The organism is Actinoplanes sp. L3-i22 (assembly GCF_019704555.1).
GTDB lineage: Bacteria > Actinomycetota > Actinomycetes > Mycobacteriales > Micromonosporaceae > Actinoplanes.
In genome coordinates, this window is record NZ_AP024745.1 from 4128025 (window position 1) to 4185293 (window position 57269).

General features: G+C 70.4%; 52 protein-coding genes, 1 tRNA gene and 1 pseudogene (2 of these 54 only partly in view). 27 read left to right on the forward strand and 27 right to left on the reverse strand.

Annotated elements, in window-relative coordinates:
- Nucleotides 1–1191: the 5' portion of an AMP-binding protein gene (locus L3i22_RS18095; RefSeq protein WP_221330030.1), read on the reverse strand. 474 nt of this gene lie to the left of the window's left edge; 1191 of the gene's 1665 nt are visible here — the first part of the coding sequence; its start codon is at nt 1189–1191; its stop codon lies off the left edge, out of view.
- Between the two features lie 69 nt (nt 1192–1260).
- Between L3i22_RS18095 and L3i22_RS54355 the strand changes: the two genes are divergently transcribed.
- From L3i22_RS54355 to L3i22_RS18125, 6 genes are all read left to right on the forward strand, one after another.
- Entirely contained in the window at nt 1261–2076 is an 816-nt protein-coding gene (locus L3i22_RS54355) for an N-acetyltransferase (protein WP_221328129.1), read from the forward strand.
- Nucleotides 2077–2759: 683 nt separating this feature from the next.
- Complete coding sequence (locus L3i22_RS18105) at nt 2760–3575, forward strand: metal ABC transporter substrate-binding protein (protein WP_255658363.1); 816 nt, start codon at nt 2760–2762, stop codon at nt 3573–3575.
- Between the two features lie 298 nt (nt 3576–3873).
- Nucleotides 3874–4632 carry a metal ABC transporter ATP-binding protein gene (locus L3i22_RS18110; RefSeq protein WP_255658364.1) on the forward strand — a complete coding sequence of 253 codons (759 nt, stop codon included), beginning with the start codon at nt 3874–3876 and terminating at the stop codon, nt 4630–4632.
- Nucleotides 4629–5513 (forward strand): metal ABC transporter permease, encoded by an 885-nt coding sequence (locus L3i22_RS18115; RefSeq protein WP_221328132.1) that lies wholly within the window; start codon nt 4629–4631, stop codon nt 5511–5513. The genes L3i22_RS18110 and L3i22_RS18115 overlap by 4 nt, the downstream gene beginning before the upstream one ends.
- Nucleotides 5497–6324, forward strand: a complete 828-nt coding sequence (locus tag L3i22_RS18120) for a metal ABC transporter permease (RefSeq protein WP_221328133.1) — start codon at nt 5497–5499, stop codon at nt 6322–6324. The genes L3i22_RS18115 and L3i22_RS18120 overlap by 17 nt, the downstream gene beginning before the upstream one ends.
- Nucleotides 6325–6811: 487 nt before the next feature.
- A complete protein-coding gene (locus tag L3i22_RS18125) occupies nt 6812–7756 on the forward strand; it encodes an endonuclease/exonuclease/phosphatase family protein (RefSeq protein WP_221328134.1) in 945 nt (314 codons plus the stop codon).
- 64 nt (nt 7757–7820) lie between these two features.
- Here L3i22_RS18125 and L3i22_RS18130 read toward each other — a convergent pair whose 3' ends face one another.
- The gene (locus L3i22_RS18130) at nt 7821–9416 is read right to left on the reverse strand and encodes a methyl-accepting chemotaxis protein (RefSeq protein WP_255658365.1); all 1596 of its coding nucleotides are present in this window, start codon (nt 9414–9416) and stop codon (nt 7821–7823) included.
- 67 nt (nt 9417–9483) lie between these two features.
- Nucleotides 9484–10269, reverse strand: coding sequence for an ATP-binding protein (locus L3i22_RS18135; protein WP_221328136.1), 786 nt, complete (start codon nt 10267–10269; stop codon nt 9484–9486).
- Between the two features lie 296 nt (nt 10270–10565).
- Between L3i22_RS18135 and L3i22_RS18140 the strand changes: the two genes are divergently transcribed.
- Complete coding sequence (locus L3i22_RS18140; RefSeq protein ID WP_370644479.1) at nt 10566–12095, forward strand: alpha-L-arabinofuranosidase B; 1530 nt, start codon at nt 10566–10568, stop codon at nt 12093–12095.
- A gap of 610 nt (nt 12096–12705) precedes the next feature.
- Here the strand turns inward: L3i22_RS18140 and L3i22_RS18145 are convergent.
- A complete protein-coding gene (locus tag L3i22_RS18145) occupies nt 12706–13044 on the reverse strand; it encodes an EthD domain-containing protein (RefSeq protein WP_221328138.1) in 339 nt (112 codons plus the stop codon).
- An 81-nt stretch (nt 13045–13125) separates the two neighbouring features.
- Nucleotides 13126–13368: a hypothetical protein gene (locus L3i22_RS18150; RefSeq protein WP_221328139.1), complete on the reverse strand. Its 243-nt coding sequence runs from the start codon at nt 13366–13368 to the stop codon at nt 13126–13128.
- A gap of 713 nt (nt 13369–14081) precedes the next feature.
- Between L3i22_RS18150 and L3i22_RS18155 the strand changes: the two genes are divergently transcribed.
- A complete protein-coding gene (locus L3i22_RS18155; RefSeq protein WP_221328140.1) occupies nt 14082–15695 on the forward strand; it encodes a dolichyl-phosphate-mannose--protein mannosyltransferase in 1614 nt (537 codons plus the stop codon).
- A 66-nt stretch (nt 15696–15761) separates the two neighbouring features.
- Here the strand turns inward: L3i22_RS18155 and L3i22_RS18160 are convergent, their stop codons facing one another.
- Nucleotides 15762–16295 (reverse strand): GtrA family protein, encoded by a 534-nt coding sequence (locus L3i22_RS18160; RefSeq protein ID WP_221328141.1) that lies wholly within the window; start codon nt 16293–16295, stop codon nt 15762–15764.
- Nucleotides 16296–16699: 404 nt separating this feature from the next.
- Complete coding sequence (locus tag L3i22_RS18165) at nt 16700–17062, reverse strand: hypothetical protein (RefSeq protein WP_221328142.1); 363 nt, start codon at nt 17060–17062, stop codon at nt 16700–16702.
- Between the two features lie 24 nt (nt 17063–17086).
- Here L3i22_RS18165 and L3i22_RS18170 point away from each other — a divergent pair, with 24 nt between their 5' ends.
- A complete protein-coding gene (locus tag L3i22_RS18170) occupies nt 17087–18364 on the forward strand; it encodes an IS630 family transposase (protein WP_221328143.1) in 1278 nt (425 codons plus the stop codon).
- Between the two features lie 63 nt (nt 18365–18427).
- Here L3i22_RS18170 and L3i22_RS18175 read toward each other — a convergent pair whose 3' ends face one another.
- The gene (locus L3i22_RS18175; RefSeq protein ID WP_221328144.1) at nt 18428–18868 is read right to left on the reverse strand and encodes a DoxX family protein; all 441 of its coding nucleotides are present in this window, start codon (nt 18866–18868) and stop codon (nt 18428–18430) included.
- An 85-nt stretch (nt 18869–18953) separates the two neighbouring features.
- On the opposite strand from L3i22_RS18175, the gene L3i22_RS18180 reads away from it, so the two are divergent.
- Complete coding sequence (locus L3i22_RS18180; protein WP_221328145.1) at nt 18954–19541, forward strand: TetR/AcrR family transcriptional regulator; 588 nt, start codon at nt 18954–18956, stop codon at nt 19539–19541.
- A gap of 351 nt (nt 19542–19892) precedes the next feature.
- On the opposite strand, the gene L3i22_RS18185 is transcribed toward L3i22_RS18180, so the two are convergent.
- Together L3i22_RS18185 and L3i22_RS18190 are read right to left on the reverse strand one after the other, a co-directional pair.
- A complete protein-coding gene (locus L3i22_RS18185) occupies nt 19893–21089 on the reverse strand; it encodes an RNA polymerase sigma factor (protein WP_221328146.1) in 1197 nt (398 codons plus the stop codon).
- Nucleotides 21077–21448, reverse strand: a complete 372-nt coding sequence (locus L3i22_RS18190) for a YciI family protein (protein ID WP_221328147.1) — start codon at nt 21446–21448, stop codon at nt 21077–21079. Before L3i22_RS18190 ends, L3i22_RS18185 begins: the two co-directional genes overlap by 13 nt.
- A gap of 77 nt (nt 21449–21525) precedes the next feature.
- On the opposite strand from L3i22_RS18190, the gene L3i22_RS18195 reads away from it, so the two are divergent.
- On the forward strand, nt 21526–21954 hold the full coding sequence (locus tag L3i22_RS18195) for a nuclear transport factor 2 family protein (protein WP_221328148.1): 429 nt from the start codon (nt 21526–21528) through the stop codon (nt 21952–21954).
- 27 nt (nt 21955–21981) lie between these two features.
- Here L3i22_RS18195 and L3i22_RS18200 read toward each other — a convergent pair whose 3' ends face one another.
- A complete protein-coding gene (locus tag L3i22_RS18200) occupies nt 21982–22617 on the reverse strand; it encodes a trimeric intracellular cation channel family protein (protein WP_221328149.1) in 636 nt (211 codons plus the stop codon).
- Nucleotides 22618–22759: 142 nt separating this feature from the next.
- Here L3i22_RS18200 and L3i22_RS18205 point away from each other — a divergent pair, with 142 nt between their 5' ends.
- The 3 genes from L3i22_RS18205 (at nt 22760) to L3i22_RS18215 (ending at nt 26848) form a co-directional block, all read left to right on the forward strand.
- Nucleotides 22760–23203 (forward strand): hypothetical protein, encoded by a 444-nt coding sequence (locus tag L3i22_RS18205; RefSeq protein ID WP_221328150.1) that lies wholly within the window; start codon nt 22760–22762, stop codon nt 23201–23203.
- Nucleotides 23204–23310: 107 nt separating this feature from the next.
- The gene (locus L3i22_RS18210) at nt 23311–24540 is read left to right on the forward strand and encodes an FIST signal transduction protein (RefSeq protein ID WP_221328151.1); all 1230 of its coding nucleotides are present in this window, start codon (nt 23311–23313) and stop codon (nt 24538–24540) included.
- Complete coding sequence (locus L3i22_RS18215) at nt 24527–26848, forward strand: bifunctional diguanylate cyclase/phosphodiesterase (protein ID WP_221328152.1); 2322 nt, start codon at nt 24527–24529, stop codon at nt 26846–26848. Before L3i22_RS18210 ends, L3i22_RS18215 begins: the two co-directional genes overlap by 14 nt.
- A gap of 21 nt (nt 26849–26869) precedes the next feature.
- On the opposite strand, the gene L3i22_RS18220 is transcribed toward L3i22_RS18215, so the two are convergent.
- The gene (locus L3i22_RS18220) at nt 26870–27880 is read right to left on the reverse strand and encodes a DMT family transporter (RefSeq protein ID WP_221328153.1); all 1011 of its coding nucleotides are present in this window, start codon (nt 27878–27880) and stop codon (nt 26870–26872) included.
- Nucleotides 27881–27953: 73 nt separating this feature from the next.
- Between L3i22_RS18220 and L3i22_RS18225 the strand changes: the two genes are divergently transcribed.
- Both L3i22_RS18225 and L3i22_RS18230 read left to right on the forward strand, forming a co-directional pair.
- Nucleotides 27954–28868, forward strand: coding sequence for a LysR family transcriptional regulator (locus tag L3i22_RS18225; protein WP_221328154.1), 915 nt, complete (start codon nt 27954–27956; stop codon nt 28866–28868).
- A 141-nt stretch (nt 28869–29009) separates the two neighbouring features.
- Nucleotides 29010–30026: a hypothetical protein gene (locus L3i22_RS18230; protein ID WP_221328155.1), complete on the forward strand. Its 1017-nt coding sequence runs from the start codon at nt 29010–29012 to the stop codon at nt 30024–30026.
- Between the two features lie 105 nt (nt 30027–30131).
- On the opposite strand, the gene L3i22_RS18235 is transcribed toward L3i22_RS18230, so the two are convergent.
- The 3 genes from L3i22_RS18235 to L3i22_RS18245 form a co-directional block, all read right to left on the reverse strand.
- Entirely contained in the window at nt 30132–30443 is a 312-nt protein-coding gene (locus L3i22_RS18235; RefSeq protein ID WP_221328156.1) for a transcriptional regulator, read from the reverse strand.
- Nucleotides 30440–30883, reverse strand: coding sequence for a hypothetical protein (locus tag L3i22_RS18240; protein WP_221328157.1), 444 nt, complete (start codon nt 30881–30883; stop codon nt 30440–30442). The genes L3i22_RS18235 and L3i22_RS18240 overlap by 4 nt, the downstream gene beginning before the upstream one ends.
- Nucleotides 30884–31122: 239 nt before the next feature.
- A complete protein-coding gene (locus L3i22_RS18245) occupies nt 31123–32037 on the reverse strand; it encodes an alpha/beta hydrolase (RefSeq protein ID WP_221328158.1) in 915 nt (304 codons plus the stop codon).
- 620 nt (nt 32038–32657) lie between these two features.
- On the opposite strand from L3i22_RS18245, the gene L3i22_RS18250 reads away from it, so the two are divergent.
- A complete protein-coding gene (locus L3i22_RS18250; protein ID WP_221328159.1) occupies nt 32658–33035 on the forward strand; it encodes a VOC family protein in 378 nt (125 codons plus the stop codon).
- 68 nt (nt 33036–33103) lie between these two features.
- On the opposite strand, the gene L3i22_RS18255 is transcribed toward L3i22_RS18250, so the two are convergent.
- Both L3i22_RS18255 and L3i22_RS18260 read right to left on the reverse strand, forming a co-directional pair.
- Nucleotides 33104–34081, reverse strand: coding sequence for a hypothetical protein (locus tag L3i22_RS18255; RefSeq protein ID WP_221328160.1), 978 nt, complete (start codon nt 34079–34081; stop codon nt 33104–33106).
- 64 nt (nt 34082–34145) lie between these two features.
- Nucleotides 34146–34688: a TetR/AcrR family transcriptional regulator gene (locus L3i22_RS18260; protein WP_221328161.1), complete on the reverse strand. Its 543-nt coding sequence runs from the start codon at nt 34686–34688 to the stop codon at nt 34146–34148.
- Nucleotides 34689–34724: 36 nt separating this feature from the next.
- On the opposite strand from L3i22_RS18260, the gene L3i22_RS18265 reads away from it, so the two are divergent.
- Nucleotides 34725–35591, forward strand: coding sequence for an SDR family oxidoreductase (locus tag L3i22_RS18265; protein WP_221328162.1), 867 nt, complete (start codon nt 34725–34727; stop codon nt 35589–35591).
- Between the two features lie 21 nt (nt 35592–35612).
- On the opposite strand, the gene L3i22_RS18270 is transcribed toward L3i22_RS18265, so the two are convergent.
- Nucleotides 35613–36068 carry a hypothetical protein gene (locus L3i22_RS18270; RefSeq protein WP_221328163.1) on the reverse strand — a complete coding sequence of 152 codons (456 nt, stop codon included), beginning with the start codon at nt 36066–36068 and terminating at the stop codon, nt 35613–35615.
- 136 nt (nt 36069–36204) lie between these two features.
- On the opposite strand from L3i22_RS18270, the gene L3i22_RS18275 reads away from it, so the two are divergent.
- Together L3i22_RS18275 and L3i22_RS18280 are read left to right on the forward strand one after the other, a co-directional pair.
- On the forward strand, nt 36205–36813 hold the full coding sequence (locus L3i22_RS18275; protein ID WP_221328164.1) for an IS607 family transposase: 609 nt from the start codon (nt 36205–36207) through the stop codon (nt 36811–36813).
- Between the two features lie 17 nt (nt 36814–36830).
- The gene (locus tag L3i22_RS18280) at nt 36831–38801 is read left to right on the forward strand and encodes a zinc ribbon domain-containing protein (RefSeq protein WP_221328165.1); all 1971 of its coding nucleotides are present in this window, start codon (nt 36831–36833) and stop codon (nt 38799–38801) included.
- A gap of 6 nt (nt 38802–38807) precedes the next feature.
- Here L3i22_RS18280 and L3i22_RS18285 read toward each other — a convergent pair whose 3' ends face one another.
- A complete protein-coding gene (locus L3i22_RS18285) occupies nt 38808–40373 on the reverse strand; it encodes an aminoglycoside phosphotransferase family protein (RefSeq protein WP_221328166.1) in 1566 nt (521 codons plus the stop codon).
- A gap of 204 nt (nt 40374–40577) precedes the next feature.
- Between L3i22_RS18285 and L3i22_RS18290 the strand changes: the two genes are divergently transcribed.
- Genes L3i22_RS18290 through L3i22_RS18300 form a run of 3 tightly spaced genes read left to right on the forward strand, consistent with a single transcriptional unit; the run spans nt 40578 to nt 43601 of the window.
- A complete protein-coding gene (locus L3i22_RS18290; protein ID WP_221328167.1) occupies nt 40578–40751 on the forward strand; it encodes a hypothetical protein in 174 nt (57 codons plus the stop codon).
- A 4-nt stretch (nt 40752–40755) separates the two neighbouring features.
- Nucleotides 40756–41898 (forward strand): FxsB family cyclophane-forming radical SAM/SPASM peptide maturase, encoded by a 1143-nt coding sequence (locus L3i22_RS18295; protein WP_221328168.1) that lies wholly within the window; start codon nt 40756–40758, stop codon nt 41896–41898.
- Complete coding sequence (locus tag L3i22_RS18300) at nt 41895–43601, forward strand: HEXXH motif-containing putative peptide modification protein (RefSeq protein WP_221328169.1); 1707 nt, start codon at nt 41895–41897, stop codon at nt 43599–43601. Before L3i22_RS18295 ends, L3i22_RS18300 begins: the two co-directional genes overlap by 4 nt.
- Nucleotides 43602–43604: 3 nt before the next feature.
- Here the strand turns inward: L3i22_RS18300 and fxsT are convergent, their stop codons facing one another.
- Entirely contained in the window at nt 43605–46892 is a 3288-nt protein-coding gene (gene fxsT, locus L3i22_RS18305) for an FxSxx-COOH system tetratricopeptide repeat protein (protein ID WP_221328170.1), read from the reverse strand.
- Between the two features lie 421 nt (nt 46893–47313).
- Here fxsT and L3i22_RS18310 point away from each other — a divergent pair, with 421 nt between their 5' ends.
- Together L3i22_RS18310 and L3i22_RS18315 are read left to right on the forward strand one after the other, a co-directional pair.
- The gene (locus tag L3i22_RS18310; RefSeq protein WP_221328171.1) at nt 47314–48447 is read left to right on the forward strand and encodes a pyridoxal-phosphate dependent enzyme; all 1134 of its coding nucleotides are present in this window, start codon (nt 47314–47316) and stop codon (nt 48445–48447) included.
- A gap of 106 nt (nt 48448–48553) precedes the next feature.
- Nucleotides 48554–49177 (forward strand): RICIN domain-containing protein, encoded by a 624-nt coding sequence (locus tag L3i22_RS18315; protein ID WP_221328172.1) that lies wholly within the window; start codon nt 48554–48556, stop codon nt 49175–49177.
- A gap of 449 nt (nt 49178–49626) precedes the next feature.
- Here the strand turns inward: L3i22_RS18315 and L3i22_RS18320 are convergent, their stop codons facing one another.
- A complete protein-coding gene (locus tag L3i22_RS18320) occupies nt 49627–50085 on the reverse strand; it encodes an Ltp family lipoprotein (protein ID WP_221328173.1) in 459 nt (152 codons plus the stop codon).
- Between the two features lie 464 nt (nt 50086–50549).
- Here L3i22_RS18320 and L3i22_RS18325 point away from each other — a divergent pair, with 464 nt between their 5' ends.
- Together L3i22_RS18325 and L3i22_RS54360 are read left to right on the forward strand one after the other, a co-directional pair.
- Nucleotides 50550–51365, forward strand: coding sequence for a DUF2510 domain-containing protein (locus L3i22_RS18325; protein WP_221328174.1), 816 nt, complete (start codon nt 50550–50552; stop codon nt 51363–51365).
- A gap of 135 nt (nt 51366–51500) precedes the next feature.
- Nucleotides 51501–51704: pseudogene (locus L3i22_RS54360) on the forward strand (hypothetical protein); the annotation flags it as partial.
- 64 nt (nt 51705–51768) lie between these two features.
- Here L3i22_RS54360 and L3i22_RS18330 read toward each other — a convergent pair.
- The 6 genes from L3i22_RS18330 to L3i22_RS18355 all read right to left on the reverse strand — a co-directional run.
- Nucleotides 51769–52395 carry a hypothetical protein gene (locus tag L3i22_RS18330; protein WP_221328175.1) on the reverse strand — a complete coding sequence of 209 codons (627 nt, stop codon included), beginning with the start codon at nt 52393–52395 and terminating at the stop codon, nt 51769–51771.
- 53 nt (nt 52396–52448) lie between these two features.
- Nucleotides 52449–52874 carry an SUKH-4 family immunity protein gene (locus L3i22_RS18335; protein ID WP_221328176.1) on the reverse strand — a complete coding sequence of 142 codons (426 nt, stop codon included), beginning with the start codon at nt 52872–52874 and terminating at the stop codon, nt 52449–52451.
- Between the two features lie 18 nt (nt 52875–52892).
- A complete protein-coding gene (locus L3i22_RS18340; protein WP_221328177.1) occupies nt 52893–53420 on the reverse strand; it encodes a hypothetical protein in 528 nt (175 codons plus the stop codon).
- 126 nt (nt 53421–53546) lie between these two features.
- Complete coding sequence (locus tag L3i22_RS18345; RefSeq protein WP_221328178.1) at nt 53547–55682, reverse strand: hypothetical protein; 2136 nt, start codon at nt 55680–55682, stop codon at nt 53547–53549.
- 37 nt (nt 55683–55719) lie between these two features.
- Nucleotides 55720–55847 (reverse strand) — tRNA-OTHER (locus L3i22_RS18350).
- Nucleotides 55848–56045: 198 nt separating this feature from the next.
- Nucleotides 56046–57269 carry the 3' end of a S9 family peptidase gene (locus L3i22_RS18355; protein ID WP_221328179.1) on the reverse strand. Its footprint extends 1452 nt past the window's final position, so only the last 1224 of its 2676 coding nucleotides appear in the window; its start codon lies off the right edge, out of view; it ends in the stop codon at nt 56046–56048.

A 57269-nucleotide genomic window follows, 5' to 3' on the forward strand; every position in this document is an offset into this window, starting at 1 on the left:
GGTGGACCCGATCGGGGTGGTCGCGCCCTCGGCGTCGACAATTTTCACTTCCAGGTGCGGCCCGACCCGGCCGACCGTGGACACCCGCCGCTCCAGACTGTCGTCGGTGCGGGTCTGGCAGGAGACCGGCGACGTCTCGGTCATGCCGTAGCAGATCGACACCTCGGTCATCCCCATCCGATCGATGACCTGCTTCATCGTCTCCACCGGACACGGCGAGCCGGCCATGATCCCGGTGCGCAGCGAGGACAGGTCGAAGGAGGTGAACTGGGGATGGTTGAGCATGGCGATGAACATCGTCGGCACGCCGTACAGCGAGGTGCAACTTTCCTTCGCCACTGCCTGCAGCGTCAGCCCGGGGTCGAACCCGGGCGCCGGGATCACCATCGTGGCGCCGTGGCTGGTGGCCGCGAGATTGCCCAGCACCATGCCGAAGCAGTGGTAGAACGGCACGGGGATGCAGATCCGGTCCGCCTCGGTGTAGTCGATCAACTCACCGACGAAGTAGCCGTTGTTCAGGATGTTGCGGTGCGAGAGCGTCGCGCCCTTGGGGAAACCGGTGGTCCCGGACGTGTACTGGATGTTGATCGGATCCGCCGGCCGCAGCGTGGACTCGATCTCGTCGAGAACAGCCGGGTCGTCGGAGGTTTCCGTCAGCGAGTTCCAGGACGGCTCGCCGATCAGGACCACATCGCGCAGGTCCGGGCACTCCGGGCGAACCTCGGCGATCATTGCCGCGTAGTCCGAGGTCTTGAAGGAAGAAACCGCCACCAGGGTGCGCACGCCGGATTGCCGCAGCACATACCGCAACTCGTGGCTGCGATATGCCGGGTTGACCGTGACCAGGATCGCGCCGAGGCGGGCCGTCGCGTACTGCACCAGCACCCACTCCGCGCAGTTCGGCGCCCAGATTCCGACCCGGTCGCCCTTGGCGATGCCGAGTCGTCGCAGGCCCAGCGCCACCCGATCCACTGAGGCCTTGAGCTGCGAGTACGTCCAGCGTAGGCCGGAGGCGCAGTCGACCAGGGCTTCCCGATCCCCGTGCCGGGCGACGGTGGCCAGCAGGTCGGCGCTGATGGTGCTTTCCAACAACGGCGGCTTGCTCGGCCCGGCGCTGATGCTGAGTTCCACGGTGACCTCCCCAGGTTCCACGGTGACCTCCCCGTCATGCGTATATGACCCGGAGCGCATCTTCACCCGGATTGCCGACACTGCCAGGCCGATGTGGACCGGCGGTTGGATTTGGGAGGATCAATCCTCGTGACGTATCTCGTGCGCCGGATCGATCCTGAAGAGTGGCGTGAGCTGCGGGCGATCAGGCTCGAGGCGTTGCGCGACACGCCGACCGCGTTCAGCTCGTCATACGCCGAGGTCGCCGCGCGGTCCGACGCGTTCTGGCAGGAAATGGCGACCGTCGAGGCGACCTCAGACAGTTCCGCGACCTTTGTCGCGTGCGACGGCGGTGACGGCGGTAGCGGCCACGGTGAGAGTGGCGGTCGCGGCGGTGACGGCTGTAGCAGCCAGGGTGAGAGCGGTTGTCACAGTGGCGATTGCGGTGGCGGTTGCTGTGGGCGTGGCGGCTATGGCGGCGGTCGCGGGCACGGCGGCGATGGCGGTCACGGTCACGGAGGCGATGGCGGTCATGGTGGCGGCGATGGCGGTCGCGATGGCGGTCGTGGTGACGGCGATTGGGTGGGGGTGGCGAGTGCTGGGCCATTGGTGGAGGTTTTCGACCATGCGCACGTCCATGCGGTCTACGTCAGCCCGGCGCACCGTGGGTCGGGTGGGCCGGCCGTCCACCTGATGGAGGCGGCGATCCGTTTCGCGAAGGAAAATATCGACGTCTCGCGGCTGACGCTCGGTGTCCATGAGGACAACGGGCGAGCGCTCGCGTTCTACCGGCGAATCGGTTTCGAGATGACCAGCAAGGTGATCCCATACCGCCCGAACCCGTCGGAGCGTTGCTTGATCATGGAGTACGTCGGCCGGTCGCCGACCTGGTCGCGTCCAGAGCCGTCAGCAACGGCGGCACCCGCGCCGCCATCCACGGAAGGATCCGCTGGAGACCAGCGATGACCGGGGCTCCGCTGCCAGGGCCAGAACCTGAACCCGGCCGGCCCGAGGCGGCCGCTGAGCTGCTTGAAGGAGAACGGTCCCGGCCGCGTGGGGCGAGTCTTCGGGCGTAGGGCCGATTCCGGGCGTGGGGCGGGTCTTCGGGCGTAGGGCCGATTCCGGGCGTGGGGCGGGTCTTCGGGCGTAGGGCCGATTCCGGGCGTGGGGCGGGTCTCCGGGTGCGGGCCCGATCGCGGGCGTGGGGTGGCCTTCGGGTGCGGGTCCGATCGCGGGCGTTCGTGCGATTTCGAACAGGAACGGGCAGATTTCCCGGAATCGCGCCGCGCCGGTCCGGGGAGTCGTGCCGCTCCGGGCTGGCGAGCAGCAGTGCGCCGGCGGCGCTGAGCGCGACCAGCAGAGCGACTCCGGCCCGAAGCGCGGCCATTTGCAGAAAGGTACCCGCAGTCGAACTCCTCGGTTAATGCTCATATTTCGACTTGCGCATGGAAGGAAAGCATTGTCAGTTCGCTATTAGACGATAATTTTCGAATACGAATACCGTTTCACTCCTCAGCGACAGGAGCGAAATGATGAAGCACGCACAGCGCATGCTCTGGGCCGCGACCGCCCTTGCCGTCCTTGCCGGATGTAGCTCGACGGCGTCGGGCGGCGAGAAGACCACGACCGGAACGGCGAAACTTTCCGTCGTGGCGACCACCCCGGAAGTGGCCGATTTCGTCCGCAACATCGGCGGCTCCGACGTCGACGTAACGCAGATCATCAAGCCGAACGTCGACCCTCACGAGTACGAGCCGACCCCCGCCGACCTGCAGGCCATCGCGGTGGCGAAAGTTGTCGTCAAGAACGGGGTCGATCTGGAGAAGTGGCTCGACGGCACGATCGAGTCGGCCGGCTTCAAGGGCGCGGTCGTCGACTCCAGCCAGGGTGTCACCCTGCGCAAGGGTGCGGAGGAGGGCGAGGAGAGCGACCCGCACATCTGGCACGACCCCCGCAACGCCAAGATCATGGTGACCAACATCGAGAAGGGGCTGGCCGCCGCGGATCCGGCCCGGGCCAGCACGTTCGAGGCCAACCTCACCAGCTACGCCGCGTCGATCGACAAGCTCGACGCGGACAACGAGGCCGCGTTCGGCAAGCTGCCGCAGGCTGACCGCGAACTGGTCACCAACCATGACGCGTTCGGGTACTACGTCCAGCGCTACGGCCTGCAGTTCGTCGGCTCGGTGATCCCCAGTATGGACACCTCGGCGGAACTTTCCGCCAAGCAGCTCACCGACCTGGTGGCGAAGATCAAGGCGACCGGTACGAAGGCAATTTTCACCGAGAGCTCGCTGCCGCCGAAGACTGCCGAGGCCATCGCCCAGCAGGCCGGGGTCAAAGTCGTCGCCGGTGAGGACGCGCTGTTCGGCGACAGCCTCGGTGCGGCGGGCACGCCGGAGGGCACCTATCTCGGCGCCGAGCAGCACAACACCAAGGTCATCGTCGAAGCCCTGGCCGGCTGACATGGAGCACCGTTCGCCGGCCGTGCCGGACCGGCGGGTACCAGGCGTGCCGGATCAGCGGTCGCCGGCCCCGCCGGATCAGCGGGTGCCGGCCGTGCCGGACCAGCGGCCGCCGGCCGAAGCCGGCCCGCGGCCTGCCGTGGACAACGACCGGCCACCGCCGGCCGAGCCAGGCTCCGTTGCCTCCCGCCCGGACTCGCGTTCCGCGACCGGTGATCCCCAGCAGCCGTCGGCGGAGATCAGATCCACCGGCCTCGGCGCGGGCCCGAGCCCCGGCCCGGAAAACGGCCGGCGGTTGGTGGCCGAGTCCATTGCCCTGCGCTACGACCAGGTCAGCGTCGGCTACCAGGGCACTCCGGTGCTCACCGACATCGAACTGGAGCTGCGGGCCGGCGAACGCCTGGCGCTGGTCGGCCCGAACGGCGCCGGCAAGTCCACACTGATCAAGTCGATGCTCGGACTCACCCAGATCCTCGGCGGGACGGCGACCGTGCTCGGCCGCCACCCGGCGCGGGCCCGCGGCTCGGCCGGCTACGTGCCGCAGACCGACCGCCTCGACGCCGACTTCCCGGTCACCGTCCGCCAGGTCGTGATGATGGGCCGCTACCGCCAACTCGGCTGGTGGCGGCCTGCCCGGGCCACCGACCGCCAGGCTGTCACCGACGCGCTCGAACGGGTCGGGCTGGCCGGCCGCGCGAAGGAACGTTTCGGCACGCTCTCCGGCGGCCAGCGCCAGCGCGTGCTGCTGGCCCGCGCGATCGCGTCCGCACCCCGGCTGCTGCTGCTCGACGAGCCGTTCAACGGCGTCGACGCGATCAGCCAGGACGCCATCGTCCGGGTACTGCAGGAACTTTCCTTCGAAGGCACCGCGCTGGTGATCAGCACCCACGACCTGGCCGTTGCCTGGGACCTCGCCGATCAGGTCTGCCTGATCAACCGGCGGCAGTGGGCGGTGGGCCCGGCAGGCGAGACCCTCACGGCAAAAACCTTGAGGCTTGCGTACGGCAGTGCCGCCATCGAGGTGGCCGAGGGCCGGATGGTCGTGGTCGAGCCGTGATCGAGCCGTTCGCCGTGCCGTTCATGGGCCGCGCCCTCGCCGAGATCGCCCTGCTGGCGCTGATCTGTGGCCCGATCAGCGTGTTCGTCTTCGTGCGCGGCCTGTCGTTCGTCTCCGACGCGCTCACCCACACGGTCTTCCCCGGCGTGGTCATCGGTTTCGTCGCCGGGGGAGTGGAGGGACTTTTCGCCGGCGCCCTGATCGCCGGCGTGGTCACGGCGGTGGTGCTGACGGTGCTGACCCGCGGCGCCCGGCTCTCCGACGACGCGGCCACCGCGGTGGTGCTCACCGCCATGTTCTCCGTCGGGGTGGTGCTCGTGTCGCGGCGCTCGTCGTACACCGCGGATCTGACGTCGTTCCTGTTCGGGCGCCTGCTGACGGTGACGCCGCGGCAGCTCGCCGAGACCGCGGTGCTCGCCGTGATCATCCTGGTGGCGCTGCTGTTCGCCGCCCGCCCACTGCTGTTCCGCGCGTTCGACCCGGCCGGCGCCGCGGCCGCGGGACTACGGCTCGGCTGGCTCGACCTGTGGCTGAACGTGCTGCTCGCGCTGGTCGTGGTCGCCGCGGTCCGGGCGGTCGGCACGATCCTGGTGGTCGCGCTGCTGATCGTCCCGGCCGCGGCCGCCCGCATGGTCACCGAGCGTCTGGCCGCGATGGCGGTGCTCGGCACGGCGCTGGTCGTCGCGGCGGGGTACGGCGGCCTGCTGCTGAGCTGGACCGCCTCCGTCCACTACGGCGTGGCCCTGACGTCGGCGTCGGCTGTCGTGCTGCTGCTCGTGCTGGCCTATCTGGTACTGCTGCCGATCCGGTGGCTGCGCCGCGTACCTCGGAAGGGTTTTCAAAGCTTGGAAAGGACGTCACCACATGAGCTGGTGGGATGACGTGATGCACCGCGCCGTCGCCGAGGTGATCCTGGTCGGGGCGCTCGCCGGGCTGATCGGGGTGCAGGTGGTGCTGCGGCGGCTGTCGTTCTTCACGATGGCGCTGACCCATGCGAGCTTCCCGGGGGTCGTCGCCGCGTCGATCATCGGGGTGAATATTTTCTTCGGCGGCGTGCTGGCCGGCGGCGTGGTGGCGCTCGGGGTGGCCGCGCTGAGCCGCCGTCGCGGGCAGGACGCGGCCGCGGCGACCGGAGTGCTGCTCTCCGGCGGGTTCGCGCTCGGTGCCGCGCTGGTGGCCACGCAGAACGGGTTCAGCCGGGAACTTTCCGCCTTCCTGGTCGGGTCGATTCTTACCGTCAGCGTTTCCGATCTGACGACAACCGCTGTCGTGCTGGTCGTGGTGACTCTGCTGCTGACGGTGTGCGCCCGGCCGTTGCTGTTCACCGGCTTCGACCGGTCCGGTGCCGAGGCGGCGGGAGTTTCCACCGGTGTCTGGGACGTGGTCCTGCTGCTCACCGTCGAGGTGGTCGTGGTGACCGTGGTCCCGGCGGCCGGCACGATCCTCGCGTTGTCGCTGATCGTCGCCCCGGCGGCCGCGGCACGCATGTGGTCCGACCGGATGACGGTAATTTCCGCCGTCGCGGTGCTGCTGGCGGTGACCAGTGGGCTGCTCGGGCTGTATGCGTCGACCAGGTGGAACGTCGCCGCCGGCGCGGCCATCTCGTTGACCGCGACCGGCGTCCTGCTGGTCTCGTGGGCTCTGGCCAAGGCCGTCCGCACCATGACCCCTGCCGGTGCCGTCCCGGCATGACCTCGAACACGGGCAGCGGGGCGCCCCAGCAGCGCGGAGGGCCCACGTGGCCAGGAGCGCACCCAACCGGTGGCCAAGCGGGCTGTTCCCAGCGGTCAGGTGGGCGCTCACGGCGCTCACGGCGGTCAGGTGGGCGCTCACGGCGCTCACGGCGGTCAGGTGGGCGCTCACGGCGCTCACGGCGGTCAGGTGGGCGCTCACGGCGGCCAAACCGGGGTGCTCCCAGCGCGGTCAGGTGGGCACCCACGGCGCTCAGGAGGGTGCCCATGGGCGGTCAGAAGGGCGCATCCGGTGCTCAGGTGGGCGTTCGCAGCGCGGTCAGGAGCGGTGCCCGTAGGCGGTCAGGAGAGCGCCCGCGGCGGGCGGGAAGGCGCTCACCATGGTTCAGCAGGGCGGCAACGGCCGGAGATGTCTCTACGAGGTGAACTGCCCGACGTAGACAACGCCTCCCGGCAAACGACTTGATGATCTTGGTTAAGGTGGCGCGATGAGTGTTGCCGCCCCGGTCGCCGAGCCCGCCCGCACCCGGCGCCGCCCGCGCCTGGCGGTTCTGGTGCCGGTCGTCGTGGCGGCGGCGCTCACCGCCCTGCTGGCGGGCCATCGATGGGCGCCCGGCTCGGTCGGCTCCGGCCTGGACAGCGGGCTGCCGTGGCTGGCCGTGCCGATCCTGGCCCTGCTCGGCGCCACGATCCTGGTGCGCCGGATCGTGGCGGTCGGGGTTGCCCTCGTACCGTTGCTGATCTGGACCTTGATGTTCGGCCCGGCCCTCGGTGACCGAGCTGTTGACGGTCGTCGTGATCTGCGGGTCGCCTCGCTGAATCTGGGTCCGGCCACCGCGGGCAGCGCGCTGGACTCGTTGCTGGCCGCCGCGCCCGATCTGATCGTGCTGCAGGAAATTACCGCCGCCAACCGGCCGGCGGTGACCGCCGAGCTCGGTGCGCGGTATCCGTTTCAGGCGAACGCCGGAACGGTGGCGCTGTTCAGCCGCTTGCCGCTGTCCGGCACCGAGCCGGTCGACATCCAGATCGGCTGGACCCGGGCGTTGCGCACCACCGTGACCACGCCCTCCGGCCAGGTCCGGGTCTACGCCGCGCACCTGGCCTCGGCGCGGGCGGGCCGGACCGCCGGGCGCAACCGCACGCTGTCGGCCCTGGCCGGTCTGATCCGCGCCGATCCGGCCCCGCGCCTGCTGCTGGCCGGTGATCTGAACACCGCCACCAGCGACCGGCACTTCGACGTGCTGGCGCCGCTGACCGACACCCAGCAGGAGGCCGGCGCCGGGTTCGGGTTCACCTGGCCGGCCCGGTTTCCGCTGGTCCGCCCAGACCACCTGCTGCAACGTGGCATGACCACCCGGCACGCGTGGGTGCTTTCGGTGCCCGGCAGCGACCACCGCGCCGTGCTGGCGGATCTGGACAGCACGGCCGGATAGCCTCGATTCGGACGGCACCAGCGGATAGCGGCGATTCCGGCGGCACCGGCGGAAACGCCCGCTGTCAGAGCTGGTAGGTCGCCACCGTCGCCTGCAGCTCGGCGGCGGTCCCGGCCAGCTGTGCCGCGGTCTGCTGCGTCTCGGTCGCGCCCTCGGTGACCTGCCGGGACGCCTCGGCCACCATCGCGATCGTCTCCGCGATGCTCTCCGAGCCCTCGGCGGCGTGGCCCACGCTGCGGGAGATCTCCGCGGTCGTCGCGGTCTGCTCCTCCACGGCCGCCGCGATCGTCGTGGTGTAGTCGTTGATCGTGGCGATGACCTGGCCGATCTCCCGGATCGCGGTCACCGCCGCGCCGCTCTCCGACTGGATCGCCGACACCTGGGCGGTGATCGCCTGGGTGGCCCGGGCGGTCTCCTCGGCCAGGTCCTTGACCTCGGAGGCGACGATCGCGAAGCCGCGCCCCGCCTCGCCGGCGCGGGCCGCCTCGATGGTGGCGTTGAGCGCGAGCAGGTTGGTCTGCTCGGCGATCGAGGTGATCAGGGCGACGACCGTGCCGATCTGGGTGGAGGCCTCGCCGAGGCGCGCCACGCTGGCGTTGGTGGTTTCCGCCGCCCGCGCCGCCTCGGCGGCCACGCCGGCGGCCTCGTTCGCGTTGCTGGCGATCTCCCGGATCGAGGCGCCCAGTTCGTCGGCGCCGGCCGAGACCGTACGCACGCCGTGCGAGACCTGCCCGGCGGCCTCGGACACCGAACCGACCTGGGCGGAAGTTTCCTCCGCGGACAGTGACAGCTGCGCCGACACCGCCGACAGCTCCTCGGCCGCCGAGGTCAGCAGCTCCGAGCTGGTGTTGATCCGGCCGACCATGCCGCCCATCGCCTCCGCGGTCTCGTTGAGCGCTCCGGACATCCGCCCCACCTCGTCGGCGCTGTCGACGCTCACGCGGGCGGTCAGGTCGCCCTTGGCAATGCGGTGCAGCGCGTCCACGCACCGCGACAGCGGCTTGACGATCAGCCGGGAGATGGCGGCGGCCAGCACCAGCCCGAGTACGGTGCTCAGTGCCAGCAGGGTGATCACCAGGCGCTTGGTCGAGCGGTAGCGGTCCTCGGCGACCTTCGCGTCGGCCGCGCCGGCCTGCACGGTCAGCTCGGCGAGGGTGGTCAGGTCGGCCCGGACCGCCGTCATCGCGGTGGCCAGGTCACCGGCGCGCATCTTGTTCAGCGCGGCCCGGTCGCCGTCGGCGGCCAGCGGCAGCACGCGGCTGCCGACCAGGTCGCCGAAGCTCTGCCAGTGCGCTTGGAACGAGGCGACCGAGGTACGGGCCTCGGCGTCGAGCGGGTAGGTCTGATATGCCTTCACGTACTCGGTGACCTGCGCCTGCGCGGTGCTCAGCGAGGTGCCCGCGGAACTCCGCTCGGCCGAGCCGGCCGCCAGCAGGTAGTCGTCCATCGCCAGCCAGGACCGGTTGACGGCCGAGCGCAGGTTGCCGATGGTGTTGAGTTCGCCGTTCATCCGGTAGCCGATCTTGACCTGCTGGTTCGTGGCGCCCAGCTGGTCCAGCGAGTACAGGCCGTCGACCATCCCGAAGAGCGTGACGACCCCGACCGCCGCCATGATCTTCGTACCGACACGCCGGTCGGTAAGCAGCTGTCGTGCACCCACTGGTTCTCCCCACCGTCGACCGTCCCTGCCGGGGTGCCGTTCGGCAGCGGGCCCGGCCGGCGGATGGTCAGACGGTTGCATCCGCGGCAGGAACCGGGTGCGACCGCATCAGCGCCCAGACGATCTTGCCGCCGGGCGTCATCGTGACGCCCCAGTGCGCGCTGGCCGCGGTGATCATCCGCAGGCCGCGGCCGGAGCCCGGCGCCATGATCGCGCCGGTGACCGGTGGTCCGCCGGTCACCCGGGGGATCACCCGGCTGCCGTCCTTCACCGCGATCCGCAGATACTGCCCGGTGTACGCGGTGATCACGTGGAAGTCCGTGCCGGCGTGCTGGATCGCGTTGTTGGCCAGCTCGGAGGCGACCAGGCGGGCCGGGTCGTGCAGGTGCGGCAGTTGCCAGCTCGCGCACGCGGCGCCGACCAGCGCCCGGGCGTGGTGCGGGCTCTCCGGTTCCGGAGGAAACTTTTGCCGGATCCAGCGCGGCACGTGGGCCCGGATCGCCAGCATCGCGAGCTGCTCGTCCTCGTAGAGCGCCACGTGTGAGCGGAACCCGGCGAGGCCGTCGGTAACCTCCTGCGTGGCCCGGCACAGCATGACCGGAACACCCCAGTGGGCCTGTGCCTCGTAGGTCGCGGTGGCGAAAATTCCCAACTGGGCCGGGTCGGTGTGGCTGAACCAGGCGAGATCGACGATCACCGCCGCCGGGCACTCGGCGGCGGCCTTGCTCACGGCATGGTGCACCTCCCGGATGCCGGACAAGGTCAGCTCGCCGATGAGCCGCACGGTGGTGACACCGCTGTCCAGGCTCCGGTCGGTGCTTGATCGCAGCTTGGCGTGAAGGGTTCGTCGCACACCGCTATACCCAACGCTGCCGGGGGTGACGACCGCAATCCTCCGGGCCGTTCTATCACCCGTACCGGGGAATGCTTTGGCGTAGGTCGATGCGTTGACAGCCCCGTAACGGCAGTGTTTCAATCGGCGAGGCACCTCCTGTGAGCGGTAACACACCAAGGTCATCGCTGTAGCGCGGCCCTCGATCCCGTGCTGGAGCCGCCTTATCCATGTGCGTCAAAACCCATCCACCCGGGCTTTGTCGTGCATTTGTTAACGCTCACAACATCCCCGCTCCCTGCAGAAAGAGTCCTGCCGTGAAAGTCAGAAGCCTCGCCGTCGTGAGCGTCGTCGCCGCGGGTGTCCTGCTCAACGCCGGTCCGTCGCAGGCGGCCGTCACCGGGCCCTGTGACATCTACGCCTCCGGCGGCACCCCCTGCGTCGCCGCGCACAGCACCACCCGCGCCCTCTACGGCGCCTTCACCGGCTCGCTCTACCAGGTGAAGCGCAACTCCGACGGCGCCACCACGAACATCGCCCCGCTCAGTGCCGGCGGTGTCGCCAACGCCGCCGCGCAGGATAGTTTCTGCGCCGGCACCACCTGTCTGATCACCGTGATCTACGACCAGTCCGGGCGCGGCAACCACCTGACCCAGGCGCCGCCCGGCGGCTTCCAGGGCCCGGACGTCAATGGTTACGACAACCTGGCCAGCGCCACCGGCGCGCCGGTCACCGTCGGCGGGAAGAAGGCCTACGGCGTCTGGATCTCGCCCGGCACCGGTTACCGCAACAACAACACCAACGGGATCGCCACCGGCGACGCCGCCGAGGGGATGTACGCGATCTTCGACGGCACCCACTACAACGGCGGCTGCTGCTTCGACTACGGCAACGCCGAGACCAACAGCCTGGACACCGGCAACGGCCACATGGAAGCGCTGTACTTCGGCAACAGCACCGGCTGGGGCAGCGGCGCCGGCAGCGGCCCGTGGATCATGGCGGACCTGGAGAACGGGCTGTTCAGCGGCTACAACGCCGGCAACAACTCGGGCGACCCGACGATCACCCACCGGTTCCTCACCGCGACGCTCAAGGGCGGCCCGAACCAGTGGTCGATCCGCGGCGGAAACGCGCAGTCCGGCGGCTTGTCGACGTTCTACAGCGGCGTGCGGCCGAACAAGTCCGGCTACAACCCGATGCACAAGGAGGGCGCGATCATCCTCGGCATCGGCGGCGACAACAGCGTCAGCGCGCAGGGAAGTTTCTACGAGGGCGTGATGACCTCCGGCTACCCGTCGGACGCGACGGAAAATTCCGTCCAGGCCAACATCGCCGCCGCCGGCTACGCCACCACGTCGCTGACCAGCGGCCCGGCGGTCACCGTCGGCTCCTCGGTGTCGCTGCGCGCCACCACCGCGTGCTGCACCACCCGGTACCTCGCGCACTCCGGCACCAGCGTCGCCACGCAGGTCGTCACGTCGTCGAGCACCGCGGCGCTCAAGGCGCAGGCATCTTTCACCGTTCGCGCCGGGCTGGCGAACAGTTCCTGCGTCTCCTTCGAGTCGAAGGACACCGCAGGAAGTTTCCTTCGGCACAACGGCTTCCAGCTCTACCTGAACGCCAATGACAACAGCACATTGTTCAAGCAGGACGCCACGTTCTGCCCGCAGTCCGGGCTCAACGGGCAGGGCAACGCGCTGCGCTCGTTCAACTATCCGACCCGGTACGTGCGGCACTACAACAACACCGGCTACATCGCCAGCCAGGGCGGCGTGCACACCTTCGACGCCGCGAGCGCCTTCGCCGACGACGTGAGCTGGGTCGTCGGCGCCGGCTGGACCTCCTGATCCGGCAAGACCGACCCTGGAAAACCGATCCTTGAAACCGTGCGCCGGGCGGGCTTGCCATTCCGCCCGGCGCAGCTTTCTTTCAAGATCAAAACCATTTCCCGGTACGGTCGGTGGAGCGCTGTTCGCGGGCCTCGCGGCCGGTTTCTCGCGCTGGTCCGCCGCGCTGGCTTCTCGCGCCCGGCTTCTCGCGCTGGTCCGCCGGGCTGGTCCGCCGTGTTGGCTTCTCGCGCCCGGCTTGTCGCGCTGGTCCGCCGGGCTGGTCCGCCGTGTTGGCTTCTCGCGCCCGGCTTGTCGCGCTGGTCCGCCGGGCTGGTCCGCCGTGTTGGCTTCTCGCGCCCGGCTCCTCGTTTCCAGGCTTCGAGCTCTGGGTTCGGGCCCAAGTCCCGTGCGGCTCCGGCGACGCAGAGCCGAGTCCGACGCGCCGCCGAGCCCGGACCGAATCGCGCCCGGAAGCGGTCGCTGGCGGTGTGTCACAGGATCCAGATCTGAATCTGGCCCGCGGAAAGTCGCCACCGGCGGTGCGTCATGGAGCCCGGACCTGAATCGCGCTCGAAAGCGGCCACCGGCGGTGCGCCCCGGCTTCAGCCAGAGCGCGCTCCCGGCCGGTTCACGCCGTGGGAGTCACCCGCTCCTCGACCACATATGACCTGGTCAGCGCCCGCTGAAGGAACTTTTCTTCATCCTCGGCGACACCCGACCCCGGCGCATACATCGCCGCCACCCAGCTCTGGTAAGCCGCCCGATCGGCGAACACGAGCTCGGTGATCACATCCACGTCATCCCGCTGACCGCCATTCGCGCTCTGTGCGATGAAGTTCCGCTTGTAACTCACCGGCCCGGGCGCGAGCCCGAGAATCAACGGAACATGACGATTCTCGTAGTAATCGGCGAAATCAGAAAAATCGAGCTCCGGCCTTTTGACCAGAAAAGCCATCACCTTGAGCACGACCGCCCCCCACTCCCAGCAAATGCGTCCACCTTCACCTACGCACCCACGTGCCCGGAGTTCACCGCGACGGCCGCGAACTCAAGGGCGGTGGCCCGCCTCCCGGCGAATCCGGCGAACGACAAGGACGACCCGGACCGCGTAAAACGGGGCCAGAACGGCGCTGAGCACGACCATGAGCAGGTTCCGCTGAACAATGCCGGACACCACCAGGATCGCAAACCCCACAGAGGTCACCACGAACCCGCCGGTCCGCAGCGCCACCTCAGCCGCGAACGGCAGCCCGCCCGATTCCCGCCCCGGCGCAGACCCCAGCTCTTCCACGTCACTCATTCCGATCCGGCCGATATGGTGATGCCGATCCGGCCACGACAGGGCCGATCAACAAAATGCTCCCACCGAACCCGCCGTCCGGCCAGGCCCGACATCGGCGCGAATCGCATACCGGATCCGCAATCCCGATCGATCCACGCCGGAGCCGCACATCCGCCGCCCGGCATAGCACCCAACTCGACGACCCGGACGATGGCCGCCTCACTCCCGCATCAGCGCCAGCTCATCTCCCCCAGGACTCGATGACGGGGTGAGAACCGGCGAGACTTGCCACCGTCAACCCCGCACAGCTGCTCGACCCGCCGAAACGTCTCCCGGAGCGCCGCCGGATCCCCATCCAGAGCGGCGGTCGTCAATACCAGCAACTCATCCGCTGACCATTCAAGTGTCGGATGCTCGTGAAGTTCCTACGGAAGATATTTATCGTACGGACGCACCCACCCGGCCAGCGAGACGATCACGGCCAGCAGCCAGGGCGCCACCGGAACCACCATCTACCGCTCCCGAACGGCGGCACCCGCTCCAACTACGCAGCGTGCCGTCCGAGCCGGAGCCGCCCGTCGCGCCGGGGACGTCCGGCCGGCTCGTGGGCGCTTGGGGCGGCGGCTGTCGCGGTGGTCCTGGCGGGACCTTTCTTCGGTTGCGCGATTGTCGATGGTGACCCGCATACGTACCGATTTGCTGGAATCTCTAAGATCGCCCGAATGACTACGGCGGTGACCGGTCCGGCGGTGCGTTCCAGCGTGCCCGACATCGTCCGGCGGCGGCTGGCGACGCTCGAGAACTGGCTTGATCCGTACTCCTGGCTGGTTACCGCGGTCATCACGGTGACCGCCGGAATCATGCGGCTCGCCGGGGTCAGCGATCCCAAGGGGTACGTCTTCGACGAGGTCTACTATCCGACCGACGCCTGGGACATGCTGCAGCACGGCGTGGAGTGGGACGAGAAGTCGGACTCCGCCGGCTACGTGGTCCATCCGCCGCTGGGCAAGTGGCTGATCGCGGCCGGGGAGAAGATTTTCGGCAACACCGAGCTCGGGTGGCGCTTCACCGCGGCGCTCGCCGGCACGCTGATGATCCTCATCCTGATCCGGGTCGCGTATCGGATGTTCCACTCGATCGTGCTCGCCGGGCTGGCCGGTCTACTGATGACCCTCGACGGCTTCCAACTGGTGCTATCGCGGACGTCGCTGTTGGATATTTTCCTCGGCTTGTTCGTGTTGGCATCTTTCGCCGCCATGCTGCTCGACCGGGACCATTACCGGCGGCGCCTGCTGCGGGCGCTGGAGAACAGCGCGCTGGAGCGCGGCGGGACGGAGAACGGCAGGCTGGAGCGCGGCGGGCTGGGCGGCCTGGAGAACGGCGGGCTGGCGAGCGGCGGGCTGGCGAGCGGCGGGCTGGCGGGCGGCGGGCTGGAGAGGGCGCCGCGGGTTGTGCCGTGGTGGCTGTTGGGTGCCGGGGTGCTGTTCGGCCTGGCCTGCGGGGTGAAGTGGAGCGGGCTGTTCTTCCTGCCGTTCTTCGCCGCGCTGATCGTGGTCTGGCGGGTTCAGGCCCGCCGGTCGGCCGGGATCCCCGCCCCGTTCGCCGGGTTGCTCGGGGACCTGGGCTGGGGGCTGCTCAGCTTCGTCCTGAGCTTCATCTTCTACCTGGCGACGTGGACCGGGTGGTTTCTTACCGACACCGGCTGGGACCGGCACTACCGCGCGCAGCAGGGCATGAGCGAGCCGCCGATCCTGGGTGCGCTGCTCAACCTGCTGCACTACCACCAGGGCGCGTACGGCTTCCACAGCGGCCTGACCAAGACACACAACTACCAGTCCTGGCCGTGGCAGTGGCTGCTGCTGGGCCGCCCGGTCGCCTTCTACTGGCCGCCGAACCCCGGCACCGGCTGCGGCGCCACGAGCTGCATCCGCGAGATTCTGCTGCTCGGCACACCTGTGCTGTGGTGGTCGTTCCTGCCCGCGCTGCTGGCTCTGCTCTGGTTGGGAATTTCCCGCCGGGACTGGCGTGCGTACGCGATCCTGACCGGCGCCGTCGCGGGCCTGGCCCCGTGGTTCTATTTTGCGTGGGCCGACAGCCGCACGATGTTTTCCTTCTACGTGCTGCCGGCGCTGCCGTTCCTGATCCTCGCGGTGGTCTACGTCCTCGGCGCCCTGATGACGTCGCCGCGGGGCCAGGTGACCGGCACGGTGATCGCCGGGATCTACGTGGCCCTGGTGGCGATCTGTTTCGCCTACTTCTACCCGATCTTCGTGGGGCAATTGATTCCGTACGATTCCTGGATGTCCCGGATGTGGCTGGGCAATCGCTGGATCTGACGGCGCCCCGGGGTGCCGGTGGCTCTACCGCCCGATCACCTGCACGTCGGGCGGTGCTTGGCCGTATTACGGCTCTACGGCCGGGCTGACCAGGATGCCCACGTCGCGGGGCGTCTCGTCGCCTTCCGCGGTCGGCTCCGGCCGTTCGCGGAAGACCCACCAGCGCGACGCCGAATACGTGAACGCGGCCACGAACATCGACGCGATCACGCGGGCGACCGGGAACGGGAGACCCAGCATGGTCAATCCGGTGGAGGCTCCGACGGTGATGGCGTAGTCGCCGACGAGCACGACCGCGTAGCGCAGGGCCTGGGGACCGGCCGGCGCGTGGGAGCGGAAGTTGACCGTGCGATTGAGCACGAAGTTCAGGGCGAAAGCGGTCAGGTACGCGATCGACACCGCGACCGGCAAGGGCAGCGAAGTTCCGTACCGCAGAGCCGTGAGCAGTCCGAGGTCCACGGTGAACGTGAACGCGCCCAGGATGGCGAAACCGGCCAGTTCTCGCGACACGATCCGGCGCAGACCCGGTGGCAACCGGTCCACCCAGGCGGTCAGCAAGTTTCCGGCCCGGTCCGGCCATCGGACGTTCTTTTCCTGCACCGCCGGCCCCGCATCGTTGACGTCGTGCGACGCTCGGAGACGCGTCTGCCCGGCCGCAACAGTACTGGCCGGTTTTCGCTGCGCGTACCCCGCCGACCGCCGCACCCCTCGGCGATCCGAATGCGATATCTGCTCGCATGGTGGCTGATGCGCAGGTCACCCGCCAGATCCGGGCGTTCTCGCCACCGCGGGTAAACAGCCGGTTGTCCCGCTGGTTGATCGGCATTCGCCCACCATTCCGATCCACGTTCAAACCCGATCGAGGCACAGCGGGCGGCGGGGCAGAGAGGGCGAGGCGGTGGGGCTTAGAGGGCGGTTGGGGCTTAGCGGGCGGTGGGGCACAGCCGGGCGTGGGGCAGAGAGGGCGGTGGGGCAGAGAGGGCGAGGCGGTGGGGCTTAGTGCTTCAGTTCGTAAGTCCTTCGGGGGTTGACGGTTCGGTGCTGGGATGCGGCCAGTCGGTGATCGGATTGATGAGGACCTCGCAGACGAAGTCGAGGGCGTCTTCGGTGGTGCCGCTGAACCAGTACTGGGCTTCGTAGGTGTTGTTGCTGGCCCGGTAGGTGGCCAGGCTCCAGCGGTGGGCGGAGCCGCTGTAACGCAGTCTCATCACCGGTAGCTGCTGCCCGCCGGTCAACTCGACGCTGACGTAGGCGAAATGGCCGTGGTAGCGCACGTGCACTGCGGCCAGCTGTGGCCATCTCTGCTTGGCCTGTGCCCGCAGCCGCTGGGGCAGGGACGTCTTGGTGGAGGCAGGAATGACCGGCATAGGGTCACATCCTGCCTCTGCGGCGTGTCCTGCCGGGCCGCGGCACGCCCGTCCGGCATTCTCGACCGGCCCTCAAGCGAGATCATCTTCGATGGAAGCTGGCCGGTGCCCGTCCCTCACGCACGCCCGATCACCCTGACTGCCGCGGAACGACGCACGCTCACCGCTCTGGCCTACTCGCACACCGCCGCATATCAGCAGGTCATCCGAGCCCGGATCGTTCGCGATGCGGCCCGCGGACACTCCAATGACGCGATCGCTCGCCGGCACGATCTCTCGGTCGACACGGTACGGCGCTGGCGCGGCCGGTTCGCCGACGAAGGCTTCGCCGGCCTCGCGGACCGGTCCCGCCCGGGACGGCCGCCGCGGCTCACTCCGGTCCAGGTCGCCGAGGTCACGGCCCTGGCCTGCCAGCTTCCGGCCGAAACCGGCATACCCCTGTCGAAATGGAGCTGCCCGGAACTGGCCGGCGAAGCCGTCGACCGCAACATCGTCACAGCGATCTCCGCGTCGACCATCCGGCGGATCCTCGCCCGGGACACGATCAAACCCTGGCAGCATCAGTCCTGGATTTTCATCCGCGACCCGCAGTTCGCCGTCAAAGCGAACCGGGTGCTCGGCCTCTACGCCCGCGAATACGACGGCGTCGCGCTCGGTTCCGACGAGTACGTGATCTCCAGCGACGAGAAGACCAGCATCCAAGCCCGCTGCCGTTGCCACCCCACCCTGGCACCCGGCGTCGCCCGCATCATGCGGGTCAACCACGAGTACCAGCGCAAAGGCGCGCTGGCTTACCTGGCCGCCTACGACGTCCACCAGGCCCAGGTGTTCTCCCACCGCAACGCGAAAACCGGCATCCTGCCGTTCATGACCTTGGCCGAGCAGGTCATGACCCGCGAGCCTTACGCCTCGGCGAAACGGGTGTTCTGGGTCGTCGACAACGGCTCATCGCATCGTGGTCAGGCCGCGTCCGACCGCCTCACGAAACGGTTCCCGAACGCGGTCATGATTCATACCCCGATCCACGCGTCATGGCTGAATCAGGTCGAGATCTACTTCTCGATCATCCAGCGCAAAGTCCTGACCCCCAACGACTTCACCAGCCTTGAACAGGTCGAAAACCGGCTCACCGCCTTCGAGCAGCGCTACAACGCGACTGCCCGGCCCTTCAGATGGAAGTTCACCCCGGTCGACCTCGAGAGCCTGATGGCCCGGATCGAGCGACACAAACAGAAAGAGCAGAACCTCCAGCAACCCGCCGGCTGCGATCACCAGCCTGCCGCACTGGCCCTGGCCGCATAACCCCCGAAGGACTTACGAACTCAAGCACTTAGCGGGCGGTGGGACACAGCCGGGCGGTGGGGCTCAGAGGGCGGCCGCTACGGCGGCGCCGACGAAAACCACCTGCATGGCGGTTCGTAGGGGGAGCGGGGTTACCGGGCGGCCGCCGAGGGTGAGGTGGCGGCGGGCGGCGGAGATGTTCGCCGGGAACATGGCGAGCATCAGCAGCGCGAGGCAGATCGCCGCGGCCGGCGCCAGCGGTGGGATCAGCAGGCCGGCGGCGGCGGCCAACTCCAGGATCCCGGTGGCGGTGACCAGCAGATCCGGGCGGGGGAAGCGCGGCGGGACCATCGCGATCAGGTCCTGGCGCCAGCCCGGGCGGAAGTGCGGCATGGCGGTGAACAGCAGCATCAGGGCCAAGCCGCCGCGCAGCGCGGGCTGCCAGGCGTCGAGGGCGTCCACGCCGGCCAGACCCAGCAGGCGCAGGACGGCGGAGCCGGCGATCAGGGCGATGAACGGAACCATGAGCGTCACCTTTCCAGTGGAAACTTTCCAACGGAAAGATAGCTCCTCCGGCGCGATATTGCCAGTGGAAAGATAGGGTGGGTGGATGGAGCAGCACGGGTATCACCACGGAAACCTGCGCCGGGTCATGCTCGACGCCGCGCTGCAGGCGATCGGCGAGTCCGGGCCGACCGGCTGGAGCCTGCGCGAGCTGGCCCGACGCGCGGGGGTGTCGCACACCGCGCCCGCGCACCACTTCGGCGACAAGACCGGGCTGTTGACCGCGGTCGCCGCCGAGGGGTTCGAGCTGTTCGCGGCGGCGTTGGAAGATGTCGGCGGCGCAGCGGAGTCGGAAAATGCCGGTGGAGATTTCCTTCAGGTGGGGGTGGCCTATGTGCGGTTTGCCGTCACGCACCGGGCGCACTTCCAGGTGATGTTCCGGCCCGAGCTGTATCGGCCCGATGACCCCGCGGTCGCGCCGGCTCGCGGCCGGGCCGCCGCCATTCTCGCGGCGGGCGGGCGTGAATTGTCCCCGGATCCGGCCCGGGCCCGGCTGACCACGATCGCGGCCTGGTCGATGGCGCACGGGTTCGCCGAGCTGTGGCTCAGCGGCGCGCTCGCGGACGCCGCGGAGATCGACCCGGAGGCCTACACCCGCGACCTCATCGAGCTGACCTTCGGCCACCTCCGCTGACCGCCCCCGAGCTGAGCAGCGGACTCGCCGTCGGCCCTGGTCGCGGCAGTATTTGCCGACCGCTTCGCCGGCTGGTCGGTGGTTCTGGTTGTGGCGGTGTTTGCTGACCGCTTCACCGGCTGGGCGGTGGGCTGGTTTGTTGGTTCTGGTCGTAGTGGTGTTCGCTCGCCGGTCTCGCCGGGCTGTCGACGTGGGCTCAGATGCCGCCGCCGGGCTGCCGGGCTGCTGGGTTACAGGGCTGCTGGGTTACAGGGCTGCCGGGCTGCCGGGCTGCCGGGCTGCGGGGCTGCTGGGTTGCCGGGCTGCCGGGCTGGTCACCGTGGCGTCGTCGGAAACCGCTGGGGAGCGCGCCTATCGCAGCTGCGCGGCCCGCGACTCCAAATAGCGCTGCTCGGGGCGGCTGAGCGTCAGCCGCGCCGCCAGCCGGTACTGCTCCTGCGCGCCGGCCCGGTCGCCGGTCAGCTCCAGCAGGTGGGCGCGGACCGCCGCGGTCCGGTGGTGCCGGGCCAGCACCGGATCCCCGACGACCCGGTCCAGGGCAGCCAGCCCGGCCACCGGGCCGTCGACCATGGCCTGTGCCACGATTCGGTTCAGGGTGACCATCGGGCTCGGGGCGAGCGTGTGCAACAACCCGTACAGCGAAAGAATTTGTCGCCAATCGGTCTCCTCGGGCCGCGCAGCCTCGTCGTGCACCGCGGCGATCGCGGCCTGCAGCTGAAACGGGCCGATCGGGGCGGTGGCCAGGCTGTCGGTGATGATCGCGACGCCTTCGGCGATCGCGGCCGCGTCCCAGCGTTTGCGGTCCTGTTCGGCGAGCGGGATCAAGGTGCCGTCCGGGCCGGTGCGTGCGGGCCGGCGCGCGTCGGTGAGCAGCATCAGCGCGAGCAGGCCGGCGACCTCGCCGTCGCCGGGCAGGCGCCGGCGCAGCTGCCGGGTCAGGCGGATCGCCTCCCGGGTCAGCTCCACCCGGTTGACGGTGTCGCCGGAGCTGGCCGTGTAGCCCTCGTTGAAAATCAGGTACAGCACGTGGCGGACCGCGGTGAGCCGCTCGCCCGGCGCGGGCATGTCGAATCGGGTGCCGGTGTCGCGGATGCGCTGCTTGGCCCGGCTGATCCGCTGGCCCACGGTCGCCTCCGGCAACAGCAGCGCCCGGGCGATCTCCGCGGTGGTCAGGCCGCCGACCGCCCGCAGGGTGAGCGTGATCTGCGCCGGCACGCTGAGCGCGGGATGGCAGCAGAGCAGCAGCAACGCCAGCTCGTCGTCGCCGCGGACCTGTGGTTCCGGCTGGTGCTGGACGGTCTCCTCGCGGCGCCGGCGGGCCGTCTCGTTGCGCAGCAGCTCCACCCGCCGGCGGCTCGCCACGGTGATCAGCCAGTTGCGCGGCTGGTCGGGGATGCCGGTTTCCGGCCACTGCTGGGCGGCCGCGATCAGCGCCTCCTGGACCGCGTCCTCGGATGCCTCGAAGTCGCCGTAGCGGCGCACCACGGCCGCCAGGACCTGCGGCGCGCAGTCGCGCAGCAGGTCCGGCAGCCCGGTCAGATCTCCCACGCGCTCATGTCCAGCACCGGGCGGACCTCGACCCGGGTGTACGCGGCGTCCGGCGCCTTCGCGGCCCAGGCGACCGCTTCGCCGAGGTCCTCGACGTCGATCAGGTAGAAGCCGGCCAGGTGCTCCTTGACCTCGGCATACGGGCCGTCGGAGGTGATCGTCTCGCCGTCGCGGACGGAGACCTGGGTGGCCACGGCCGGATCGCCCAGCCCCTCGCTGACCACCAGCACGCCGGCCTCGCGCATCTGCTCGGTCAGCCGGAAATGGCCGACGCCGAAGTCCTTCCGCTGCTGCTCGTCCAGCGTCTCCCAGACGGCGAGGGACTGGGGGTTGGACTGGATCAGGATCAGGTACTTCACGGCTTCTCCTTCGTGGCTGGCGGAAACTTTCTCGCCGGGATGTCGAAACCGGCCGCCCCGGCTTCGACATCCCGGGCATGAACGAGATCCAGGAAGTTGTCGAACGCAAAGCAGCACTGCTGGAGACCGGTGACGCCAGGGCCATCCTGTCGCACTACGCGCCCGGTTTCGTCGAGTACAGCCTCGCCCCGCCGCTGCGCCAGCCCGGGGACGTCCGGGACCCGGCCGCGCTCCAGGCCTGGCTGGACACCTTCGCGGCGCCACCGCGGCGCGAGGTGACCCGGCTGGAGATCACCACGGACGGGGACGTGGCGTTCACGACCAGCCTCGACCGCATGACCGCGGTTCCGCGCGGCTCGACGGAAAGTTTCTGCCTGTGGTTCCGGGTGACGCTGGGGCTGCGCCGCATTGACGGACGCTGGCTGGTGACGCATGAGCACGAGTCGGTGCCGTTCGAGATGGACGGCTCGTTCCGGGCCTCGACCGGGCTGACCCCTACCGACTGAGGTGATCGGGCGCCCGGCGGCGCCCGATCAGGGCCTTCGCCAGGCGATGGCGGTGGGGGCGGTCCAGTGCCGGACCATGGCGAGGATGCGGAACAGGAAGACGGCGACCGCGGCAGCGGTCGCGACCACCGGCATCGGCAGTAGGTCGACGCGGTGGGCCAGGGCGACGACGGCCGCGCCGGCGGCGGCGGGGATGGCGTAGAGGTCGGTTTCGACGCGGACCAGCGCCGGGGTCTCGCGGGCGGTGATGTCGCGCAGCACGCCGCCGCCGACCGCGGTGACCACGCCCAGCAGCACCGCCTGGACCGGGCCGAGGCCGTGGTCGAGCGCCTTGAGGGTGCCGGTCACGCAGAACAGGCCCAGTCCGGCGGCGTCGAAAACCAGCACCGGGAACGTCAGCCGGTGCACCAGTGGGTGGGCGAAGAAAGTTACCGCCGCGGCGGCGAGCGGGATGATCAGGTAGATGACGTTGCTGAAGGCGGCCGGCGGGGTGCTGCCGATGATCACGTCGCGGACGATGCCGCCGCCCAGTGCGGTCAGCAGGGCGAGGATGACGATGCCGACGACGTCGAACTTCTTCTGGATCGCCATCAGGGCGCCGGACGTGGCGAAAACGTAGAGGCCGATCAGCTCGAGGACGCTGACCACGGTGCTTGCGGACATTCCGGAAGCTTGTCAGGGCGCTGCCGAGGTTCTTGCGGGACTAGAGCTTTCCCCGATGCGAGGGCGGCCGGATCGGGACCACCCTGTTCTGGCCGGTATCGATGGCCTGGGGAGGCCGGGCGGCAGGGGGAGGGAGGATCCGGTGTTCACGCGGAATTCGGGAACGTCGGCGGAGGTGGGTAGCGAATGGCCGGCCGTCGTGGTGGCCGTGGGGATCCTGGTGCTGCTCGGAAGTGTGCTGGTCACGGCCACGGCCCGGTGGACGGCCGCGGATCTGAAGGACATCATCGGCTCGCTGTCACCGGTTCTCGGGGTGATCACGGGCGCGTTCGTCACCTACTTCTTCACCCGCCAGGCCGCGGCCTCGGCCAACGGCGCCGCCCGGGACGCCGCGGACAACGCGGCGAAGGCGGCCGAGACGACTCGTACGCAGCTGGAGTCGCGGACCGAGGAGTTGCAGACGCAGTTGCAGCGGACCCAAGCGCTGCACAACGCGCTGAGTGTGGCGCTCGGGCTGGCCGACGAGACGGCCGGTCAGAAGATGCGCGAGGATCCGGCGATTTCGGCGGTGCTGGAGCAGCGCTGACCGACGGGTTGATGACCCTGCTCGCTCAGTGGTGAGCATGCCCGGTCAACGCCGGTCACCGGCGGCGGAATCGTCAGAAGGCCGTGGCGGCGGCCGATGAGACATACATGTCGCACGTCACGCTTCCCACGCGCCCGGCCGACCCGCTGGCGACCATCTCCGCGGACGGCCGATGGTTCGGCGCCGGCCGCAGCGGCGCCGAGGACGGATTCACGGCCGGAGCCGAGGCGACCGTCGCGGCCATCGCCGGCCGGCCGGAGCCGGGACTTCTGCTGGTCTTCGCCCGGGACTGTGTCGACATGCCGTCGCTGCTCGACGGGGTCAGGTCGCAGTGCGGGCCGAACGTCAAGATCGCCGGGTGTTCGACCATCGAGCCGATGGCGGCCTCGGCAGATCCGGCGACGTTCTCGGTGTCCGTCGTGGCGTTCGGTGGCGGCTTCGGCTACGAGATCGACGTGGCACGCGAGGTCGAGGGCACGGAACGGGCCGCCGGCAAGCTGGCCGCCGCGGGACTGGCCCGGCTGAGCCAGCCCAACAAGGTTCTCGTGCTGTTGATCGACCCCGCCCTCGACGACAACGTGGAGATCGTGCGCGGCGCCTACAGCACCGCCGGCGCTGCCGTGCCGCTGGTCGGCGGCCTGGCCAGCGACGACTGGAAGTTCGACCGGACCTGCCAGTTCGCCGGTGACAGCAACGGCGTGCAGGTGCTCCACAACGCTGTCGTCGGCATCGCCATCGGGTCGCCGCAGCCGGTCGGTCTGGGCATCGCCCACGGCTGGCGCCGGGCGGGCGATCCGATGGTCGTCACCGACAGCAGCGGCCTGAAGGTGTACGAGTTCGACAACGAGCCGGCCCTCGACGTCTTCCTCGCGCGGGTGGGCCTGGACGAGTCGGCGCTCACCGGCTCGGACTCGTTCCGGCTGGCGGCGCTGGAGTATCCGCTGGGCGTGGCGACCCGCTCCGGCGAGGAGATCCGTGTCATCCAGGGGGTGGACCTCGCGGACCGTTCGGTGTGGTGTTCGGCCGACATCCCGCAGGGCGGACTGGCCTGGCTGATGGAAGGCGACCCCGACTCCCTGGTGGCCGGCGGCGCCGAGTCGTGCCAGCAGGCGGTACGCACCCTCGGCGGCGCCACGCCGATCGGCTTGCTGACCTTCGACTGCGCGGTGCGCCGGCGCGAACTCGGCCCGGCCGGGGTGCGCCGCGAGTTCGCCGAGATCGAGCGCATCTTCCCGGGCGTACCCTTCGGTGGCTTCTATTCTTACGGCGAGATCGCCCGATACCGTGGCGCCACCGGCATGCATCACCTGACGATGGTCTGTCTTGCTCTCGCCTGAGCCGAGCCCGGCACCGCACCAGTGGTCGACGCTGCAGCTCACCGAGTTCTGCGCCGTTCTGACCGGCAGCGCGCACGAGGACGACGTGCTGCAACTGGCCGTCGAACGCGCGTGCGAGGCCCTGGAGGCGGAGATCGCCGCGGTGGTCATCGACGGCCGGGTGCGTGCCCATTGGGGCCTGGCCGAGGCCGCGGCCGGAAGCGAGGCGCTGCGCACGGTCGGTTCGGCTCGGTCGCTGCAGCTGCCGGAGCTGGGAACGGTGCACACGTTCGCGGCCCGGCTCGGCCGGGGCACCCGGGATTTCCTGGTCGTCGGCCGGCTCGACCTGGCCCTGGCCGGACCGGAACGCCAGACCGTGCAGGCCATGGCCCAGCTGCTGAGCCTGGTGTTGCGGAATCTGCGCGCGCTGACCGCCGAACGGGGGCTGCGCGAGCAGGAACAGGTTCTGCTGCGGGAGAAGGAACGCGAGGCCGCGGAGCGGCTGCGGCTGCTGGAGGAGGTACGCAACCAGCAGCGCCTGCTCGAGCAACTGCTGACCATCCAGCAGGCGGTGTCCGCCCGGCACCCGCTCGCCGAGGTTCTCGACGCGGTCACCGCCGGCGCGGCCGAACTGCTCAATCACCGTCCCGTCCTGCTGGTCCTCGCCGACTCCTCGGACGGCGGGTCGCTGAGCGTGGTCTCCGGCGACGACTCGGCCGCGGCGGCCGATCCCGAAGCTGTTCTGAAGGTCGCCGGCAAGTCGATAGCCAGCCGGTCGCACGTGTCCGCCGATGCGGTCGTGCAGACCCGGGCCGGACGAATCCGGCTGACCGCCGCGCCCGTGTCGGTCGGCGGCGAGATCACCGGAAGCCTGGTCGCCGTGCTCGACGAGGACACCGGCGCCGCTGGGCTGGCCGAGCAGCAGGACCTGTTGGTGGCGTTCGCCCAGCAGGCCAGTCTGGCGCTCACCGACGCCCGGACCGTCGAGGCGGTCACGCAGGCGCACCACGATCCGGTGACCGGCCTGCCGAACCGGACGGTGTTCCTGGAGCGGCTCCGCGAGGCCCTGGCCGAGCGCCGCGACGACATGGTGCTGTTCATCGACCTGGACCGGTTCAAAGCGGTGAACGACAGTCTCGGTCATCGCGCCGGCGACGCCCTGCTGGCCGCCGTGTCGCGCCGCATCAGCCAGCGGCTCAGGCCGGTGGACCTGGCCGCACGCATCGGCGGCGACGAGTTCGCCGTGCTGCTACGCGACATCACCATGACCGGCGCCGTCACGGTGGCCGAGAGTCTCATCGACGCGCTGCGCCAGCCGTTCCGCATCGGTTCCCACGACGCCCTGATCGGGGCCAGCGTGGGTGTGGCCGATCACGCGTCCGCCGGCGGCTCGGCCGAGGACCTGCTCAGCAACGCCGATGTGGCCATGTACATCGCCAAGAAACGCGGCACCTCGCAGGTGGTGGTCTTCGAACCACAGATGCTCGCGGAGACCGTCGCGCGACTCGACCTGGTCGCCGACCTGCGGCGCGCGCTGCACCACGGCGATCTGCGCCTGCACTACCAGCCGCTGATCGACCTCCGCACCCTGCAGCCGGTCGGCGTCGAGGCGCTCATGCGGTGGACCTGCCCGAAACGCGGAGCCGTGCCGCCGGTCGAGTTCATCGCCATCGCCCAGGAGAGTGACCTCATCGTCGACATGGGGCTCTGGGCCCTGCGCGAGGGCATCCGCCAGCTGGCCCGGTGGCGACGAGACTTCCCCGAACTCCGGCTCAACCTCAACATCGCGCCACGACAACTGCTCGACCGGGACTTCGTCTCCCACGTGGCCGAGACGCTGCTCATCGAGGAGGTCCCGGCCACCGCCCTGACCCTGGAGCTGACCGAGACCGCCATGATCAGAGACCCGGAGACCTCCGGGCACCAGATGCGCCGGCTCAAGGAGCTCGGGATCAGGGTCGCGGTGGACGATTTCGGAACGGGCTACTCATCGCTGGCCTACCTGCGTAACTTCCCGGTCGACGAACTCAAGATCGACCGGTCGTTCATCGGCTCCATGAACAGCAGCGCCGAGGATCTGGCCGTGGTGCGGGCGGTCATCGATCTCGCCGAGGCCCTGAAGCTGCAGATCGTCGCCGAAGGGATCGAGGACGCCGGGCAGCTGGCCACGCTACGCCGGCTCGGCTGCCGTTTCGGGCAGGGCTTTCACCTGAGCCGGCCGCTGGATCCCGATGCGGCCTGGCAGCACCTGGCCGCCGCCCGGCACGGCCGGCTCCCGGAGACCGTGCCGGCCGCCGCGGGCATCTCGCACGCCGAGCACCCGACCTGATCGACGTTTCGCCGGCCCGGGTCACGTCGGCGCGATGCCCGAGCCTGCCGTGCGGCCGTCGGCGGGCTGCGGCGTCACCCGGACCGGATCGAGAGCATCGGCGGGCTTCGCGGTCACGGGCGTGCCGGCGGCGTACCGTCGCAATTGTCTTGTGGGTTTGATCTGGAGAACGGCGACGCAGGTCAGCACCAGGGCGCCGCCCAGCAACTGGGTCGGCGTCAGGGACTCGTGCAGGGTCAGGGCTGCCAGCGCGGTGGTGACCAGCGGCTCGAACGTGGACAGGATGGCGGCGGTCGACGGGCCGGTCCGTTTCAGGCCGGCGAAAAATGCCAACATCGCGGCGACGGTGGAAATTACTGCTATGCAGGCCAGCCACAGCCAGGCCGCGGGTGGGAAACGCAGGTCGACGCCGCCGGTGAGGGCCGCCCGCAGCGCCAGGGTCGCGGCGGCGCCGGTCATCACCAGGGTGGACAGCACCAGCGGGGCCATCCGGTGCACGACGGTGTCGGCGACCAGGATGTAGACGGTGTAGGTGAGCGCGGCGCCGAATCCGAGCAGCGCGCCGATCGGGTGGATATTTCCGCCGCCGGCGCCGAGCAGGACCAGCAAGGTTCCGGCGGATGCGGCCAGCAGCGCGGCGATTCTTGCCGGCGTCAGCCGGTCGCGGCCGAGCAGCACGGCGGCGACGGTGACCGTTACCGGATAGGTGTAGAGGATCAGGGACAGCAGTGAGGCGTCCATCCTCCGCAGCGCCGAGAAATACAGGCTCGCCTGGGTGGCGTAGCCGATCGCGCCCAGTGCGAGGGCGGTGGCCGGCACCCGGAATCGGCCGGGCCGCACGTCGCTGACCGGGGCACCGCTGCGGCGCAGGTTCGGGCGGACCAGCAGGACCGCTGCCAGCAGCAACGCGGCCAGGGTGAATCGCACCAGCAACAGTGCGGCGGGCGTGACGCCGGCGTCGTAGGCGAATTTGCCGAAGATCGCCATGGCGCCGAAACAGGCGGCGGAGAGCAGACACAGAATCGGGCCCATGCCGTTCAGGCTCCGGCACCCGATCGAACAGGTCCAGCGATGATTTCCGCAGGTGATTCGTTAGGATTTTCGCATGGTCGCGTTGGATCTACGGCGGCTCGGCTTCCTGCGCGAGTTCGAGGAGCGCGGCACGCTCGGCGCGGTCGCCGCCGCCCTCGGCTACAGCCCGTCGACAATTTCCCAGCAACTCGCGCTGTTGGAGAAAGATGCCGGCACCCGGCTGTTCGAGAAGGCCGGGCGGGGTCTGCGGCTCAACGACGCCGGGCGGTTGCTCGCCCAGCACGCGCGGATCCTGCTGTCGGCGGCCGAAGCGGCCGAGGCGGATCTGGCCGCGCTCAGCGGAGACGTTCGCGGGACGGTGCGCGCCGGCGGGTTGCAGTCGGCGGCGCGACGGCTGCTGGTGCCGGCGGTGGCGCGGATGATGGTCGAGCATCCACGGGTGCGGGTGGAAATTTTCGAACTCGAACTCGAACAGTCACTGCCGGGGCTGCGGCTCGGGGCGGTCGATCTGGTGATCGGCGACGAGTACGACGGGCATCCGCGGCCCCGGCCCGACGGGCTGCGGTACACGATCGCCCTCGAGGAGGCGATCAAGGTGATCCTGCCCGCGGCGCATCCGCTCGCGCGGGACGGGCGTCCGGTTCCGATCACCGGTTTGCGCTCCGACATCTGGACCGCCTCGGCGGAAGGTACCGGGCATCACGCGATGGTGGTGGGAACTTGCCGCACGTTCGGCGGCTACGAGCCGGACCTGCGGCATCGCTCCAACGACGCGGATGTTCAGCTGGAGCTCGTCCGGGCCGGGGCGGCGGTGGCGCTGATGCCGCCGCTCGCGCTGCCTGCCGAGGATCAATTCATTGCGGTACGGGACATCGCGGAGACCAACCTCAAGCGGCGTCTGGTCGTGGTGACCCGGGAGACGCCGGCCGCGCCCGCGTTGACCGCCCTGCTCAGCGCGGTGCGGCGGGGTGCGGCGGAAGCGCGGTGAGGTCGTGCGCTGCGCGGTGGAGGTGAGGCGGGGCGCGCCGCGCTGCGCCGGCGCGGTCGGTGCTGACCAGAGGCTCACGGCGGCGGCTGCTGCTGGACGCCTACCCGGGTGGGGTTCGGCTGACCTGACCATAATGGGCGCGTGATCGAGAAGGCGGCCGATGACGGGAATCTCGACCTGCTGCGCGACCTGATCGACGCCGATCCGCCGCCACCCGACGTGCTGCTGCGGGCCATGGCGACGGCCCGTGCCTGGTTCGGCCGCGACCCGGCGACCGAACTGCGCGAACGGCTCGGCGCGCCGGACGCGACGGTCGAGACCGGGGTGCTGACTTTCGAGGATTACCTGCCGACCGTGCGGTGGGTCCGAGTCGTCGCGCCGGACGGCCGCCGGGTCGAGGTGCGGCTCGCGCACCGGGCGATCGTCACGTTCCTCGAGCGGGCCATCGGCCTCCGGGTGCCTCCGGATGAGCTGCTCGAACGTGCGCTCTGGTCGGGTGACCCGGAGTCGCAGGACTGGTCGCAGGCGGATCTCACGATCCGCCGCCGGGTGCCGATCGAGGAGAGCGCTCAGTGGGCGATCGGCCGGCTCGGCGATCCGGAGCCGCTGGTGCGACGGTTCGCCGCCGGGCTGTTGCATTTGATGAGTTTCGACATCGAGGGGGAGGAGTATGTCGGCGCGCTGCGCGACCGTCTCGGGGTGGAGTCCGACGGTGCGACGCTCTCCTCGGTGATCGGCGCGTACTCCGGCTTCCTCGACGACCGGGTGCTGCCCGAGCTGATCCCGTTCGCCCGCGATCCCCGCGTTGACGTGCGGTGCCGGGTCGCCGGCGAGCTCATGACCGATTCTGACGGGCAGCCGGCCGAGATGCTCGCGGCGCAGTTCGACCTGACCCGGGACGAGGATCCGACCGTGCGACGGGTGGCGCTGGCTGCGCTGATCCACGGCCCGGTCGACGTGCCCGTGATCCGCGAGCTGCTCGCCGTCCACCTGGCCGGCGACGATCGGCAGCTGCGGATCGAAGCGGCGTTCGGCCTCGCGCGGCGCGGGGACGGTCCGGCGTTGGCGGAGTTGCGGCGGCTGGCTCAGGAAGATGGCGACGAGTCGTCGACATGGCACTCCTATTGGGGCGTACTCAATATTCTCGGCCAGCGCTGAGCAGCGGATCGCCGCTGGTCAGAGCCCGCTCGTGGGCACCGCCCGCGAAATTGGCCGGAGAGAGCAGCGAGACCGCTTGTTCCGTGCTGCGCCGGGCCGAGGTGGTCAGTCGAGGCGGGGCGGGTCGGGGCGCGGGGAGTCGAAGAGCGCCCGCAGCGCCGCCACATGCCGGTGATACGCCGCCCGGCCGCCGGGCGTCAGGCTGACCCACGTCCGCACCCGGCCGCGCCCGGTCGGCTTCGACACCTCGATGTGGCCGGCGTCCTGCAGCACCTTCAGATGCTTGCTCAGCACCGAGTCGGCCACCCCGAGCAGGTCGCGCAGGACGCCGAACTCGGTGCTGCTCGTAGCGTCGAGGAACGCGCAGATCCGCAGCCGGTTCGGCGCGTGGATCGTCTCGTCGAACTCCTCGCTCATCCCGCCGTCCGCAGCTGAGCGCGCAATGCGCTGTCGAACCGGCGACCGAGAACGATCGTGCCCACCAGGCCGGCCGCGGCGAGCGGCCACACCGGCCACCGCAGCTCCGTGTACGACCCGAGCAGCCAGGCGGCGACCGCGATGACCCCGATCAGCGCACCCAGCGCGTTCGCCCAGCGACCGGCGCGGCCCGCGTCGAAACCGGACACCCAGACGCCGGTGAGGCTCTTGTACGCCCGGGCGAGCGCGGCCGCACCGGCGACGAAAAGCACCACCGTGACCAGCCGGAGTGCGGTGTTGCCCAGGCCCATGCCGACCACATAGCCGGCGATCAGCAGGCCGAGGATCGGGTGATACCACCACGGAGTCACGAGCCGGTCGGCGACGGCGGCACGGGTGTTGGCGATGGCGTCGAGCTGCTCAGCCGCATTACTTTCCATGCCGGAAAGTCAATCACATTCCAAGACGGAAAACAATTGAGGGTACGGCGTGAGCACCGTCCCCAAGGGATCCGGCGGCGCAGCGCCCCCCGTGTCGCTGCGTGGTCAGGGACCGGGTGGCGCTGCGTGGCCAGAGACCAGGTGGGCGCTGCGTGGCCGGAGGCAGGGTGGCGCTGCGTGGCCAGGGATCAAACGGTGTTGCGTCGCCGGGGATCAGGCGGTGCTGCGCCCCATGGGGATCAGCCGGCCAGGTTCGTCGCGTAGAAGCCGGCGATCTCCTTGACGGCCGGGTCGACGTACTCCGGCTTGTCGTACAGGTCGACGTGGCTGGCGCCCTCGATCCAGACCAGCCGCTTCGGGCCGGTCGCCCGCTGGAACGCCTCGATGGCCATCCACGCGGTGACGGCGCGCCGGCCGACGATGGACAGCAGCGGGCGGTCGCCGAGCAGCGGAACCGCGGCCCACGCGTCGAACAGGGCCAGGTGGTCGATGCTCTGCCAGGGCATCGCCTTGGTCGAGCGGGGATGTTCGCCGCGCGGCGTGCAGTAGTACTCGACGCCTTCGAAGCCGTGCTCGCCGCCCAGCTCACGGCCCTGCTCGGGAGTGGGCGGGAACAGCGGGAAGCTCTGCGGACCGGCGCCGCGGGCCTCGGCGGTGCGGGCCGCCGCAGCCGCGTCCAGCATGCCCTGGAAGACGGCCGGGTCCTGGTCACCATCGGCGCCGAAGCGGAACTGGCGGGCGATGTCGACACCGCTGACCGTGGCGACCGCCTTGATGCGGTGATCGGTAGCGGTCGCGTTCAGGACGTAGCCGCCGGAGGCGCAGATGCCCAGCGCGCCGATCCGGTCGGCGTCGACCTCGGCGCGGGTGGTCAGGTGGCTCACGGCCGCTTTGAGGTCCTCGATGCGGTGCGCCGGGTCCTCCAGGCCGCGCGGCAGGCCCTCGGACTCGCCCTGGTACGCGGCGTCGAAGGCGAGCGCCGCGTAGCCGTGCTCGGCGAGCTTGCCGGCGTAGAGACCGGCAGCCTGCTCCTTCACACCGCTGCCGGGGTGCCCGACCACGACCGCAGGAAACTTCCCGCCGCCGTCGGGCAGGTAAAGATTTCCGGCGATCTGCAGGCCCTGACTGTCGAACGTCACGTCGATTTTGTGCATGGCAAAGCCACCTCTCGTGCGGGTTGGTTTCTTTCCTGCGGTCGGAAACTTTCTTACGGCCGGTTTCTTTCCTTCATCCAGATTCGCTGAAGCCGCGGCCGCGCGCCCCAGGGACGATCCCTGGGCGAGACACCGGGCATGCCCCGGGCGCGGCAACGGCGGGCCGGTGCACCTGGGCGGAACGACGGTCAACAGCCCGGGTGAAGGCGGCGGTCGTAGCCCGGACGGAAATGGCGAGCGGGGGGCACACCGGATGGGCGCGTGGCGCTGGATGGGCGTGGCCCTAGATGGGCGCGTGGTGCTGGATGGGCGTGGCGCCGGAAGGGCGGGGTGACTTGGTGGCTCGGGCGGAGATGGTGGGCGGGGTGCGCTGGATGGGCGGGGCGCCGGAAGGGCGGGGTGATTTGGTGGCTCGGGCGGAAACGGTGGGTGAGAACGCTGGGTGGGCGCGGTGGGTGGGAACGGTGGGTGGGTGCGGTCGTTGGTGGGTCTGGCTGGAGGTGGTGGGTGGTGGGTGATGCGCGGGGCGCGGGGGAGCCGGCTGGGCTGTTGGGTGGTTTTCGGGCCGGCAGGTTTGGATGCGGTCGGGAACTGGCCGCAATGGGGGTGAGCATGGGGGTATGACAGCTACGTGGAAGATCGAGCTCATTCCGGTGCCGGTCACTGACGTGGACCGGGCGAAGGCGTTCTACGAGCGGATCGGGTTCAGCGCCGACATTGACAGTCAGGTGCATGAGGGGCTGCGGTTTGTGCAGTTCACCCCGCCGGGGTCGGCGTGTTCGATTGCGCTGGGGGTGGGCATCACCGACAAGACTCCCGGTACTCAGGAGATTCAGGTCGTGGTGCCGGATGCTCACGACGCGCGCAAGCATCTGCTGGCGGCTGGAGTGGAGGCCAGCGAGGTCGACGCTCAGCCGTGGGGAAATTTCGTGCACTTCCGGGATCCGGATGGCAACAAGTGGTCGCTGCAGGCCATCGCGTCACGACCGAACGGCTGACGGTGTGACTGCGGCGGAGCCGGGGTCAGCGGCGGGCGGCTGACGGTGTGACTGCGGCGGAGCTGGGGTCAGCGGCGGGCGACTGAGCGCGTTTCGGTGGTGCGGCGGGCGATCATCCAGACGGCCTGGGTGAGCAGTACGCCGGCGGCCGCTGTGCCGAATGCGGCGGCGATGCCGAGTGGGGTGAGCAGGACCGCGATCAGGAAGCAGAAGACGGCGAAGCCGGTCAGGCCTCTCATCACGCCGGCCATGGTGCGGATCGCGGCCGGTGAGCCCTGCTGAGCGAGGGCGAACGTGGCGACCACCGTCGTGGCGATCGGGAACGGTGCCAGGATGCCGGTGACCACCGGACCCGCGGCGGCGGCGATCCCGGTGACGAACAGGACCAGGACGGCGGTGGCCGCAGCCCGGCTGGGCAGGTCCCACCACGGCGGCGCCACCGCGCCGGGTTGCGCGACTGCGCCGCGTTGCGCGACTGCGCCCGGTTCCGCGAGCGAGCCCGGTTCCGCGACTGTGCTTGGTTCGGCGACCGCGCCGGGTTGCGCGACTGCGCCGGGTTGCGCGACTGCGCCGGGCTTCGGGAATGCGCCGAGTTCCGCCATCGCGCCGGGTTCCGACGTCGCGCCGGGTGCGGCGGCCGGGTTGTCGACGGCCGCGATCAGTCGGCGGCCGGCCCAGATCGCGGCCAGTACCAGGGCGAGCGCCAAGCCGACCGGTACCGTCCGGCCGGCGGCCAGGACATCGGCCAGGCCGGTCGCCAGCCACGAGAGAGCGAGCGCCGCGGGCCAGCGCCGGCGGCGGCTCGCGTAGGCGAAGACCACGGCGAACACCGCCAGCGACACCAGCCCGAGCAGCGACGCCGATGCTGCCCGGGCGCCGAAGCGCACGCCCTGCTCCAGGCAGGTGATCAGCAGGATCGGCCCGGCCACGATCGGGAACGCCACCAGCATCCCGGCGACCTGACCACCCCAGCGGCGGCCGGCCAGGGACGAGACGACGACCAGCAGCGGTGCGAGCGCGACCTTGAGCAGCAGCGTCACCGTCATGCCGAGACGCCGACGGCCAGAAACCTGAAGATCACCCGGGGAGTCTAGTGGCCCGGGCCAATGGTCAACCTGGACGGGAGCAGGTGCCCAGCAGGCGGGTCAGGTGGGTGCGGACGGCGTCGGCGGGGGAGCCGTCGGCGATCATCCCCCAGGTGATCAGGGCGCCGTTGTAGGCCGCGTGCACCGCCCGGGGCAGCTCCGGGTCCGACGATCGCAGCACGCCGGCGATCGCCCGCTCGACGGCCCGCGCGTACCCCCGGGTGACCTCCCGGAACTCCGGATCCGACACATCCAGCAGCAGGAACTGCAGGTGGTTGGCGAACTCGGCGGGACTGGTGATCGTCGCGGCCAGCCCGGCGAACAACTCGATCAGGGCGGGCGTGTCCGGCACCGCGGCGATCCGGGCGGGCAGCTCGGCGGCGCTGCGCCGGGCCAGGGCCAGCAGCAGCCCGCGTTTGGAGCCGAACCGTTGGGACAGCGCGGCGGCGGTCACCCCGGCGCGGGCGCCGATCCGGGCGAGGGTGACCGCGGCCGGGCCGGATTCGGCGACGGCGGCCGCGGCGGCGTCGAGGAGGGCGTCGTCGGTGACGGTGCGGGGGCGAACCATGTTCCGCATATTACTAAATGGTGGTTCACTAACTCCATGACTACAGCAAAACTTCAGGGGCGCGTGGCGCTCGTGGCCGGTGCGACCCGGGGCGCCGGCCGGGGGATCGCGGTCGAACTGGGTACGGCCGGAGCCGTCGTCTACGTGAGCGGGCGCAGCACCCGGGCGTCGCGTTCGGACCTGGACCGGCCGGAGACCATCGAGGAGACCGCCGAGCTGGTCACCGCGGCCGGCGGGCAGGGCATCCCGGTGCGCTGCGACCACGAGGACGAGGAGCAGGTGCAGGCGCTGGTCGGACGGGTCGAGGCCGGGCACGGGCGGCTCGACGTCCTGGTCAACGACGTGTGGGGCGGGGATCCGCTGAGCGAGTGGGGCACACCGTTCTGGGAGATGGACCTGGGCAAGGCCCGGGCCATGTGGGTACGGGCGGTGTTCACGCACATGGTGACCAGCCGATACACGGTGCCGCTGATGCTGCGGACCCGGGGTGGCCTGCTCGTCGAGATCACCGACGGGGTCGGCCGCGAATATCGGGGCAATCTTGCGTACGACCTGGCCAAGACCGCCGTGAACCGGCTCGCCCTGGCGCAGGCCGAGGAGTTGCGCGAGCACGGGATCACCGCGCTCGCGGTGACCCCCGGCTTCCTGCGCAGCGAGGCGATGCTCGACATCTTCGGCGTCACCGAGCAGAACTGGCGCGACGGCGGCCGGCGGGATCCGCACTTCCTGGCCTCGGAGACGCCGCGGTACGTGGGCCGGGCGGTCGCCGCGCTGGCCGGCGATCCCGCGGTGGCGAAACGGGCCGGCCAGGTCCTCACGTCATGGGACCTGGCCGAGGAGTACGGCTTCACCGACCTCGACGGCCGCCAGCCCCACTGGGACCGCCACATGCGCGGCGAATAACCGAGCCGGTAACCGAGCCGGTCAGGCGCTGGCGGCGGCCTGCTGAGCCTGCCAGATCGCGATCTGGACGCCGACCACGAAGACCTGCAACGGCAGCGACAGCCCGGGCAACTCGGCCTCGACACCACCGGACCAGGCGCTCGTGCGATGCATCGACCCGGTCGGCACCCCGTCGGTCAGCAACTCCTGACGATTGCCGAAAAAAGAGGCACGGCGGAATTCATACGTACGGCCGTCGGCCCGCATCGTCCAGTGTTTCCGGCCGGCCCGCTCGACCAGGGCGACCTCGGTGCCGGTCTGATCGAACATCCGGTACTTGGTGCCCCAGCCGTTCGCCCGCACCTGGAAACGGCGGCCGTCGATCTCGAAGTCGCCACCGTTGCGCCACCACGACGGATCCCAGACGGTGACCGGGCGGCCGTCCGACTCGATCTCGTAGCGGCCGCGCCACATGCTTGCTCTCCTGGCGGTCAACATAGCCCGAGCGTAAACCGGGTCTGCCAGCCCAGCGGGCGGCGCGGATGCGGTTGGGGCGGGGCTCCGGCCGTACCCAAGCAAGGGTAATCGGCTGTGGAGGGTTTCGCTAAGCGATCTTGTGTTTTATTGTGCTGGTGTGTCTCGACTTCGTATTGGTCCTGCTGCCGCGTATCTGGGTGTGCATCCGGTGACATTGCGCCGGTGGGCGAACGAGGACCGGATTGGGTTCGTGTGGGTGGGTCGGGAACGACGGTTCGACACCGAGGTCCTGGATGCGTTCAGCGGGGTTCGTCCTGAGGATGGTGTCCGGCGGGAGGTGTTGTATCTGCGGGTGTCGGGGTCTTCGGGTCAGGAGACGTCGCTGGTGTCGCAGGAGACCGAGTTGCGGGCGTCGTCGAGGGGCGAGGTAGTTGCGGTGTTTAAAGACCGGGCGTCGGGGCTGCGGGAGAACCGTCCCGGTCTGGGTAGGCTGCTGGCCGCGGCGGCTGGGGGTGAGTTCACGGTGGTTCGGGTGACGCACGAGGACAGGCTTGCCCGGTTCGGGGTGGGCTGGCTGCGCATGTTGTTGTCGCGTGATGGTGTGGCCGTGGAGGTTTTGCATCCGAAGGGGTCAGCCGGGGGCCGGGAGGAACTGCTGGCTGATTTCATGGCGTTGGTCGCGACGTTTGCGGGCCGGTTGTACGGCATCCGGTCGCGGGAGACCCGCCAGCGGCTACTCGCTGAAGCTGCCGGAGACCGGCCCTGAAACCGGCCGTGGTGTCGGTGACCGCGACGGCGACGTGCACCGCGTTGCGAGGCACCGTCGTCACCGGGACGCCGGACAAGCCAGGCACGACCGCGCCGGTCACGGCACGGATCCTCGCCGAGCGGGTCGGATGGCTGGCTGGCCTGGTGCAGAAGATGGCGTCCGAGAGTCTTTCGCGGGTGTGGACGGACACCTGCCTGGCCGAGGTGGAAACTGGCGTGGACGCGGTCGGTCGTCGTCTGCCGTCGCATGGGTATAAGGCGGTCCGGCGTCTCGGGTGGGCCGCGTCCGCTGCGGCCGGGGTGTACACCTGCGATCGGGTGCGGTGTGTCGCGGACGAGGAAGTCGCGCGGGCGATGCGGCTGGCCGTGCACCGCCGGGCGGTTCTCGCCGCTCTCGTCGGCAGCTGGCCGGCGGACCCAGCGCGGCGGACAGCCGAGGAGTGGAAGACTCTGCGCGCCGTCCTGCCGGCCGGCGTCGACAACGCGACGATCCGTAACCGCACCAGGCAGATCGTTGCGTTCACCGGTGAGCACGCACGGCTGCCCGGTTCGGTGTGCGAGCTCGAGGCGCCGCCTCGGGTAGCGGCCCAGGTGCTGCTCGCCGCGGCGGACAAGCAACTCGTGCGGGTGCACCGCGATGATGCGTCGAGCGTGCGGGTGTGGGTTCAGCTGCCGACCGTTGCAGCCCCGGTCTCGCGCCGGGACTGGGCGTGGCATGCCTTGCAGGTCAAGCTCCCGCCGACCGTTGCTGCCGGGGTGAAGCTGAGCCCGCCGACGCTGCGCGTGCGCGCCGATCGTGTGCGGGTGGATCTGCCGTTCACCCAGCCTGTCGCGGTGGCGCCGCTGACCGGGCACACCCGGGCGGTGGCCGCGGACTGGGGCCTCAACACTCTGCTCACCGCCACCTACGGCACCCTCGACCCTGACGGCACGGTCGTGTCGTCGGGCCGGGCGTTGCGATACGACGCCGCCGGTGTGTCCCGCAAACTCGACCGGCTCCGCCACGAACGTGAACACCTGAAGACCCGGATCGTGCACCAGCAGAAACTCGCCGCCCGCCGGAACACCACCGACCAGGCCCTGACGGACAAACTCGCCACACTCGAGACAGAACACGACCGGGTTTGCCGCAAGATCCGCAAGATCGGTAACGAACTTGCCTGGTCCGCGGCGCGCTGGCTGATCGACCAGGCCCTGGCCACTGGCGCGAGCGTTGTCTACCTGGAGGACCTGACCGACCTGCAAGCCGGTGGCCTGTCCCGCAGCTGGAACCGCAGGATGTCCGGTGCGACCCGGGGAACCCTCGTCGACGCGCTGCGGCACCTCGGACAGAAAGATCGGGTAGCCGTCGTCACCGTGCCCGCGCGCGGCACCAGCTCAGGGTGCCCACGATGCGAGGCAAAGGTCAAACACGTCAAGGCCCCGGATCGCCCAGCGGTCCGCGGGTACCGTTGGGCGCTCTGCGGGTGCGGGCACAGCACCGACCGGGACTTCTCCGCCGCCCAGCGGATCCTCGCCCGCGGCCTCGCCGGCCAGGCGCAGACCCGCCGGAACAGGGCCGGGCACCCCAGTATTCGTGAAACCGTCGACCGGCCGGTCCTGCGCCGCAACACACCGACGGTCCGTCCCGCTCTACGCGCCCCGTACTCCCGGGACAAATCCGGGCCGACTCCGCGGCGGGTACCACGCCGCGGCCGAAGTTTCACCCCTGACGCCCAGGCGGCGCAGGGATCCCGCCCCACACCATCATCGGTGGCCGGTGTGTCGAACCGTCCGGCGGGACGGGCACCCCAGAACCCCACCCCGGTGGATGTTCAGGTCCCGGCAACGATTCCTTCCAACCCACCACGCACCCACAAAGTGCGCGGGGCCGTCCTCGGCAGAGGCTTCCACTACCACGTGACCAGCACCCCTATCCAAGGACGTGCACAACGGTCACGCGGTCATGGAACACCCGGTTCGCTGAAGATCGCACAAGGAATCTGAGACGGTTTAGGACCGCAGGTCGTGGATCAGGCCGGCGAGGGTGTCGACCTCGGGCGCCGGGCCGTTGTGCAGCTCGATCGCCTCGATGAAGGTGGACCACAGGTCCGGCGCCGGCGAACGGTCCATGACGGTGATCAGGTTGACGACCCGGTAGTGCAGCGAGTCGTTGCCGTCGGAGGCCAGCGCGTTGCGGACCCGGGCCGGCAGCTCGGCGATGATGCGGTCGAGGCGCGCGCCGTTGCTGACATAGGGGACGGCGAGCACGGCCTCCGCCAGGTCACGGCGTTCCGTCCGGGTCAGCGGGCGATGCCCGTTGGTCGCCGCCTTGGCCACGGCGGGAACCGGAGGCGGCGAGGGAGCAGAAACCGGCGGCGCCGGGATGGGGGCCGGCTTCAGGATGTGGACGGTGACCGGGTTCAGGGTGGGGCCGTCGGCGAGGTAGCGGGTCGCGGCCTGAGCGGCCAGCGCGAAATACCACCAGGCCGCCTCCGGATCGCCCGGCTGGGCCCGCGGGACGAACATCAGCGCGCAGCCGACCAGCGCGAGCAACTGCTCGACCTGCCAGTCGTCGCCACGCTCCCCGTCGGCGTAGGCGTCCGCGCCGCCGAGCCGGATGTTCTCCACCGCGCTGACCAGCGTCGCCGGGAGCCGCTCGCCGCCGGTCCCGTCGACCAGGAACACGGCGAGCCGGTGCCGGGCCGCGTTGTCGAGCTTCGGCAGGTGCAGGTCGACGATCGACAGCAGCAGGTGCATCGGGTCGCGGGCCAGCGGGGCGTCGGTCGCGAAGGTGGTCAGATCGATGAACCGGAAGAGCTCCGGCGCCGAGCCGTCGCGCGGCACGATCACGTTGTCGATGTGCAGGTCGCCGTGGCACAGCCCGGTGGTCAGCGGCACCCGGAGCCGGGCCACCGAGCCCACGTCGCGCAGCAGGGCGATCGGGTTGACCAGCGGATCCTGGAACCGGGACAGGCTCAGGTGCAGCGAGCGCGGCCGGGCGATCTCCGGCTGGTCGTCCAGCCAGCGGGTCAGCCGGTGCCCGGGGCGCAGGCGGTAGCCGAGCACCGTGGACAGGAACTCGCCCGGCGAGACCGGCCGGGTGCTCAGCGGGCTGCGGGCGGCCGGGGCGTTCCAGTCGGCGAGCGCCGCGCGGACGATCTCGCGGACCGCGGGGCCGATCGCGGCGCTGTCGTGGTGCCGGCGCAGGCCCGCGTGCCCGGTCAGGCTGCCGTTGGCGACGCCCTGGAACAGCAGCATGCCGCCGTCGGCCATCACGATCGGGTCGTAGACGATCTCGACCAGGTGCAGGTCCCGGAACGCCGGGGGCGACACGTGCAGGGCCCGGTTGTGCGCGCCCGGCTCGCGGGCCGGGCCGTCCGGCTCCGGTGGGCAGAACTTGAGGACGGCGGCCTGCACGCGGCCGCGGTCGTGGACCCGGACGGGCAGCAGTGCCGCGCCGCTCAGGCCGCTCATCGGGTCGCCGGCGGGCACCACCCGCCGGTTCGTCGATTTCTCCCACATCGAGAGCGCGTGCTGGGCCCGCTCGCCCAGGACGGTACGGATCGGATCTGTCATCGCACCTCCCCAAAGGCCTCAACGAACGCGCCGACCGGGCGTCACTGTGGGATGTCCCGATCATAGGGAACACATGCCGGTCGTTCCGAACGCATCGACGAAGCGGTCCGGTGAAGTAGGATTTCGGTGTCCGTGGATGGGTGGGAGCCGCGCACATCCATGTCGGACCGGTGAGGCGAAACGGCGCGGCCGCCGGAGGCGACTGTGGATCAGCTCGAACAGGGCGTCGAACCAGGCCTGCCCGACCTCAGCACGACGTCACTCGACCTGGTGCTGCACAGTGAGAACCCGGTTCTCGCCTACCAGCTGCGCCGGATCGAACGCGAGATGCAGGACGAGGGGGAGATTCTCGCGGCCGGCTTCCAGTCAGCTCTCTGACGTCATGCGTGCCGCCGACGGGACCTTGGGGCAGTTCGTGCTCAAGGTGGCGAGCCGGTGTGACCTGGGCTGCGACTACTGCTACGTGTACCGGATGGCGGATCGGTCGTACGCCCGGCAGCCGCGTTTCATGAGCCGGGCGACGCTGGGCCGCACCGCCGAGCGGATCGCCGAGCACGCCGCGGCCCATCGGCTGCGCCGGGTGCGGATGGTCTTCCACGGTGGCGAGCCGATGCTGGCCGGCCCGGCGTATCTGGCCGAGGCAGCTCGTACGCTGCGGGCCGCCCTGCCGCCGGGCGTCGAGGCCGAGCTGTCGGTGCAGACCCACGGCGGGTTGCTCGACGAGCCGTTCCTCGAGGTGCTCGACGAGCACCGGATCCGGGTCGGGGTGAGCCTGGACGGCGACGCCCGCCACCACGACCGGCACCGGCTGCTGCGCACCGGGCAGGGCAGCTACGAGCAGACCGCGCGCGGGTTGCGGCTGCTGACCTCGGAGCGGTTCCGGCATCTGTTCGCCGGCCTGTTGTGCGTGGTGGATCTGGCCAACGACCCGATTGAGGTGTACCGGGCGCTGCTGGCGTTCCGGCCACCGGTGGTGGACTTCCTGCTGCCGCACGCCAACTGGACCCGGCCACCACCCGGGCTCGCCGGGGCCGGGCCCGCGCCGTACGGGAAATGGTTGTGCAAGGTTTTTGATCGTTGGTACGACGCGCCCGCGCCGGAGACGACGGTTCGCCTGTTCAGCGACCTGATCCGGGGCTACACCGGGCGCCCGGCCCGCAGCGAGCAGATCGGGCTGAGCCCACCGGGGTTCGCCGTGATCGACACCGACGGCGCGTTGCAGCAGGTGGACACGCTGAAGTCGGTGCGCCCGGGGGCGGCCGACACCGGCCTGCACGTCGCGACGCACAGCATGGACGAGGTGGCCGGGCATCCCGACGTGCGCGCCCGCGGCCGGGGCCTGGCCGGTTTGTGCGCCACCTGCCGGTCCTGCCCGCTGGTCCGGATCTGCGGGGGAGGGGCCTACGTGCATCGTTTCGGCCCGGCCGGTGACTTCGGCAATCCCTCGGTCTACTGCCACGACATGGCCGCTCTGATCCGGCACGCTGTTCGGCGCCTCGCCGCCGACCTCGGGCCGGCCGCATGACCGGCGTCCACCGGATCGCGCCGCCCGCTCTCACCGCTCTGGCCTCGGCCTCGCCCGTGCTGGCCGGTCTGGGCCCGGCCCGGCTCAGCCGGCATCTGGTGCAGATCCGGGCGCTGGCCGACCAGGTGCGCGCGAGCGCGGCCGGCGCGGGGGAGCGGGCCGGGCTCGACGGCAGCCTGGCCGCGCTGGTCACCATCCAGCGGGCCGCCGAGGGCCCGGTCGCCGAGCTGCTCGGCGCGCCCGAGGTCGGGGCCTGGTCGGCGTGGTGCCTGCGCCGGCTGTTCGGGACGGTCAGCGACGCCGAGCCGCTGGTGACCGATCTTGCCCATCTCGGCGCGCTCGCGGTCACCGCCGCCGTGATCACCGGGCGGCGTGCCGAGGTGGTGGTGCCGGTGCGGGCCGGGTGGCTGGTGCTGCCGTCGCTGGGCCGGTTCCGGGTGACCCGGGCGCCGGGGTCCGCGCTGGCGCGGGCGCGGCGCGACGACTCCGGGCTGACCGTGGACGGCCCGGACGGCACGATGCACCTGGCCGTGGAGCGGGGCCGGCCGGCCGGCGCCGGGTGGGAGCCGATGCACCGGGTCCGCCTGGACGCCGACCCGCCGGTCGGCCTGGTGATCGACGACATCACGCCGTACCGGCGGCTCTACGGCTATCCGGCCAGCGACCGGCTGCCGCCGGAGGAGCTGGACCTGTGGCGCGACCTGGTGCACCGGGCGTGGCACCGGCTGCGCGGCCGGCACCGGCCGTGGGCCACCGCGTTCGGCCGGCTGATCAGCGTGCTGGCGCCGCTGGCCCCGCGCGCCACCGCGGAGGGGATCAGCTCCACCGCCCGCGACAGCATCGGCGCGATCGCGCTGACCCGGCCGGTCGATCCGCGCGAGCTGGCGGTGACGTTCGTGCACGAGCTGCAGCACAACTACGTCAACATCCTGCACGACATCGGGCCGCTGTTCCGGGCCGGCGGCGCCGAACGGCTCTACTCGCCGTGGCGTGACGACCCGCGCCCGGTCGCCGGGCTGCTGCACGGCGCGGTCGCGTTCCTCGGCGTGGCCGACTTCTGGCGGCGCGAGCTCGGCGCCGGCGACCGGGTGGCCGAGCTGGAGTTCGCGGTGACGGCCGCGCAGGTCCGGATCGGGCACCGGACGCTGATGGGCTCGGCCGGTGACCTGACCGACGCCGGGCGGGCGCTGGCCGGCTCGATCGGGGCGACGCTCGACGAGCTGGAGGCGCAGCCGGTCGGCCCGGCGGTCCGGCGGGTCACCCGGGACATCGTCCGCGAGCACCGGGCGGCCTGGCAGGTCGCGCACCTGCCGCCGGCCGAGGACGAGGTGCTCGCGCTGCTGGCCGGCCGGGCGGTCGCGCCCGGGTGGGAGCGGCCGGGGACGGTCTCCGACCAGCCGCTGGTGCCGAGCCGGCTGCGGCAGCTGGCGCAGCGGTGGCTGACCCACGCGGACGTGAGCGGGGAGCGGGACTCGGCGATGGACGTGGCGGCGATCGCCGGGCGCTACCGCGAGGCCGCGCGCGGCTACGCGGCGCGGCTGACCGTCGACCCCGCCGACGTGCGGGCGATCGCCGGGCTGGTGGTCAGCGCCGAGCGGCTCGGGCCGGCGCCGGTGCACCCGCAGGTGCTGGCCCAGGCGCTGCGCCGCACCGACGAGGCCGGGCGGGCCGAGATCCTGCGCCGGTGGACGGCGCCGGGGTGAGGCTCAGAGCGCCGGCGGCTCGATGTCGGCGTCGGTGCGGGTGCTGAGACCGACGTTGATCACCTCGGGGTGCCGGTCGCCGAGCACCATCCGCAGCCGGGTGATCGCGCCGCGGCGGCCGGCGCTGGCCTCGATGTGCTCGCCCTTGGCCTCCAGGTCCAGCGACAGGTTCGCCCGGGCCGCCAGCGTGTACGGATGATCTTCGCCGCGCACCCGCTCGGATCGGCTGCAGACGTCGCGGGAGAGCCGCAGCGCCTCGTCGACCCGGCCCTGATCGGCGTAGAGCCCGGCCTGGTTGGCCAGCGCGCACAGCCGCCACTGGTGGTCGAGGCCGAGCTTGTCGCCCATCGTCTCCAGCGCCTGGCCGTTGACCTTCAGCGCCTCGTCCAGCCGGCCCTGGAGCCGGTGGATGATCGCGACGTCGACCATCGCGGCGAGCGTGAACGGGTGACTGCCGCCCAGGTTGATCCGGTACGCCTCGGCGGCGGACAGCGCGTACTCCTCGGCCTCGTCGAGCTTGCCCGCCACGCGCAGCGTGTTGGCCAGCGTCAGCCGGGCGGCGAAGGTGTGGTCGTGGGTCTCGCCGAACTTCGCCTGGCAGGCCAGCAGCGCCGACTCGGCGGTCTCCAGCGCCTGGCCGTACAGGCCGTTCTTGCGCAGCAGGATGGCCTCGTTGCGCCGGCCCCGCAGCACGTCCAGGTGGCCCAGGTCGACCAGGCTCTCGTGGATGCGCAGCTTGCTGATCTGCAACGACAGCGCCTCGGCGTAGCGGCCCAGGCCGTACAGGTCGCGGGCCACGCCGGAGTAGGCCCACAGCATCCGTACGTCGTCCTCGCCGAACATGTCCGACAGCGTCCGCACGATCGACTCGTCCAGCTGGCGGGCGTCCTCGAACCGGCCGAGCAGCCGCAGGTCCACCGCCAGGTTGTTCGCCGAGCGCTGGGTGGCCGGATCGTTGTCGCCGAACTTCTCCTGGTAGGCGGCCAGGTTCGCCTCGTCGCGCTCGCGGGCCCGGCGGAAGTCACCGGCGATGCGCAGGTCGGCGCCGACGCTGTTGGCGGTGGCCAGGGTGTGCTCGTGGGTGGCCCCGAGCAGCTCGGTCATCCGTTCCAGGGTGTCCTTGTTGATCGCCGCGGCCCGGGGGAACTCGCCCTGCGCGCGCAGCGAGTTGGCCAGGTGCCGGTTGGCGACCAGCGTCATGATGTCGTTCACGCCGAGCATCTGGCTCCACGTGGTGACCGCCATCTCGCCCAGCGTCTGGCTCGCGGCGTAGTCGCCGACCGAGTACAGATAGCGGATCTGGTCCAGGAAGACCGTGCGGGCCTCCGGGTCCGGCGAGAACAGGATGCCGCTGGGGACCACGTGCGGGCTGATCTGGCGCAGCGACTGCCAGTTCTCCGGCACGTCCGGCTCGCCGGGGTTGGCCAGCGCCAGGATGCTGTGCGCGCCGCTGGTGTAGACCTGCCGATCCTGCTCGGACAGCTCGTCGCGCAGCAGATCGCGTACCAAAGAATGCACTTGAATGAGATTGCGTCCCGGGTCGAGGGTGGCCAGCGCGTGCCCGGCCATGTCCCGGATCGCGTTGCGCCGGGTCATCTCGGTGCGCACCTCGGTGGCCAGCGGCGCCGGCAGTTGCGCGCCGCGCCCGCGGATCAGCATCGGCACCGAGATCGGCTGCGAGCTCATCAGCGCGCAGATCGCGAACAGCTGCGCGGCGGCCGGCGACTTCGAGGCCAGCTCGCGGTAGGCGATCTGGAACGTCAGCGCGACCGACGACGAATACCCCTCCGGGGTGCCCTCGCGCAGCACCCGGGTGGGTGTCTCGTCGAGCGCGGTCAGATACTCCTCGAGGGTCATGCCGCTCTCGATGTGCACCGCGGCGGCCTGCTCCAGCGCGAGCGGCAGGTGCCCCAGCCGCCCGGCGAGCCGGCGGGCCTGGTCGTCGCTGAGGTCCGGCCACCGCTTGCGCAGCATCTGGACGCTCTCCGGCTCGGTGAACACGTCCACCGAGACCGTGGCGTCGTGACCCAGCCAGCGGTTCGACCGGGAGGTGACCAGCACGTGCCCGCGACCGGCGCGGGGACGGTACTCCTGGATGGTGTCCGGGGCGCCGGCGTTGTCGAAGATCAACAGCCAGCGTTCGTGGGTCTCGCCCTGGCGCAGCGCGTCCAGCACGGCGCCGATGGTGTCCTCGGCGTCGACGCTCTCCGGCAGGCCGAGCCGGCGCGCCAGCGACACCAGCGAGCGGCGGATCGAGCTCGGCTCGTCCGCGGGGACCCACCAGACCAGGTCGTACTCGTCGGCGTAGCGGTACGCGTACTCGGTGGCGATCTGGGTCTTGCCGACGCCGCCGTAGCCGTGCACGGCCTGCAGCACCAGCGCCGGGGACGCCTCGTCGTGCAGCGAGCGCCGGATCGCCTCGAAGATCGAGTCCCGGCCGGCGAAGTGGCTGTTGCGGGGCGCGACACCACCCCAGACGGACACGGTGGAGCGCGGCGTCCGACGAACCCTGTCGTCCGACTCCTGCAGCGTCAAAGTGATCATCTTGCCGTCTCCATCTGCAGGGCGCGTTGGTGTCTCGCCGGGTGGCTCGGGCGTCACTTCCTCCGGACCGTCGTCCGCCGCCGCGGGCACCGTCAGCGAGGCACGGAAATCGGTGAGGGCGTCGCCCAGCTCGGGATCGTCGACAACTACGCGGTCGAGCGCGCCGAGGATCAAAGCGGACGTGTTCTGGTCCGAGAGCCGGCCGGCCAGCTCGACGTAGCGCACCGCGTCCAGCGTCCAGCCGCCGGCGCGGGTCAGCCGATCGAGCGCCTCCCGGGCGCCGGAGCAGCCGGCCAGCGGCCCGGCCAGCTCGGCCATGCCCGGCTGCGCGAGCACCTCGGCGTGCACCGAGGCGGGCAGCTGCGCGAGCAGACGGCGCAGCCGGTCCAGCGGGGTGGCCGGCGCCTCGTCGCTCTGCAAGGTCTTCACCAGGTCAGTGAACGTCACATAACCCGGGGTGCGGCCCAAAACGAGCCGGATGCCCATCGCCAGGTCGACCAGGCCACGCTCGGTCTCGATCGCGGCCTCGAGAATGTCGAAAGTGCGATAGGCCGGGGCGAAATGTTGCGGATGCAGGCTGCCGTGCGCGGTCTTGACCTGGTTGAGCACTTTGCGCCAGGTGCCCGGTTCCTCGAGCTCGGTGATCGCGTCGAGCGCGTCCCGCAGTTGCGAGCGCTGCTCCAGCGACAGCTCAGCGGCGGTCGGCGGGTCGCCGTCCGGGTTCGCGGCCGCATGCTGATCGCTCACAACCCAGCCCTTTGCCCTCTCGCTTCGCGGTTGGCCCCTATCCATCGCACCCTATCGAAGCGACACTGCCACGCCATCCGGCGTTCGTCCCAACCGCTCGAGCACCCGCGTAATAGTAGGGGGACCGACCAGCCGGACAAACCCGACACGTTCCCCTAACCGGTGATTCTCCACAGGAGAGCTTTTGAAGATCAACTTCAAGGTCTTCATTGCCTCGGTCCGCCGGGGTACAGATCGTCGCTCCCGCGGGGACCCTTGCGGGCTTCGCAAGGGCGCGGGGCGCCCAGAACACGAAACCCACAAGGGCGACGTCCGAGGGTGGTCGCGGTTTCAAAGAACCCACCCCCGGTTCACGGCATCCGCCGGTGACCGGCGTGTCTGGTTTGATGGCAGAGCCGCACCCGCCGCCTACGGAGGACTGATGGGGAACCACACCGAACCGGTGCTGCTGGACCGGAGCGGCACCACCTACCCGGTCAGCGACCGGCGCTGGCGCGGCGACGACGGCAGCCCGCTCATGCTGTCACCCCTTGCCGGGCTGACGCCGGATCAGATCGACCAGGGCGAGCGGTCACTGTGGCGCTACCGGGCCGTCCTGCCCGTCGATCCTGGTCACCGCGTGAGTCTCGGCGAGGGCCTCACCCCGTTGATCGCGCTGGCGTGGGGTGGGCACCGGGTGCACTTCAAGCTGGAGTGGTTCAACCCCACGTCGTCGTTCAAGGACCGCGGCGTGTCGGTGATGGTGTCGCACCTGCGCGCACAGGGCGCCGACCGGGTGCTCGAGGACAGCTCCGGCAACGGCGGTGCCGCGGTCGCCGCCTACGCCGCCGCGGCCGGCCTCCGCGCGAAGATCATCGTGCCGGCGGCGACCAGCGCCCCGAAGATCCTGCAGGCACGGGCCTTCGGCGCGGAGATCGAGCTCGTCGGCGGCACCCGCGACGAGGTCGGCGCCGAGGCCGTCCGGCAGTCGGCGCGGATCCCGTACGCCAGCCACAACTGGCACCCGATGTTCCTCCAGGGCACCAAGACGATCGCGTACGAGATCTGGGAGAGCCTCGGCTTCACCGCCCCGGACAACGTGGTGCTCGTCGCCGGCGCCGGCAGCCAGATCCTCGGCTGCGACATCGCCTTCGCCGAGCTGCTCGCCGCCGGACAGATCGACCGGCTGCCCCGGCTGCTCGTCGGGCAGCCCGAGCACTGGGCCACCATCGCCGACACCGTCAACGGCGTCGACCGGGCCGGGCGCGGCGAGCGCGCGCCGACCGTCGCCGAAGGGGCGGCCATCGCCACCCCGGTACGGCTGCCGGAGGCCGTCGAGGCCCTGCGTCGCTGCGGCGGCGCGGCCGTCGCCGTTTCCGAGGAGCAGATCCAGGGTGCGGTCCGCACCCTGGCCGCCCGCGGCCTGTACGCCGAGCCGACCAGCGCCGTCGCGGCCGCCACGCTCGACCACTTCATCGCCGACGGCACGGTCACTCCCGATCAGACGACCGTCGTCGTGCTCACCGGCTCAGGACTCAAGTCGGCCGACAAGATGGCCGACCTGATTCCGGCCTGAACCGGACGCTCCGTCTGTCCGCTGTGGTGGCGGACGGCGTCTTCGGGGCGGAGGGGAGGACCTTGGAGGTCATATGATCGTCGGGCCTCGATGAAGGGATTCCACAATGGATATCCGCCAAGCCGACCGGACCCGTCCCGTACCGCCGGCCGTGCCCGCCTCGCCGTCCTGGGCCTTACGAGCCCGCGTTCTGGCGCCGGCGCTCGCGCTCGCCGCCCTGATCGCCGCGCTGCTGCCCGGACAGCCGGCGTCAGCGGCACCGCCGACCATCCCCCCGAACTACCTGACGGCTGCGGCCGGCACCACCGTGTCGACCTCCATCAGTTCCGCCGTCGGCCTCGCGCAACTCGGTGTCACCGCGAATCTCAGTGAGACCAACGCGCCCCTGCAAGCCCGCTCGACCGACCCCGGACTGTGGGAACGATTCACCTTCGTTTCCCAGGGAAGCGGCGCGTGGGCCATCCGCTCGGACGCCAACAACAAGTATGTGACGGCCAACCTCAGCGTTGCCAGCACGGATGCTCCGCTGCAGGCCCGCGCCACCACCGTCGGCTCGTGGGAGAAGTTCTACGTCTACGACAACGGTGACGCGACGAAGTCCCTCGTCTCGGAGGGGGCCCACCTGTTCGTCAGCGCGAACTACAGCGTGACCAACAACCCGTTGAGGGCTCGGGCCAACATCGTTGGATCATGGGAGAAGTTCTTCATCCCCGGCGTCCCCACCTCCTGACAACGAATCCGCCGCCCGGCCTGCCTCGCCACCGTGGACAGGCCGGGCGGCGGAGTCAGTGGCCGCGGAAGGCCGCTTCCCGGGTCCGGTCGCGGCTGTTCAGGATGCCGATCGCGCATCACGCCTACGACCGCCCCGCGGTCGCCTCGTACTACTGCCGGTTCGGCCTACAGCCTCGGGCGCCCCGGCGCGCCTGTTGTCGGGAACGAGCGAATGTCGCATGTTGCCCGGCAATCCAAGGGGTCACCTTCTCGCCGTTCCTGGCCGCCCTGTCGGCGGCAAATGAGTAAACCCGCGATACGAGGCCTGGCTTGACGACGATGGTCAACCAGTCCTGGCTGAGTCCTGCATTGCTTGATATTTATTGCGCTCGGGGCCTGCCGGGAGCGGATATTCTGGCAGACCCCGCAGCGGGTGCTTGAAACCAGTTCCGATGCTGGACGCAAACCTCAGAGACCGACCTTCTTTACGCCGTACCTGGCCTGCGCCGGGGTGAACCCCTCGAATTCCAACTGGTCGATGAGGCCCTGGCGTGAGAACGGCATAGTATTAAGGTAGGACGCCGCCATCCTGGCGGCCTGGGTGTTCCAGTTCGCATGCTGCTTGTCGACACCATAGGTCGCGATCTTGGTGCTAAAACCCTCGTACACCAGCTGGTGGATAAGGCCTTTGCGTGAGAACGGCATAGTCTTGAGGTAGGATGCCGCCATGCGCCGGGCGTTCTGCTGTGCGACTGACTCACTGGCCGCAGAATACGAAACAGGAGCGACCACGGATTTTGAAACTGTGGTGACAGCGCTGGTCACGACCGTATGAGCGGCGATGGGCTGGGCCTGCGCCGGCGCCGCGGCGCCGATGAGCCCCACGGCGAGAAATGCTGTCGACACGGAGACCAAAACCTTCTTCAAAACCAGCTCCTAAAATGACTTGGTGTGGTGTGCGCTGCTCCGCCTTAATCGGAGGCACTTGGACTGAGTTGAGGTTCGCTGCAGGGATGTCGCGGGAATAGGCGAAGATCGCATCTACGAGGGTGCGGCCGGAGGTGCGCAACACCAATGCTTCTGGCAGGAGTGTGCCCGGAAGAAGGCCGATGGCGGCGCGAACTCACTCATCGGCACCTGCTGGGCGCAGACTGACTTGCCAGGCGCGAGACGCCGCTTGGCTACGACGGAACGGTAGCGGCGACGTCAGCTCGCCTGCCCTACCGCGGAAACGAGCACACTACGGCGGCGAGAACACCTGGCGGCCCCGGGCGCGGACTGGCGGTTCTGTGGTGGCGTCCGCGAAGCCGAAGTCGTTCATCCGGAGTCCTAAAGAGGGCCGGCATGGGCCCGATGGCGAGAGCATCGACTCGACAACCGGGAGGTCCGTTATGAGCAACATCTCGCCGTGGGATGTGGATGTCCAACGGTCTACGGGCGGTGCCGCCGTAGTGACTGCGCAGGCTGCTCGAGAGACTGCGCCTGCCGGTTGGTACGCCGATCCAAGTGGGGTTTTCGCACAGCGGTGGTGGGATGGACAACAGTGGACCGAATCCGTTCAGCCTGTGCCGGAAACGGTCGGAGTGCATCCCCACCAACCGACAGCGACCGGCCCTATAGGGCAGAATTTCCAACAGGTACCCGCTGATCCCGCACTGCAGCCGGCAGGCCCATCACAATATGTGCGGTCCTTTGGGCTCCAGGAGGAACCGAGCCCGCCGTTGGCTCTCAGCGGGACGATGGCGGGCGTATCACACGAGCGCATTGATGTTGCAGGCTTAACGCTGCCGGAAGTTTCGCGCAAGCGCCGGGGTAGGGCCATGGCGATTGCCGGCGCCGTCGCGGCGGTGCTCGTCGGCGGCCCAGGTGCCTACATCACCTACAACTACACGGGCCTTGAAGACAGCTGCCAGGACGCCATCAGGATCTACGCAAACAATCAAACGATCAGGATGACCAAGATGTCGGCCGACGCAGCCGCCGATGGCATCGCGCTTTCGACGGTTCTCAAGGAAATTCAGTTTTTGCCAGCTCAGAAAGACGGACTGACTGAGGCATCGATGCGGGCGTCCCTGATTTTTTCGTCGACCGTAGGCAACGGCGCCGTTTCATTCGGTCAGGATAATGCGATGCAGGTGGTCTGCAACGCTACCTTTGGATATCGCTGGAACGCCACGGCTAAAGGCATTGACATCGACGACCTCTGACGCTTTCCGGTGGCCACATCGGTCTAACGACGTATCACGCACTCAACTCGGCGGATCCGTGCGTTCGTAGAGCCCCTCCGGTCTGGCCGACGGTGACCGAGCGTCATCCGGTGCGAATGGGCGCATCTGGCACCTATCGACGCTCGTTGTGGCGGTCACGACGGACGGGGTGGAAGCGATCGAGGTGTTGGCGGATTTCGTGAGCAGTTCTACCGATGCATGACCAGGCGGGCCGACGCCTTGTTCGAGCTGACGGACGCCCTGCTGTGCACCGACGTGCCGGTCAGGACGCTGGTCGGGTTGTATCTGGCTCCGCAGCACCGGCGCGGCCACGGCGCCAAATGACAAGCGTACGGCTCCGGCTGGTCGTCCCGGGGTGTCGGAGGCATCCCGGGGGAACCCGTCAGAATCGGCCGGCGACCGTCGCGATCGCGCCGATGGCGAGCACGACCAGCAGCACCGTCGCCGCCCACTTCAGCGACCGCACCGCCGCCCGCAACTGGGTGTACCGATGCCGGTGCTGCCGAATCCCGAAATACAGCTCCACCTGCGCCGCCTCCACCCGATCGGCGTCGGTCTGCGCGGCCACCGCGGCCCGGAACGCGTCATAGGTGTCCGCGACCGCGGCCGTATACGTCCCGTTGAACAGCAGCGCCGGCGGCGGCTTCTGGTCCTCGCTGAACATCGCCGCGCTCGGCCGCGGGGTCACCAGCGAACTGGCCGCCTGCAGCAGCGCCCGCACCACCAGCCCCACACTGGCCAGCACCACAAGCGCGAACAGCGCGACCAGCCACCGGTTGAGCCGGTCGAACCCGCCGTTGAGGATCTGCGCCAGCACCACGGCGTTGCCGGCCGACAGGATGGCGCCGGCGCTCAGGACCACGGCGGCGCGGCTGGCGGTCGAGGCCCGCATCCGGTCGTAGCGCTCGATGTGCCAGCGCAGCGCCGGCAGCCTGTCGTCGGCGGGATCCGGCACGGGGGCGGGTTTACGGCGGCTGGCCGGCACGGCCCGTTTGGCGGGTTCGGTCACCTGACCTCCCTGTTCGGGCCTTCAGCCTAGTGCCGCCCGGCAACCGCCGCCGGTCAGTCGTCCGCGGGATGGTCCCCGTTGGAGACGTCCGCGATGAACTCGGCCCAGAAGCCACCCGTGGCCCGGGCGTCGATCGCCCGCAGCCCCTCCGCGAGCACCTCGGCGGCCTCGATCGACTCGTCGATGTCGCCGTCCTCCGAATAGAACGGCAGCCGCCCGGCGCTGAACTCCAGCGAGCGCGCGAACGCGTCCAGGCTCGCGTTGACGACGCTCACCACCTCGCCGTCGTCGACCAGCACGACCTCGCCGGTGGCGCCGTCGAGGCAGATGCTCTCGCCCTCGCGGGCGAAACCGATCCTGGTCAGCTCGTCCCGGTCACCGGACTGCACCTGCGCGAAGTCCGGATCCTTGCGAAAGATCGTCAGGAAGCCGTCGGGCAGGGACGCCTCCCGCAGCACGGCGCGAGCCTGTTCGGGCACGATCAAACCTCCGGATTGTCAGGCAGCGGGCCAGACCCGCTTGAAGCCGACCCCATCCTGCCCGCTCAGCGCGTCGACGAGACGCTGGGTGCAGAACAGCGTCTGCCGCGGCACCTGCGGAATGCGGAACACGGTCCGATCGGCCAGCCGGTCGGCGTGGAACTCGTACCCGCTGACGTGCATCACCCGCCCGCTCGAGAAGCGCGTCACGGTGGACGCCGCCTCGTCGAGTACGTCACAGACGTCCGGCACGAACATCCAGAAGTCCCCGTCGCCGGACCGCAGCGGGATGACGAGGCCCTGCCCCTCCAGCAGCGGGCCGATCGAGTCCCGCACGGCTGCCGTCATCGTCAGGACGTAGGAGGCCAGATGCGGCAGACCCGTCTCTCGCAGCGCCGCGCCACGCTCGGTCTCGGTGACCAGCCGCACCCCCAGAGGCAGCAGCTCACCCCAGCTCAGCGCCCGGAAGTCCGCCTCGTCCACGCACTGCAGCCACCGATGCGTCTCCGAGGCGACCGGAACGTAGACCGGGCCGTCACCCAGCACAGCAGATCTCCTGTCCAGAGCGGGGTCGAGGAAAGCGCGGGCGCTGAATGCCAGGTCCTCCGCTCGCGCGGAGGTACCGAATCGAACGGATAGAAGGAAGCGCCCGCATGGCCTCGACTGTCGCCATTATCCAGGGATCAGCTCACTGAACCGATCCAGCGTGTACACCTGCGACCCCGCCGGCAGCCCCTCGGGCGCGGTGATGCCGACGAACGTGACCGGCTCGGCCGGCAGCCCACCGTCCCAGACCAGCACCGGCGCCCGTTCGCGCCAGCGGTCGATCAGGTACGCCATGGTCAGGTACCGCCGCTCCATCAGCGCCCGCACCCGGTCGGCCGTGGTGTACGCGTTGCCCTCCACCCGGTTGAACCGCGGCGTGCCCCGCAGGTACAGGTGCAGCCAGACGGCCTCCCAGCCGCTCTCGCCGCGGGCGAACACCATCGGCAGCGCGACCCGGCCCGGCCCGCGCATCTGCGAGCGCGCCCGCACGGTCCGGGCGTCGAACGGCGCCCCACCCTGCCCGGCGGCCCGGACCTGGTAGCCGAACATCGACTCGGCCACGTCGTCGAACGACTCGCCCGCGAAGATGTTGACCTGCGGCACCAGGTAGTGCCCGGTCAGGTTCAGCGGCACGTCGATGAACTCGGTCGCACCCTCCGGCGCCTCGGTCAGGTCCCCGGAGTGCACCACCCCGTCGTGGTGGAAGTTGGTCCAGGACACCTGCCCGGCGCTGTGGAACTGCTCGTCGAGCAGCAGCAGCGACAGGTCGTAGTCGGTGCGCCGGCTGCTCTGCCGCCAGTACGTGAAGAACCGCAGCAGCTCACCCGGCACCGGCGCCCGCGAGCCGCGCGGCAGCACCGCGAACCCGCCCTCGGCCGCCTTGCCGGACAGCGGCAGCGCCACGTCGAGCACCTCCGGGTCGACCAGCAGCGGCTGGTCGAGCTCCGGCAGCCGGGCGCTGATCTCCGCGTCCAGCAGCGCGGACAGCTCGGCGACCAGCTCGGCCGGCAGCGGCGCCCGCTCGTCCGGCCCGACCCACGCGCGCCGCGACCGGCTCGCGTACATCCGCAGCGACGCCGGCGCCAGCCGGTTGCCGACATGCTCGCGCAGCGACAGCAGCACCCGCCCGGACGCCGAGCCGAGCGCGCCGGTGACCGCGCCGACCACCGCGTCGCGTTCGTCGGCCGGGGCCAGGCGCAGCAGCCGGTCCGCCGAGCGCAGCAGCAGGCCCGGCGCCGCGGACAGCACCGCGGCGGCCGGTCCGATCTCCCCGGAACGGATCTTCGACTCGGCCCGCCCGGCCAGGTTGGGCACCTTGCGCTCGCCGCGGGCGACGTCGAACACCGCCCGGGCGTGCGGCCACTGCGCGTACTCGTGCGGGTGCAGCCGCTCGCCGAGCCGCTTCCACCGCTCCGCGTAGCGGGCGATGTCGCCGAGCTTGGCCGGGCTCGCGCCGACGACCGCGTCGAGCGCGCCCAGCAGCGAACGCCGCTCCGCGCGCCGGAACGCCCGGAACCGGGTCGGCTCGGCCAGCGACACGTCGCCGCCGGAGACCTGGCAGGCCAGGCGCAGCACGTCGGTGGTGGTGTCCACGGCGACCAGCGGCCGGCCCAGCACCAGCCGCACGCCGTTGAGCACGGCCCGGTTCTCCCGCACCGGGATCTCGGCCGGCTGCGGCCCGTCGGCGCAGAGAACCGCCAGCTCGCTCAGGATCGCCAGGTCCGCCTCGCCGAGCGGGGTGCTGCCCCCGGCCAGCGCCAGGTAGAGCCGCTCGGCCTCGGCCTCGGCGGAGTCGCCCAGGTGCAGCACGGTCAGCCGGTCCCCGGCGGCGGCGATCAGCTCGTCGTGGGCGGCCAGCAGCTCGTCGTAGGTGTGCTGGTACGTCCCGTACCCCGGCAGTTCGAGCAGGTTGACCCCGCGCACGTCGACCGGCGCCGCCCCGCCGGCGGTCACGGCCGCGCGCAGGCGCTCGGTCCAGAACTCGAGCGTGTCCGGCACGTCGTGCGGGAAGCCGATGAAGTAGGCGTTGTGCCGCACGTGGTCGCCGACCAGCTCGCGCACCGCGGCCACCACGGTCGCGGCCAGGTCCATCGCCGGCCCCGGCCCGAGCCCGCCGACGTGCTCCAGCAGGGCCCGCGACGCGCTGAACCCGGCATCGAGCAGCGTCGCGTCCAACTGCCGCGCCACCGCCGCACCGTCGCCGGCCACCCCGGCGCTCGCCGGGACACGCAGGGTCTTCTGGATGATCAGCTTCTCGAGCACGCGCCCCTCCCTCTCCTCCGCCGCGCCGACAACAAAGTGGGCCGCCGGGGACTCGAACCCCGAACCGTTCGATCCAAAAGGGAGAAGGAAGCGCCCCCATGCCCACTTGCGGCGGTGGGCGGACGCGCTGACCATTCGAATGCTCTGCCCTTGAGCTAACGGCCCGCGAAGGATCATTCCACCGCCTGCCCCCGCGCTGCCATCGAGTTTCAACCCCAAGATCAAAACCCAATTGCTTCGGTACGGACGAAGCCCCGCCCCTGACGTTCGCGCCGCCGGTCGCGGGCTACCGCCGTACGGCGAAATCGGTTTTGTCGTTGAAGAAGTGCCCGGGGCCCAGCAGGCCCCGGGCAATGATCGGAATCAGTCGGTGAGGGTGCCGTCGGCGAAGCCGACGTCGGCCGGGCGGCTGAAGTCCGGCGGGTAGAGCTGGGCCCGGAGATGCACGTGCTCGGCGCCCTCGGGCAGGCTGTCGGCGATCGTCGGGATGGTGATCTCGCCCGACGTCACCCCCGGCTCGAAGGCGATGAACAGCTGCACCGCGGTGCTCGACAGTGGCCGGGACGGCAGCGGATCCTCCCCGGTGAACGTGCTGAACCACTCCGGATCGACGTCGGTCGACGACAGCTCCGGCCCGCTGACCGGCGCCAACGGCGTGAAGACCACGTAGAGGTAGTCGTCAGCGGCCGGCCCGGACAGCTGAACCTGCCAGGTCAGCGCCGCCCCCTCGGTCGCCGTCGCCACCGCCGGGGTGATCGTGACGGTCGGCATCGGCTCGTCCTCGATCGAGTGGACGCCGCCGATCCAGCCGCCGACCACCGCGTTGCCGGCCGCCTTCGCGGTCAGCGGGTACGCCCGGTCCCCGCCATAGGTGTCATTTCCGGTCACCGAGATCGGCACGGTCAGCGTGCTGTGACCCGGCTTCACCGACGTCACCCACGACTTGCCGTTCAGGAACAGCCGAACCTTCGCCGCCTTGGCACCGTAGGCCGTGACCGGCACCCGGTAGGTCCGGGTGCCCGAGTCGCCCTCGGGGACGCGCAGGTCACCGACGTCGACCCGGTCCAGCGCGGCGGCCTTGACCGCCGGGGTGCCGGCCCGCCAGCCCCACGCGTCGATCAGCCAGGCCGGCCCGGCACCGCCGGTGGTGAGATCGACCTGCCGCACCGCGCGGATGCCGCGCGGCAGCGCCAGCCGGACCTCCTGCCCCCAGTACGACGTGGTCCGGTCGGTGCCGGGCACCCCGGTGACCGTCGCCGTGCCCAGCTCGGTGCGCCGGCCGCGCTCGTCGGTGACCGCGACGGTGACCGGCGTGGCCCCCGCGTTCGGCGCCACGATCAGCCGCAGCGCGAGCGCCCGCGACCCGGTCACCGGCATCGCGTTGGCCGGCCGCAGCCGCGCCGTCGTGCCGCCGGTGAGCGCGACCGCCCAGCGCCCGGGCTCGGGATTCTCGAACGGCACGAAGTGCGGCGAGTCCGTCCCGTACTCACCGGCGCGCCGGCAGGCGGCCGCCGGGTCGGCGGGCACCTGCTCGCACAGCCGGGCGCCGCGCACGCCGAGCGCCGGCTCCGGAACGATCACCGGGCT

Bases quoted from the DNA above. Each gene is read 5' to 3' on its own strand.
- L3i22_RS18310 (WP_221328171.1), top strand. From the start codon at position 47,314: ATGGGGAACCACACCGAACCGGTGCTGCTGGACCGGAGCGGCACCACC.
- L3i22_RS18220 (WP_221328153.1), bottom strand. From the start codon at position 27,880: ATGGGCCCGATTCTGTGTCTGCTCTCCGCCGCCTGTTTCGGCGCCATG.
- L3i22_RS18195 (WP_221328148.1), top strand. From the start codon at position 21,526: ATGAACGAGATCCAGGAAGTTGTCGAACGCAAAGCAGCACTGCTGGAG.
- L3i22_RS18180 (WP_221328145.1), top strand. From the start codon at position 18,954: ATGGAGCAGCACGGGTATCACCACGGAAACCTGCGCCGGGTCATGCTC.
- L3i22_RS18285 (WP_221328166.1), bottom strand. From the start codon at position 40,373: ATGACAGATCCGATCCGTACCGTCCTGGGCGAGCGGGCCCAGCACGCG.
- L3i22_RS18155 (WP_221328140.1), top strand. From the start codon at position 14,082: ATGACTACGGCGGTGACCGGTCCGGCGGTGCGTTCCAGCGTGCCCGAC.
- L3i22_RS18125 (WP_221328134.1), top strand. From the start codon at position 6,812: ATGAGTGTTGCCGCCCCGGTCGCCGAGCCCGCCCGCACCCGGCGCCGC.
- L3i22_RS18120 (WP_221328133.1), top strand. From the start codon at position 5,497: ATGAGCTGGTGGGATGACGTGATGCACCGCGCCGTCGCCGAGGTGATC.
- L3i22_RS18255 (WP_221328160.1), bottom strand. From the start codon at position 34,081: ATGACGGTGACGCTGCTGCTCAAGGTCGCGCTCGCACCGCTGCTGGTC.
- L3i22_RS18165 (WP_221328142.1), bottom strand. From the start codon at position 17,062: ATGCCGGTCATTCCTGCCTCCACCAAGACGTCCCTGCCCCAGCGGCTG.
- L3i22_RS18210 (WP_221328151.1), top strand. From the start codon at position 23,311: ATGTCGCACGTCACGCTTCCCACGCGCCCGGCCGACCCGCTGGCGACC.
- L3i22_RS18295 (WP_221328168.1), top strand. From the start codon at position 40,756: ATGCGTGCCGCCGACGGGACCTTGGGGCAGTTCGTGCTCAAGGTGGCG.
- L3i22_RS18200 (WP_221328149.1), bottom strand. From the start codon at position 22,617: ATGTCCGCAAGCACCGTGGTCAGCGTCCTCGAGCTGATCGGCCTCTAC.
- L3i22_RS18300 (WP_221328169.1), top strand. From the start codon at position 41,895: ATGACCGGCGTCCACCGGATCGCGCCGCCCGCTCTCACCGCTCTGGCC.
- L3i22_RS18250 (WP_221328159.1), top strand. From the start codon at position 32,658: ATGACAGCTACGTGGAAGATCGAGCTCATTCCGGTGCCGGTCACTGAC.
- L3i22_RS18175 (WP_221328144.1), bottom strand. From the start codon at position 18,868: ATGGTTCCGTTCATCGCCCTGATCGCCGGCTCCGCCGTCCTGCGCCTG.
- L3i22_RS18315 (WP_221328172.1), top strand. From the start codon at position 48,554: ATGGATATCCGCCAAGCCGACCGGACCCGTCCCGTACCGCCGGCCGTG.
- L3i22_RS18265 (WP_221328162.1), top strand. From the start codon at position 34,725: ATGACTACAGCAAAACTTCAGGGGCGCGTGGCGCTCGTGGCCGGTGCG.
- L3i22_RS18235 (WP_221328156.1), bottom strand. From the start codon at position 30,443: ATGAGCGAGGAGTTCGACGAGACGATCCACGCGCCGAACCGGCTGCGG.
- L3i22_RS18325 (WP_221328174.1), top strand. From the start codon at position 50,550: ATGAGCAACATCTCGCCGTGGGATGTGGATGTCCAACGGTCTACGGGC.
- L3i22_RS18245 (WP_221328158.1), bottom strand. From the start codon at position 32,037: ATGCACAAAATCGACGTGACGTTCGACAGTCAGGGCCTGCAGATCGCC.
- L3i22_RS18270 (WP_221328163.1), bottom strand. From the start codon at position 36,068: ATGTTGACCGCCAGGAGAGCAAGCATGTGGCGCGGCCGCTACGAGATC.
- L3i22_RS18240 (WP_221328157.1), bottom strand. From the start codon at position 30,883: ATGGAAAGTAATGCGGCTGAGCAGCTCGACGCCATCGCCAACACCCGT.
- L3i22_RS18260 (WP_221328161.1), bottom strand. From the start codon at position 34,688: ATGGTTCGCCCCCGCACCGTCACCGACGACGCCCTCCTCGACGCCGCC.
- L3i22_RS18225 (WP_221328154.1), top strand. From the start codon at position 27,954: ATGGTCGCGTTGGATCTACGGCGGCTCGGCTTCCTGCGCGAGTTCGAG.